Source organism: Aquabacterium commune (assembly GCF_004362855.1).
Lineage (GTDB): Bacteria > Pseudomonadota > Gammaproteobacteria > Burkholderiales > Burkholderiaceae_C > Aquabacterium > Aquabacterium commune.
Genome location: NZ_SNXW01000001.1, coordinates 55,008 through 110,813 on the forward strand (window position 1 = coordinate 55,008; position 55,806 = coordinate 110,813).

The window sequence follows — 55,806 nt, forward strand, 5'->3', positions numbered from 1 at the left end:
CACCGTGCTGTCGAACGTCAACGCGACCATGCGCGTGGCGCGAGAGGAAATCTTCGGCCCCGTCGCCCCCGTGTTCAAGTTCGACACCGAGGCCGAGGCCATCTCACTGGCCAACGACACCGAATTCGGCCTGGCCAGCTACTTCTACAGCCGCGACGTGGGCCGCATCTGGCGCGTCAGCGAAGGGCTGGAGTACGGCATGGTCGGCGTCAACACAGGCGTCATCTCGACCTGCGAGGTGCCGTTCGGCGGCGTCAAGCAGTCCGGCCTGGGCCGCGAAGGTGCGCGCCAGGGCATCGAGGATTACGTCGAGGCCAAGTACGTCTGCCTGGGCGGCCTGGACCGCTGAGCGCGCCCGGGCTCACTCACATCGCCGAACCGCATCGGCGCACCCCTCCTCCGCGCTCTGCCTCCATGAACTTCGTCCACGACCTCTGGCCCCTGGCCCCGCGCCACTGGGTGCTCATCGCCTTCATCGCCGCGGCCCTGCACGCCCACCTGCGCGGCAAGGTGCGCTTCGGCCTGGTGCGCGCACTGACCGACTTCACCGTGCTGATCGCACCCTTCAACTCGCTGATGGTGCTGTTCTCCAAGGTCGGCAGCCAGCCTTACCTGAACGACAAGCAGTTCCCCGAACTGAAGGTGCTGCAGGACAACTGGCAGCTGATCCGTGACGAGGCACTGGCCCTGGACGAGGGCGGCAACATCAAGGCCGCCGACGGCTACAACGACATCGGCTTCAACTCCTTCTTCCGCACCGGCTGGAAGCGCTTCTACCTGAAGTGGTACGGCGTGGAGCAGCCCTCGGCCGCCGCGCGCTGCCCGAAAACGGTCGCCCTGCTCAACCAGATCCCGGGCATCAAGGCGGCGATGTTCGCCTCGCTGCCGCCGGGCGCCACCCTGGTCAAGCACCGCGACCCCTACGCCGGCTCGCTGCGCTACCACCTGGGCCTGATCACGCCGAACGACCCAGGCTGCTACATCGAAGTGGACGGCCAGCGCTACCACTGGAAAGATGGCGAAGTCGTGATGTTCGACGAAACCTACATCCACCACGCGGCCAACACCACGCAACAGCCGCGCATCATCCTGTTCGCCGACGTCGAGCGCCCGGTCCACACGTCCGTGGTGCGCTGGCTCAACAAGGTCTTTGCCGCCATCGTCATGAAAGCATCGGCCACGCAGAACGAGCAAGGCGAGCAGGTCGGTGGCATCAACCGGTTCTTCGGCGTGGCCTACAAGGCCCGCGAGAAGGCCAAGCAGCTCAAAGCCACGAACCGCACGGCCTACTACGTTGGCAAGTGGGTGCTGATTGGCGGGCTGCTGCTGGCGATTTTTTACTGACGCGATCAGGCCGAATCGCGGTCGGTGTGGATGTCGCTGAGCGACCAGCCCGCGCGCGCCAGCACAGCCTCGCGGAAAGCCGCGTCGGGGCAGACCCAGGACATCGTTTCGTAGGTGTGAGGCATGGTCCGGAACATCAACGGCTTCAACTCTGCCTCCAAGGCCGGGTCGTACAGCGTCCAGGTCAGGTAGTCAGCACCACGGCGGAAGGCGCGGGCCGTGACACGGGCCAGCAGGGCACGCAAGGCCGGGCGCTGGCACGCCGGGTCGATCACCGCGTCCAGCACCTGCACGGCATGACGTCCGCCTTCGATGGGCACCGAGCGCGTGGCCACCATGCCCACCGGCCGGGCGCCGTCTCGGGCCAGCCAGACCTCGCAGCGGGTGCGAGGATTGGCCAGCAAACGGTGCGCCAGGGTGGCTGCGTCGCGGTCCACCTCCACACGGTCTGACCGCTGGGCCGCCTGCAACAGCGTTTCGATGTCGCTGTGCTCCGGGGTGCCGGGTGCCCACTGCGCGAGCTGCGTCACCGACAGCCGCCACCCGGTGGACCACAAACGGCCGACGCGCAGCACCACCATGGCGGCGTCGGCCAGGCCTGCGGCCACCCCGGCCAGCAGCCCGTGTGGCAGGCGCTTGGCCATGAAGTGCGCAAAGTGCAGCGGGTGGGTGTGGGTGCGGCGGGCCGGCAAAGCCTCGAAAGTACGCGCCAGCACGCCCTTGGAATTGGGGTTGGAGCCGATGGCCAGCACACAGCCCAGGCGCTCGCACACCGTCTGGTTGACCCACACACCCAGACCGCTGCCCGCCCATTCCGGCTGCACCATGAGGTCCATCGCGGCATGCACCTGCTGGCGCAAGTCACCGGCTTGCAAACAGAGGGCCTCGGTGCCGATCATGCCCAGCAGCTCATCGCCGCGGGTGCACAGCCAGCAGGTGGCCAAGCTACGCTCGCCGGGCTCGGGCAGATAGCGCCAGCGAACGTACCGCTCATCGTCCCAGGTCAGGGCGTCGCCCAGCACACGGCGGCGCAACGCCAGCACCGCCGGCAGGTCGGCCAGCGTGGCAGCGCGGAAGCCGGCGTCCAGCACGTCGGGCGTGACGCCCAAGGCGCGAGACACCAGGCGAGCGGTTTTCTCGCGAGAGATCGGCCCAAGCGCAGGGGCGGATCGATTGGCAAGGGTGCTCACGACATGGCCAGCTGGCATCGGCGCAGCACTTCGCAACAAGGGCGCCTGCTGTGCCACCGCCAGGTCTCAGGCCGACAAGACGCCGTGCTGCGCCAGGAAGTCCAGGACGTGCTGCACAGAACGCATCTGGCGCGAGGCCTCGGCGCTGAGCTCGATGCCAAAGCGTTCGTCCAGCTCGGCAATCAGCATCAAGGCGCCCATGGAATCCCAACCGGGGATGCTGTCGCGGGCCGTCTCGGGCTGCACATTGGCCAGGGGCTCATTGAAGGCGTCGGCCATCATGTCGAGGGCTTCGGCCAGGGTGATGTGGGTCTGGCTCATGGGGCGACTTCGTGGTTCGAATCCAGGGGGGTGTCGTCCGACGCGGACACACCATGCATCAGCACCGCATGGGCGTCAACCTGGACGACGGCCGAGGCCCACGACAGGCCCACACCGTAACCCAGCAGCATCACGCGGAGGTCCTGTGCTTGCGCGCGCTGGCGCTCGGCCAGGGCGCGCGTCAGCGTCACTGGCACCGAAGGGCCACCGCAATTGCCCGTGTCTTCCAGCGTGAAGGGCACGCGGTCCTCGGGCAGGCCGCACTTCTTGATCAGGTGCTTCATGATGAAGCGGTTGGACTGGTGGAAGATGTAGGCGTCCACGTCCTGCACGTCCAGTGCCGCAGCGGCCAGGGTGTCCTGGATCAAAGGCGGCACGCGCTTGATGGTGAAGTTGAAGACACCGGCACCGTCCATGCGCACGTACAGGTCGCGCGGATCGGCCGGGAAGCGGTCGCGGAACCCGCCGCCCTTCATGATCAGCGCTTCAGCGCCTGTGCCGTCCGAGAACAAGCCGAAATGCGAGGCGAAACCTCCTGGCGCCACCGCTTCCAGGGCCGTGGCCGAACCGGCATCCCCGAACAACAGGGTGGTGGCATGGTCATCGGGACTGGTGAAACGGCTGGGCGTGTCACCGTTGAGCATGAGGATGCGCTGGTGTCCGCCGCCTTTGAGCATGGTGGCCGCCAGGTACAGGCCATAGGGGTAGCCAGAGCAACCCAGACCGACGTCGAAGGCCGCGCAGTCCACACCCATGCCGAGCCGACCGTGCACCACACATGCCGACGAAGGCAGGAAGTGATCGGGAGATTGGGTCACCATGATGAGGCCGGTGACGCTGTCCGGCGCCCAGCCCAGCGCTTGGAGCAAGCGTTGCGCCGCATCGGTGCAGAGGTCCGCCGAGGTCTGGCCCTCGCTCACCACGTGGCGGTGGCGCACACCGGCCATCGACACCACCTTGCGAACATCGTCTGCGCCGTAGCGCTCGCCCAGGGCGAGGTTGTCCAGCTGCGTGGCGGGCACGACCGTGGAGACACCGGCAATGCGGAATCCATCCAGACGACTGAAACTCACGACTTCCTGCCTGTTGATTGGATGACAGAGGTCGCCCGGCAGGCGACGACACGCGTAAGTCGATACTGTACGGAGTTTCTGTGTCCGTTTGCCCCCCTCAGGCAGGGGCGGCGTGGAGCGGGCGATGGGAATCGAACCCACGTCATGAGCTTGGGAAGCTCAGGTCCTGCCATTGAACGACGCCCGCAATGCTGCAGATTGTAGCCTCAGGCCGCTGTGGAGCGGCCGCCGGGGTGTCGTCGGCCTGATGTCAGGAGAGCCGACGCCGCGCCACGAATGCCAGGCCCAACAGACCCAAGCCCAAGGTGGCGAATTTCGGCGGTTCGGGGATGGCCGCCACCAAGGCACGGTCCGACACGCCGAAGCGCAAAGCCGGCGAGATGTTCACGTCAAGGGTGCCGAAATTCAGCATGGGCAGCACGGACACAGCCAACTCATCGAGCTGCAGCGCAGTGGCGAATTGTGCCTGGGCGCCATTCGTCAGGGTCATGTGGGAGAGGTTCATCGCCATCGACAAGCCGCCGGTGGTGGACACGTGCAGCCCCTGTTCCACGGTGAAGCTGTAAACGTCAAAGGCCTTGCTGATGCCTGCGCTGGTGCCCAGGTCTGCCGTCAGCACATTGCGCTTGAAATCCAGCCCGAAGTTTGCCAGCGTCAACGCACCGGTCTCGCTCTGGATCATCAAGCCGGAACCCGTGGCATAGCCCGACACCGGCGTGAGGCCCAGAGGCAGGATGCTGGCATTGAGCGTCACCTGGGTCACCGGCATCATGAACTGCCAGTTGCTGCCCGACACGGCCTGAGTGTTGCCCAGTGCACGCACCGAGATGCCCATGAGGCGCATCAGGTCGGATGTGTCGGCATCGAAGGTGTAGATGGACTCAGCGTCCAGGTAGGTCGTGGGGATGGTCAAAGGAATGGCGCTGGCGCCCACGGCCACCGTGGCCAAGGCAAAGCCCAGCAAGGTCTGGCGGGCGGTGTGGGTCGTGGATGCCATGCGAAACTCCTGTGCAATGAGCGAGGCCCTGCGTGCAAGCACCTCCAAGGCCTTCAGGATCGCAGAACGAGCCGGACAAAACACAGCCTGTTGCGCACGCCGGTGGTCACTTGGTCAACTTCGTCACAACCCTGCAGCAGCGTGTGACGCCAAGCCCACGCGCGAACCCTCGGCCCTAAAATACGGCCATGAGTTCGCCTTCCGAGAAAGACTGCCCGCCTGCCGGCAGCGACGCCCCCTCCTGTGCCACACCGCCCGACCAGGCACCGCACGGGGTCGCCCACCCACGCAGCATCCGCAGCTTCGTGATGCGCGCCGGTCGCACCACCGAGGGCCAGGCCCGTGCGCTCAGCGAACTGGGTCCGAAATTCGTGCTGCCGTTCACGCCACAACTCCTGGACCTGCAAGCCACGTTTGGCCGCAAGGCGCCCGTGGTGTTCGAAATCGGCTTCGGCATGGGCGACGCCACGGCCAAGATCGCCGAACGCCTGCCCGACACCGACTTCATCGGCTGCGAGGTGCACGAACCTGGCGTGGGCGCCCTGCTCAAGCAAGTGGGCGAGCGGGGCCTGTCCAACCTGCGCATCGTGCAAGACGACGCCGTCGAGGTGCTCAAGCACATGGTGCCCGAAGGCTCCCTGGCCGGCATGCACATCTTCTTCCCCGACCCCTGGCACAAGAAGAAGCACAACAAGCGCCGCCTCATCCAGGCCGGCTTCGTGGCCAACATCGTCAAGCACCTGGCACCGGGCGGCTACCTGCATTGCGCCACCGACTGGGAGCCCTATGCCCAGCAGATGCTGGAAGTGCTCTCGGCCGAGCCTGAGCTGATCAACACCGCCCAAGGCTATGCCGAGAAGCCCGCCTACCGCCCACTGACCAAGTTCGAGAACCGCGGCCTGCGCCTGGGCCACGGGGTGTGGGACCTGGTGTTCCGCAAGCGCGGCTGAACGCGGCACTGGGGGCATGCGCCACGGCCATGAAAAAGGCAGGCCACATCGCTGCGATGTGCCTGCCTGTGGACGGCTCAACGACCCGGCGAACCCGCGAGGGCCCACCGCGTCAACCGTGCATCAGTTGGAGAACTTGTAGTCCGTCTTGGCCTTGTTCTTCAGTTCTTCGCGGAACTTGGCAACCTTGGCCTGGTTGTTGCGCTGGATGATCTGGGCCTTGACTTCGTCGAAGGCCGGGAACTGGACCGCGCGGGTGTCTTCCAACTTGATGATGTGGTAGCCGAACTGCGACTTGACCGGGGTGTCGGTGACTTCGCCCTTGTTCAGCTTGACCATCGCAGCCGAGAACTCGGGCACGTAGTTGCCGGGGTTGGCCCAGTCCAGGTCACCACCGTTTTCGGCAGAGCCCGGGTCCTTGGAGTTCTTCTTGGCCAGGTCTTCGAACTTGGCACCGCCCTTGAGCTGGGCCACGATGGCCTTGGCGTCTTCTTCTTTCTCGACCAGGATGTGGCGAGCGCGGTATTCCTTGTCGCCATTGGCCGACTTGATTTTGTCGTACTCGGCGCGAGCTTCAGCGTCGGTGGTGCCGCTCTTCTTCTCGAAGTCCTGGAACAGCGAGCGGATCAGGATGGACTGGCGGGTCAGCTCCATCTGTGCCTTGTAGTCGGGCGTGGCATTCAAACCGCGGCGCTCGGCTTCCTGGATCAGGATCTCGCGCAGCACGACCTCGTCCTTGGCCTTCTGTTCCAGCTCGGGGCTCTTGGTCATGGGCGGCTGGCCGGGCTGCTGGGGCGACTTCAGGATCTGCTCGATCAGGGTGTCGGCACGGGCCTTGGGCACGGCCTTGCCGTTGACGATGGCGATGTTCTGGGCCGAAACCAGCGGAGCGGCCAGCGACAGCGATGCGGCCAGCAGAGCAGCCTTGACGTGACGGGAAGTCTTCATGTTGAGCAGAGCGCTTGGGTTGGGTGAATCAGTGTGACGGCGACACAGGAGCGACCGGCAGCTCGGCCTTGATCGCCAGGGCATGCACGCCGCGAGGCATCAGGTCGCGCAGGGCATCATACACAAGGCGATGTCGCTGCACGTGTGACAGTCCGGTGAAAGAACGTGCGCGGATGTGAAGCGAAAAATGGGTGCCGAAATCGGCGCCGCTGTGGCCCGCGTGGCCATGGTGGGCGGCAGTGTCGTCCTGCACCGCGATGAACTCGGGTTGCAGCGCCTGCGTCAGCACCGCCTGCATTTCGGCGGCGGTGACGGGCTGGAACGTTGAAGGAGAGGCAGCGGCGCTCATTGCGAGCCCCCTGCTTCGGCGGGAGGCGGGCTCATGTGCTTGCTCAGGTAAACGCCTTGCGCCAGAGTGAACACCAGCGTCAGGCCCAGGCTGCCCCACATCTTGAAGCTCACCCAGACGTCGGTCGGGAAGTTGAAGGCCACGTACAGGTTGAGCACGCCCATGGCGCCAAAGAACAGGACCCAGGCCCAGCCCAGCGTGCGCCAGACAGCGTCCGGCGCGTCCATCTGCCCGCCCATCATCTGGCGCAGCATCTTGCGCTTGAGCACGATCTCGGTGACCAGGAAGCCCACCGCCATCAGCCAGTAGATCAGCGTAGGCTTCCACTTGATGAAGCGCTCATCGTGGAACCACAGCGTCAGGCCGCCCAGCACCACCACGATGACCAGGCCGGCCCACAACATCTTGTCCACCGGCTTGCGCAGGGCCTTGAGCACGAGGATTTGCAGCGCCGTGGCCACGACCACGACCACCGTGGCCAGCAGGGTGGGTGCTTCCGTCACACCCACCACGCCGCCGGAGACGGCAAAGCCCAGGTGTTCGGTGAGCCATTGCGCGGCCAGGTCCTTGTGCCCTTCGGCCCATTTGAAACTGGCAAAGAACAGAAAGATGGGCAGCAGGTCGAAGAGGATTTTCATGGGGTGTGGTCAAGGGTCCCGTCAGCGGGAGCCTGGCTCAAAGTCTATCGCGGCGGAGTTGATGCAATAGCGTTCCCCCGTGGGTTGGGGGCCATCTTCGAACACGTGCCCGAGGTGGGCGCCGCAGTTTTTGCAGCGCACCTCGGTGCGGACCATGCCGTGGCTGGTGTCGCGGATGTACTCGATGCGGTCGTCGGCCGCCGGCTGCCAATAGCTCGGCCAGCCACAGCCGGCATCGAATTTGGTGTCCGAGGCGAAGAGCTGGACGCCGCAGCACACGCATTGGTAGCTGCCGGTCTCGAAGTGGTCCCAGTAGCGGCCGCTGAACGGTGGCTCGGTGGCGGCCTGGCGGGTGACGCGGTAGGTCAAGGGCTCACGGTCGGGCGCCGTGAGTTGCTCACGCCATTCGGCGTCGGTTTTCTGGACGGCGTGATCGCTCATGATGAACAGGACACCTCGATGGATTGCGCCCAGCTGGGCGGGAAGTCGGCATCGGCTTCGCAGCCGGCTTGCACGTCGAACGGATTCTGCAGCAGGCGGTGCAGGCGCTGGACCTCGCTGTCGTCGCCTTGTTGCGCTCGGCGGATGGCGGTTTCGGCCAGGTGGTTGCGCAGCACATAGACCGGGTTGACGCGACCCATGCGCTGGGCGCGCTCGGCATCGGTGCTGCCTTCGGCCTGCAGGCGCTGGGCGTATCGCAGGGCCCAGGCGTCGAAGGCGGCGCGGTCGAGGAAGAGGTCGCGCAGCGGCGCGTTGCGGGCATCGGTGGCCATGGACTCGGGGGCACCTTCGCTCACGAAGCTGCCCAGCCGCCGAAAAGCGATGGTGAAGTCCACGCGGCCTGCGGCCAGCAGGCGCAGGTAATCGATGGCCAGTTCGACGTCTTCCGGGCGTTCGGCCTGCAGGCCCAGCTTGGCCCGCCAGCGCGCGTTCATGGCCTGCGGGAAGCGCTGTTCGTAGGTCTGCAGCACCTCGGTGAGGGCTTTCGGGTCGTCCTGCGCATCCGGCACCAGGGGCAACAGCGCCTGCGCCAGGGCGCGCAGGTTCCAGTAGCCGATCTGTGGCTGGTTGTTCCAGCTGTAGCGCCCGCGGTCGTCGGAGTGGTTGCAGATGTGATCGGGATCGAAGGCGTCGAGGAAACCGAAGGGGCCGTAATCGATGGTCAGGCCCAGGATGGACATGTTGTCGGTGTTCATCACGCCATGGCAGAAGCCGACCGACTGCCAGGCCGCCATCAGCTCGGCGGTGCGCTGCACCACGGCGTCCAGCAAGGCCAGAGCGGGCTGGGGCTGACCTTGCTGACCTTGCTGGCCTTGCAATTGCGGGAAGTGGTGGGCGATGACGAAGTCCAGCAGCGCGGCCAGGGCCTCGTGGTGGCGAGGCCGGCCGCTGTGCGCGAAATGCTCGAAGTGCCCGAATCGGATGAAGCTGGGCGCCACGCGCGTGACCACCGCTGCGGTCTCCAGGGTTTCGCGCCGCACTGTTTCGGGCGACGCGGTCAGCGCCAGCGCCCGGGTGGTGGGGATGCCCAAGGCGTGCATGGCCTCGCTGCACAGGAATTCGCGGATGCTGGAGCGCAACACGGCGCGCCCATCGGCACGGCGCGAGTACGGTGTCATGCCAGCGCCCTTGAGTTGCAACTCCTGCGGACCCAGGGGCGCACTGATTTCGCCCAGCAGCAAGGCGCGGCCGTCGCCCAACTGCCCGGCCCACTGCCCAAACTGGTGCCCTGAATACACGGTGGCCATGGGCGCCATGCCCGGCCAGACGGCGTTGCCGCTGAACACCTGGAGCGCTTCGTCGTTGCGCCAGTCGGCAGGCCAGCCCAGCTCGCGCGCCAGGGCCTCGCTGGTGGCCACCCAGCGCGGCGTGGGCAGCGGCTCGCCCGACAAGGCGGTGCCCAAGGGCACGCCCAGGCGGGCCTGGGTGTCCTGGCTGAGCTGGGCAAAACGGTTGAGCCAGGCCTCGGCCGGTGGCGCGGCAAAGTGGTGTGAAAGCGCGCGGGCGCCAGCGTCTGAGGAGGTTTCAGCGGGGGTGGGCATGTGGCGCAGTGTAGACAAGCCCCCCGTCCCTGGGGCGCACCAGGGGCATTGCAGTCACAGGGCTCGCCTAAGATGCGGCCTCGTGTCGGCCGACTGCCGATGGCGGCGGTGGGCGCGGTGCCTGTCGAGCAGACGACGGCCAAGCCCGTCTCAGGAGAATCGCTGGTGGACGTTGTGTTGTTCTTCAAGGCCGCCCTCATGGGCATCGTGGAAGGCCTCACCGAGTTCCTGCCCATCTCCAGCACAGGCCACCTCATCCTGGCCGACTCCCTGCTGGATTTCGCCCGCTCCGCCGGCGCCGAAAAAGCCAAGGTGTTCGAAATCGCCATCCAGACCGGCGCCATCTTCGCCGTCATCCTGGTCTACATGCAGCGCATCCGCGACACGCTGACCGGCCTGGGCTCGGACCCCAAGGCGCAGCGTTTCACCGCCAATGTGCTGATCGGTTTCCTGCCCGCCGTGGTGCTCGGCTTGGCGCTGGGCAAGATCGTCAAGGCCTACCTGTTCAACGCCACGGTGGTGGCCTCGACCTTCATCCTGGGCGGCATCATCATCCTGATCGCAGAGCGCATCGCGGCCCGCGCACCGCGTGCCCGCGTCGAAACGGTGGACGACCTCACCCTCGTCGATGCACTGAAAGTGGGGCTCGTCCAGTGTCTGGCCCTGGTGCCCGGCACCAGCCGCTCTGGCGCCACCATCATCGGCGGCATGCTGATGGGCCTGTCGCGCAAGGCCGCGACCGACTTCAGCTTCTTCCTGGGCATCCCGACCCTGGTGGGCGCAGGCGTGTACAGCCTCTACAAGGAGCGTGCGCTGTTGTCGATGGCCGACCTGCCCTTGTTCAGCGTCGGTCTGGTGTTCGCCTTCCTGTCGGCCTGGGTGTGCGTGCGCTGGCTGATCCGCTACGTGTCCAGCCACAGCTTCATCCCCTTTGCCTGGTACCGGATTGCCTTCGGCGTGCTGATCCTGGTGTCGGCGCACTTCAACTGGGTGTCCTGGTCGGAGTGAGCCTGAGCAGCGCAAGGCACTGAGGGTGAGAAAATCGGGGGATGCCACCCGGAACCTCTCCCCGTCGCCTCGCGCTGGACGCCCTGCTGCAGCCCGACCCGGCCCTGAAAGCACAGCAGGCGCGCGCGCTGCACGAGGGGGCGAGCCAGTTCGCTGAGAACGGCTGGCGCGGCGAAACCATCGCCGAAACCATCGTCGAAGTCATCGCCCTCTCGCCCCAGCAAGCCGCGGCCATGCCAGGCCGCCCTGCCCGCCCACACCTGGTGTCGGCCACGCAGGTGCCTTCGCGCAGCCCCTTCACGCTGGAAGGCCGCGCGGCCTTGCTGCACGCCATCTGCCACATCGAATTCAACGCCATCAACCTGGCGCTGGACGCCGTCTGGCGCTACGCCGACATGCCCGCGCAGTTCTACCTGGACTGGTTGCGCGTGGCCGGCGAGGAGGCCCTGCACTTCGGCCTGCTGCGTGATCACCTGCAAACCCTGGGCTTCGATTACGGCGACTTCGACGCCCACGATGGCCTGTGGGGCATGTGCGAGAAAACGCGCGATGACATCGTGGCGCGCATGGCCCTGGTGCCACGCACGCTGGAGGCCCGCGGCCTGGACGCCACCCCGCTGATCCAGCAGAAGCTGACGCGCGCCGGTGACCTGGCCGCGGTGGCCATCCTGGACACCATCTTGCACGACGAGGTGGGGCATGTGGCGATTGGCAACCACTGGTTCCACCACCTCTGCCAGGCACGGGGGCTGGACGCCGTCGCGCTCTACCCGCAATTGGTGAAGCAGTACGACGCCCCTCGGATGCGGCCGCCTTTCAACGAAGCCGCACGCAAGGCGGCCGGCTTCACGGACGCTGAAATGGCCTTCCTGCTGGGCCTGGACTGAGGCAGCCCGCCAGAAAGCTAGCCGGAACCACCCCCCCGGGGATGGTGCTGGGCATGCAACTGCCGCAAGCGCTCACGCGCCACGTGGGTGTAAACCTGCGTGGTCGAGATGTCGGCATGGCCCAGCAGCATCTGCACGACACGCAAATCGGCACCGTGGTTGAGCAGGTGCGTCGCGAAGGCGTGGCGCAAGGTGTGGGGCGAGAGGTGCTGGTGGATGCCCGCCACCAAGGCGTACTTGCGGATGATCTTCCAGAACATCTGCCGCGACATGCCCTGGCCTTGCGAGGTCACGAACAAGGCTTCGCTGACGCGCTGCACACCCAGGATCTGCCCACGGGCCTCGTCCAGGTAGCGCTGCAAGCACGCACCAGCCTCCTGGCCAAAGGGCACCAGGCGCTCCTTGCTGCCTTTGCCCGTGACGCGCACAACGCCCTCGTTCAAACCCAGTTGCACCGTGCGCAGGGTGACCAACTCGCTCACGCGCAGGCCGCTGGCGTAGAGCAACTCCAGCATGGCGCGGTCGCGCAGGCCGAGCTTGTCGAGCACATCGGGTGCGGCCAGCAAGCGCTCAACCTGCTGCTCGGTGAGCGTGCCGGGCAAGCGCATGCGCTGGCGGGGGGCGTCCATGCGCAGAGTCGGATCCTGGGTGCACAGGCCTTCGCGCACGGCCCAGCGGTAAAAGCGGCGGAACACGCTGAGGCGGCGGCCCACAGACGAAGGCTTGGACTCGGCATGGCGATTGGCCATGTAAGCCTGCACCTCATGCTCAGCGGCTTGCACCAGGGTGGCACCGCCTTGGGCTTGCAGCCAGGTGGCCAGCGCGCTGAGGTCACGCCGGTACGCGGACAGGGTGTTGGCGCTCAGGCCATCTTCGAGCCAGAGGGCATCGATGAAGCGGTCCAGGTGCGGATCGGCTTGCAAAGCAGCGTGCGGTGTGGCTTGCGTGTCAGACACCACCACCCAGCAAGCCCTCTTTCAAGCGCTTGTCCACCGGTTTGTCGCCCACGAAAATCTTGAGCACGGAGCGGTACAGGTCATCGCCCACCACAGGCGTGCCCACGAAACGCTCGTTGAGGCGCAGCACGGTGCCACGCTCGGGCACGAAGTCGATGTCGATGGTGTCGCCCACGCGCAGATCACCCATGCTGTCGAGGTGGGCCGCCAGGCGTGTGAGCCTGTCTTCCATCTGCGCCTGGGCCGCTTCGGTTTCGTTGCGGGCGATGCGGCTGGTCAGCGACTTGGTGAGCTCGTGGCTGGGGGCGTCCAGCATGATCTTCAGGCGCAGGCGCTTGGGGCCTGGCATGGTCAGCACCTGGACGCTGTCGCGGGTGGGCGCAGGCAGGTAGAGGCCCGCCACGAAGGCCTTGACCCAGGCCACACCGCGCAAACCGAGGCCATTGAGCCTCAGGGTGCGGTCGGACAGCACCGCGGTGTCATCGAACTGCTGCCCGTCCAGCGTGGCGGCACAGGCATGGCCCAGCCAGGCGCCCGACAAGGCCGTCAGCAAGGTAGCCACGGCCAGTTGCCGCATGGCGCGCAGGCGCCAGGAAATGGAATCCATGCAATCTCGTCCTTGTTGCCAGAGGCTGGGCCCCGTGGGTGATGTGAGGGCATGTGGGGTTCCACATGCGCAAATCAAGGGGATGGCGTTACCCTGCTGCCCATGCTGGACCCGCTGATGCTGCTGCCCGACTTCCTGTTGATTGTGGGCGGATTCCTGCTGTGTCGTTTCACGGCTCTCGAACGCCCCACCTGGGACGTGGTCGAGCGTCTGGTTTACAACCTGCTGTTCCCGGCCCTGCTGTTCGCCTCCATCGTCAAAAGCCCGCTGCGCCCGACCGATGCCGCGGCCATGGCGGGCGCCGGTGTGGCGCTGAGCCTGCTCGGTCTGGGCCTGGCCACCCTGCTGCGCCATGGCCCGGGCGTGGACGCGCGCCTGCACGCCAGTGGGGCGCAGGTCGCTTTCCGGTTCAACTCCTACATCGCCCTGGCCTTGGCCGACCGGCTGCTGGGTGCGCAGGGCGTGGCGCTGATCGCCATCCTCATCGCCCTGTGCGTGCCCCTGTGCAACGCCGGTGCCGTCTGGAGCCTGGCGCGGCAAGGCGGTCACAACACCCTGCGGGAGATGGCACGCAACCCGCTGATCATCAGCACCCTGGCTGGCTTGGCGGTGCGGGTGCTGGACATCCCTTTGCCGCACTTCTTGATGGAAACGGTGGGCCGCATCGGACAGGCCGCCCTGCCCATGGGCCTGCTGGCCGTGGGGGCCGGCCTGCAATGGACGGGGCTGGCCGCCGCCCCCGGTCTGGCGGGTGGCCTGCTGGCGATCCGGCACCTGGTGCTGCCCCTGGCGGCCCTGCTGCTGGGCCAGTGGCTGGCCCTGCCCGATGCACAACGGGCCATCCTGGTGGCTTTTGGCGCATTGCCGACCGCCTCCAGCGCCTACGTGCTGGCCGTGCGCATGGGTGGCAACGGCCCGTTTGTGGCGGGCCTCATCACCCTGTCCACCTTGCTGGGCATGGTCACCGTGCCCTTGTGGGTCGGGGTCCTGCGCTGGCTGCCAGCCTGATGGGCTCACGGCGGGCACCTGCGGCCAGCCGATGTGGTCCATGGGGCGCAGGTCTTTGAGGAAGCTTGATGGCAGGCCATGGGCGGTGAAAGCAGGCAGAGGGAACGGGTGTTGAAACCGGGCTGTGGATGCGCGGCGGAAAGCTGTCGTGATCATCCGCGAGGGGCCCCGTCCAGGTCTCCCCTCTGAAGGGGGAACGGTGCGCACAATGTTCCCGCGTCAACGCGTGGCTTGTGCCACCAGGTTCGCTGCAGCGTGGCAAGCTGGTGGCCTCACACCGGGTTGAACATGCCGATGCAAATCTCTGCCACCACCCTCCAGGGCCGCCGTGTGCGGCTGGAGCCCCTGTCGCGCCCCCTGCACGAAGCGGGCATTGCCGCGGCCATCGCCGATGGCGAGCTCTGGGCGCTGCCCGTCACTTTTGTGCCGCACCCACGCGACTTGGCAGGCTTTTTCGAAGCGGCCGATGCGGCATTGGCTGCGGGACGCGAGCTGGCGTTTGCCACGGTGGACGCGGACAGCGGCGCGGTGGTCGGCAGCACGCGCTTCCGCTGCATCGAAGCAGCGCACCGGCGGGTGGAGATCGGCTTCACCTTCATCGCGCGCAGCTGGCAGCGCACGCACGTCAACACCGAGGCCAAGTACCTCATGCTGCGCCATGCCTTCGAACACTGGGCCTGCAACCGCGTGGAGTTGCTGACCGACGCGCGCAACCTGACGTCGCGTCAGGCCATCGTGCGCATCGGGGCGCGCGAGGAGGGCACGCTGCGCAGCCACATGGTGATGCGCGACGGCTTCGTCCGTGACTCGGTGATGCACGCCATCACCCAGCACGACTGGCCCGAGGTGCGGGCGAGCCTGGAAGCACGCTTGCGCTGAAGGCCCAGGCCCCTGTCAGCGCTCAGTTCAGTTGGAGGCGCCGCTGTTGTACATCCGCTGGATGTCTTCCATGGCCTGAGAGAGCTTGGCAGGCGAGCGCTCTGCCGGTTCGGTCTTGAGCTGCCAGTCGCCGAAAGCCGAAGCGCGGCGGCGTTTGAACTCGGTTTCGCGGTTGAGCGCCGCCATCTGGGCTTCGTCTTCGGGGTTGGCCACCATGCCGCCGACCATGCTGCCCACCTTGGCCTGCCAGGCTTCGGCTCGCTGGGTGCGCTTGGCCTCGTCGGGCTCCATGTCGGCCACCAGCACCACGCCCATCAGGGTGGCTTCCACCAGGGTGAATTCGCCTGACTTCATGCGTTCGGGCAGTTCGCTCATGAGCGCTTCGGCCATCTGACGGCGCTTGCGGGCATCGCGCTGCTCGTCGAGGTTCTGCCAGGTCTCGAACGCCTTCTGATAGCGCAGGTAGCTGACGATGCGGGTGGCTTCGGCCTTGGCATTGGGCTGCCGTTTCAGGGCCGCTTCCAGTGAGTTCCAGTCGGCCTCGCTGAGGTCGGACGGGCGGCCATCGGCCAGCACGGGCGGGTTGAGCTCCGGCGCCCCCGTGGCCACCACCGAGGCACTGTTGCCCATGCCAGGCCACATGCCGTTGCCTGCGTTGCTGTTGCTCTGGGCGGCACCGCCGTCGTTCGAGGGGGCGAAGGCCCAGTAAGCGCCAGCGGCGGCTGCTGCCAGGGCGGCCGCGATGGCCACACCTTGCCAGGAGCGGCTTTTTTCGACAGTGATCATGGGTTCGTCAACGAGTGCAAAGGGACGTGATGCGCCTAGGATAACGCCAGCCGGTGCGCCCTCGGGCACGGCCACGTCCGGAGAAACACCCCCCACCCCCGCGAGCAGGCGCCATGTCTTTGTGCCGGGTGGCTGGCTTGGGCACGGCGCGCCACACCGGCCACCGAAGTTGGCAGCGTCCTTGAGACAAATCAAATAGTCAGATTGACGGATGCCGCCGCAGGAGAGATGCTGCAGCGCAACACTCGCAGATTCACCCCTCCCCTCGCATGAACACCTCCTCGCTGCGCTGGACCCTGCCCCTGGTCGCCATCGCCGGTGCCCTTGGCCTGGCCTACTGGCTGCACACCCGAGACCACGGCCTGCCCGAAGGCCTGGCACGCGGCAATGGCCGCATGGAAGTCGAGCGCATCGACATCGCGGCGAAGTACCCGGGCCGCATCGTCGAGTTGCCGGTGCACGAGGGGGACCTGGTGAAGGCCGGCGACCTGATCGCGCGCCAGGACAGCACCGACTTGCTGGCCCAGCGTGACGCCGTGGCCGCCGCCCGCGACCGCGCAGGCCAGGCCATGCAGCGCGCCCAGGCCGAGACCGAGGTGCGGCGCGTGCAGGCCCGGCTGGCCCAGTTGGAGCTGGACCACGCGGGCAAGCTGCAGCAGGATGCGCTGGTCTCGGGTGCCGAGGTCGAGCGCCGCACGGCCCAGCGCGACGGCGAACAGGCGGGCGTGAAAGTGGCCACCGCGGCCATTGGCGAGGCCACGGCAGCCCGTGGCGAGGCCGAAGCGCAGATCCGCCGCCTGAACGTGGCCATCGAGGACATGAGCTTGCGCGCGCCGGTGGACGGCCGCATCGAGTACCGCGTGGTCGAGCCCGGCTCGGTCATCCCGTCCGGCGGGCGCGTGGTGACGCTGCTCAACCTGGCCGATGCGCACATGACCGTCTTCCTGCCCACCGCGGTGGCGGGCAAGTTGCAGGTGGGCGACGAAGCGCGCATCGTGCTGGACGCCGCCCCGCAGCACGTGGTGCCGGCCAAGGTGTCGTTCGTGGCGGCCGAAGCGCAGTTCACGCCCAAGCACGTGGAAACCGATGCGGAGCGCGAGAAGCTGGTGTTCCGGGTGAAGCTGCAGGTGCCGCGCGAGGTGGCCCAGCGCTACAGCCGCTACGTCAAGGCCGGGCTGACCGGGCATGGCCATGTGCGCACCGACGCGCGCACGCCCTGGCCCGCGTCCCTTCAGGTGAAGTTGCCTGAGACGACCGCTGAAGCCGCGCCTGCTGCTTCGGCCTCCGCCACGGCATCGCAGGCCAAGCCGTGAACCGCATCGCGCCCGCCGTGGTGCTCCAGGACGTCAGCCACCGATACGGCGATGTCACCGCGCTGCACCACATCTCGCTGAGCTTGCCGGCCGGGCAGACCATCGGCCTGGTCGGGCCCGACGGCGTGGGCAAGTCGACGCTGCTGTCGCTGATCGCGGGCGTCAAGCGCCTGCAGCGTGGCGGCGTGCGAGTGCTCGGCCACGACATGGCCCAGGCCCGCGAGCGCGCCGTGCTCGCGCCGCGCGTGGCCTTCATGCCGCAGGGCTTGGGCCGCAACTTGTACCCGACGCTGTCGGTGGCCGAGAACATCGACTTCTTCGCCCGGCTGTTCGGCCAGGGGGCGCGCGAGCGCGCCGCGCGCCTGCAGCGCCTGATGGACGCCACCGGCCTCAGCCCTTTCCGCGACCGCCCTGCGGGCAAGCTGTCCGGCGGCATGAAGCAAAAGCTGGGCTTGTGCTGCGCGCTGGTGCACGACCCGGACCTGCTCATCCTCGACGAGCCCACCACGGGCGTGGACCCGCTGTCGCGGCGGCAGTTCTGGGCCCTGGTCGAGGCCTTGCGCGCCGAGCGCCCGGGCATGAGCGTCATCGTCGCCACGGCCTACATGGAAGAAGCCGAGCGTTTCGAGCACCTCGTGGCCATGAACGGTGGCCGTGTGCTGGTGTTCGACCGCACGCGCGAGGTGCTGGCACGCACGCCACAAGGCACGCTGGAGGCGGCCTACATCGACCTGTTGCCGCCCGAGCAGCGCGGCAACACCGCGCCGCTCGCCATCCCGCCCCGGCTGCACAGCGAGGGGCCGCCGGCCATCGAGGCCACGAGGCTGACCCGGCGTTTTGGCGACTTCGTCGCGGTGGACGGGGTGAGCTTCCGCATCGAGCGCGGTGAGATCTTCGGCTTCCTGGGCTCCAACGGCTGCGGCAAGACCACGACCATGAAGATGTTGACGGGCCTGCTCGACATCAGCAGCGGCGAGGCCCGCTTGCTGGGCGAACCGATCCGTGCGGGCGACCTGGCAACGCGGCTGCGCGTGGGCTACATGTCGCAGGCCTTCTCGCTGTACGAAGAGCTCAGCGTGCGCCAGAACCTGGGCCTGCACGCCCGCCTCTACCGCCTGGACGGCCCTCACGCCACCGAAGCCATCGATGCCGCCCTGCGCGATTTCGACCTGCAAGCGCACGCCGACGCCAGCCCCAAGGCCTTGTCGCTGGGCATCCGCCAGCGCCTGCAACTGGCCGCGGCCTGCCTGCACAAGCCGGAGGTGCTGATCCTGGACGAGCCCACCTCGGGCGTGGACCCGGCCGCGCGCGACCTGTTCTGGCGCCGGCTGGTGACGCTGTCGCGCGAGCAGCAGGTCACCATCTTTGTGTCCACCCACTTCATGAACGAGGCCGAGCGCTGCGACCGCATCTCGCTGATGCACCGTGGGCGCGTGCTGGCCGTGGGCTCACCCGCCGAACTGCGCGACAGCCAGCAGGCCGATTCGCTGGAGACCGCTTTCGTGGCCTACCTGCAGGCGGCCGATGACACCGTGCAAGCCGCCCAGGCCGCATCCACAGCCAACGCAGCATCCACCCCCAACGCCGCGGCGTCTGCAGAAACCACGGCAGCACCCAGCGCCGCAGGTGCACCTTCGCGCCACAGCCTGAGCGCCTGGCTGGCCGGCGTGTGGGCCTTCGCCCTGCGCGAGGGACTGGAGTTGCGCCGCGACCGCATCCGCCTGACCTTCGCCCTGCTGGGGCCGATCATCCTGCTGGTGACGGCGGCCTGGAGCATCTCTTTCGACGTCGAGCACGTGAAATTCGCGGTGCTCGACCACGACCAGACCCACGACAGCCGCCAGCTCATCGGGCACTTCGCGGGTTCGCGCTATTTCGAGCAGCAGCCCGACCTGCACGCCGACGACGAAGTGCAAACCAGCCTGCGTCGCCACGACGTGAGCCTGGTGATGGAGATCCCGCCGGGCTTTGGCCGCGACCTGCTGGCCGGGCGTCGCCCCGAAGTCGGCTTCTTCATCGATGGCACCCAGCCCTTCACGGCAGAGAACGTGCGTGGCTACGCCCAGGGCATCGTGCTGGAACACGCCATGCGCTTCGCCCGCGAAACACCCGGCCTGACGCCTCCCACCCTGCCCGCACGGCTGGAGCCACGCTTTGCCTACAACCAGTCCTTCCGCAGCATCTATGCCTCCACCCCGGGCCTGTTGATGCTGTGCCTCATCATCATCCCGACCATGCTGACGGCGCTGGGCGTGGTGCGCGAAAAGGAGATGGGCTCCATCCTCAACCTCTACGCCTCGCCGGCCACCGTGGGCCAGTTCCTGCTGGGCAAGCAGATGCCGTACATCGCCCTGGCCATGGCCAGCTACCTGACGCTGGTGTTCCTCAGCGTGTTCCTGCTGCAGGTGCCGCTCAAGGGCAGCTTCCTGGCGCTGAGCCTGGGCGCGCTGTGCTTTGTGTTCGCCACCACGGCGCTGGGCCTCTTCCTGTCGGCCTTCCTGCGCTCGCAGGTGGCAGCTTCGTTCGCCTCGGCCATCATTTGTCTGATCCCCTCGGTGAACTTCTCCGGCCTGCTCTACCCAGTCTCCACGCTGACGGGCGCGGCGGTCTGGGTCGGCAAGGGCTTCCCGGCCTCGTGGTTCCAGCTCATCAGCCTGGGCGCCTTCACCAAGGGCTTGGGCATGGGCAGCTTCTGGCCGATGTACGCGGCGCTGCTGGGCTTTGGACTGCTGTACCTGGGCCTGGCACGCCTGCTCGTGCGCAAGCAGGAGGGCTGAAGCATGTGGCGCTGGCTGAGCAATGTGTGGCGGCTGTCGTGGAAGGAGTTGCGCAGCCTGGCCACCGATGTGCCGCTGATGGGCCTGATCCTGTTCGCCTTCACCGTGTCGGTGTACACCACGGCCAAGGGCGTGAAGGCCGAGGTCTCGCACGCCTCGGTGGCCATGATCGACGGCGACCAATCGACCTTGTCGCTGCGCCTGCGCGACGCCTTGCGTCCGCCCTACTTCCAGACGCCGCGCGACATCGCCCCGCAAGACGCGGGCGACGCCCTGGACCGCGGCGACTTCATCTTCGTGATCGACATCCCGCCGCGCTTCGAAGCCGATGTGCTGGCTGGGCGCAGCCCGGCCATCCAGGTGACGGTGGACGCCACGGCCATGACCCAGGCCGGCCTGGGCGTGGTCTATCTCAACGAGATTTTCCTGCGCGAGCAGCTCGACTTCTTCCACCAGCGCGGCATCGCGTCGATGTTGCCGGCGCCGCCGGTGGTGCGGCTGATGTTCAACCCGAACAACCAGTCGGAGTGGTTCAGCTCGGTCATGCTGGTCGAGACCAACGTGACGGTGCTGGCCATCATCCTGGTGGGGGCAGCCGTGATCCGCGAGCGCGAACATGGCACCATCGAGCACCTGCTGGTGATGCCGGTGCGCCCCAGCGAGATCGCCATGGCCAAGATCCTGGCCAACGGAGGCGTCATCGTGCTGGCCGTGTGGCTGTCCATCGAATTCGTCATCCGCGGCTGGCTGCAGGTGCCGCTGCCCGGCTCGGTGCCTCTGTTCATGTTCGGCACCGCGCTGTACCTGTTCGCGGTCACCTCGCTGGGCATCTTGCTGGCCACCATGGCCTCGTCCATGCCGCAGTTCGGCCTGCTGGCCGCGCCCGTGTACGTGGTGCTGTACCTGCTCAGTGGCGCGGCCACGCCGGTGGAGAGCATGCCCGAGCTGATGCAGCACATCGTTCAGATTTCGCCGACCACGCAATACGTCAAGCTCACGCAGGCCGTCCTGTACCGGGATGCGGGGGTTCGGCTTGTCCTGCCTCAACTGTTGGCGGTGTCGGCCGCAGGTGGCCTCTTCCTGGTCATCGCCTTGACAAGATTCAGGTCGATGCTGGCCCGACAGGGGTGATGCGGGCAGGTCCAGCTGCACCGCTCTCCCCATCCACGCCCCCACACATCACCCCAAGGAGCCCCAGATGCCTCACACCCAAACCGCCATCCCCAAGATGAGCTGGGAAGATTGGGTCCGCGCCCTCGACCTCCACACCCACAGCCAGGTGGGGCAGCTCATGGGTGGCATCTCGCCCATCCAGTCCACCCTGGTCTATCTGGATTGGTTGATGCACCTGATGATCTCGCCGGGCAAGCAGCTCGATATCGTCAAGCGCAGCGCCGACGACGTGACCCTGGCGGTGAACCGGCTGGTGCAAGGCGGCATCGACAGCGCCCGCCACGACCATGAGGCCGATGCGCCGGTGCAAGCGGGCTGCGCCCACCCCTTGCCGCTGCCCGTGCACGACCGCCGCTTCGCCAGCCCGGCCTGGCAGAACTGGCCCTTCAACGTGTATGCCCAGTCCTTCCAGGTGCTGGAGCACGTCTGGCACCAGGCCACCAGCTGCGTGCCCGGCCTCAACCACCGCCACGAAGCGATGGCCAACTTCGCCGCCCGCCAGTGGATGGACATCGTCAACCCGGCCAACATCCCCTGGATGAACCCCGAGGTGCTGCAAACCACGGCCAAGGAAGGCGGCATGAACCTGCTGCGCGGCGCCCACAACTGGAGCGATGACACCCAGCGCATGGTGCGCGGCCTGCCGGCGGCCGGCACCGAGCAGTTCAAGATCGGCCACGATGTGGCGACCACGCCAGGCAAGGTGGTGTTCCGCAACGACCTCATCGAGCTCATCCAGTACAGCCCCACCACCGACAAGGTCCAGGCCGAGCCCGTGCTGATCGTGCCGGCCTGGATCATGAAGTACTACATCCTGGACCTGTCGCCGCAGAACTCGCTGGTCAAGTACCTGGTGGACCAGGGGCACACGGTGTTCATGATCTCCTGGAAGAACCCGACTGCCGAGGATCGCAACAAGGGCCTGGACGACTACCGCACCCACGGCGTGATGGCCGCCCTCGACACCGTCAGCCAGATCCTGCCCGAGCGCAAGGTGCACGGCGTGGGCTACTGCCTGGGCGGCACCTTGATGATGATCACGGCCGCCACCATGGGCCGCGATGGCGACAAGCGCCTGGCCTCGATGACGCTGTTCGCCGCACAGGGCGATTTCACCGAGGCCGGCGAATTGCTGCTCTTCATCAACGAGAGCGAGGTGGACCTCATCGAGGCCATGATGGCCGAGCAAGGCTTCCTCAAAGGCACGCAGATGGCTGGCGCCTTCACGCTGCTGCACTCCAACGACCTGGTCTGGTCGCGCGCCATGAAGAACTACCTGCTGGGCGAGCGCGACCACCCCAACGACCTGATGGCCTGGAACGCCGACACCACCCGCATGCCCTACCGCATGCACTCGGAGTACCTGCACAAGCTCTTCCTGCACAACGACCTCTCGGCCGGCCGCTACGAGGTCAACGGCCAACCCATCTGGTTCACCGACATCCGGGTGCCCTGCTTCGCCGTCGGCACGGTCAGCGACCACGTCGCGCCCTGGAAGTCGGTTTACAAGCTGCACCTGCTGCCGCTGGACGTCACCTTCGCGCTCACCAGCGGCGGGCACAACGCCGGCATCGTCAGCGAACCCGGCCACAAGGGCCGCCACTTCCAGCTGCACCACCGCCCCCCGACCGAGGCCTACACATCGCCGGAGCGCTGGCAGGCCGAGGTGCCGCACCAGGAAGGCTCGTGGTGGCCGGCCTGGCAGAACTGGCTGGTGCAGCACTCCAGCGGCCTGACCGCACCGCCGTCCATGGGCGTGCCCGGCAGCAAACGCCGCCTGCCCGATGCCCCCGGCAGCTATGTCCAGCAGGAGTGATCGCCATGAGCCCCGACACCACCCCGGCCTTGCTGGAAAACCGCACCTATGAGGAAATCAGCGTGGGCGAAACCGCCTCGCTGCAGCGCACGCTCACGAAGGAAGACATCGAAGTCTTCGCCATCCTCAGCGGCGACGTCAACCCCGCCCACCTCGACGAGGCCTATGCGCGCGAAACGCCCTTCCACCACGTCATCGCGCACGGCATGTGGGGCGGCACGCTGATCTCCACCGTGCTGGGCACCCGCCTGCCGGGCCCGGGCACCATCTACGTCTCGCAGCAGCTCAACTTCCTGCGACCGGTGGGCCTGGGCGATGTCATCACCGTCAGCGTCAGCGTGACGCACAAGGGCGAGAAAAACCGGCTGCGCCTGGCCTGCGTCTGCACCAACCAGGAGGGCAAGGCCGTCATCACCGGCGAGGCCGAGGTCATCGCGCCCACGGCCAAGGTGATCCGTCCACCCAAGACCCTGCCCGAGCTGCACCTGCACCGCCACGAACGCTTCGCCCAGCTGATGGCCCTGACGGTTGCGCCAGAACCCATCGCCTGCGCCGTGGTCTTCCCGGTCGAGGCGCACGGCCTGCGCGCGGCCATCGAAGCCCGCCACGCCGGCTTGATCCGGCCGGTGTTCGTCGGCCCGCGTGCGCGCATCGCCGCACTGGCGCAGTCGCTGGAACTCGACCTGAGCGAACTGGCCGAGGCAGATTGGGTCAGCGCCGACACCGACACGGCGGCCTTGCAGGAGGCCATCGGCCTGACCCGCGACGGGCGCGTGCAAGCGATCATGCAGGGCGATGTGGACGCTGGCGCACTGCTGCGGGCCATCGTCCACCGCCAGCACGGCCTGCGCACGCACCGCCGCATCAGCCATGCCTATGTGGCCGATGTGCCCGACCACGGCACGCCCTTCCTGGTCACCGACGCGCTCGTCAACATCCAGCCCACGCTGGAAGACAAGCGCGACATCGTGCAAAACGCCATCGACCTGGCCCGCGTGCTGGGCATGTCGCCGCGCGTGGCCATCCTGTCGGCCTCGCCCGTGGTGCACAGCAAGCTGAGCTCGTCGATGGACGCCGCCGCCCTGTGCAAGATGCTGGAGCGCCACCAAATCGCAGGCGGCACCGTCGATGGGCCGCTGCCCTTCGATGCGGCCATCGACCCCGAGATCGCGCGCCTGACGCACCCAGGCTCGCCTGTCGCGGGCCAGGCCAATGTGCTGGTCGTGCCCCACATGGAAACCGGCGACATGCTCGTCAAGCAACTGCACCTGCTGGCCGATGCCGATGTGGCCGGCATCGTGCTCGGCGCGCAGGTGCCCGTCATCCTGACCAATGTCACCGACAGCCCGCGCACCCGCCTGGCCTCGGCGGCACTGGCGCTCTTGCTGGCCCATGCGAAGGGTCACCTCGATGCGGTCGAGGCGATCGATGCAAGCCCTTGAGCCGATCGACACCACCCGCAGCCATCCGACGACGACCTTGATGCCCATGCCGCACCCGCCCAAGACACTGCCCACCGCGCCCCGACGCCATCCCCTGGTGGCTGCCACGGGCGCAGCCCTCACCTTGACCTTGGGGCTGGGCCTGCTGCTCAGCCTGCCCGGCTGCACCACGGTCAAGGTCGATGTGCCGTCCGTCGGCGTGGCAACGCCCGACGCGTTCGACGAAGCGGCAGGCACCGCCAGCACCGAGCTCTCGCGCTGGTGGCAAGACATCCCCGACCCGACGCTGCAAAGCCTCATCGCCCAGGCCCTGGTCGCCAATGCCGACATCCGCGTGGCCCTGGCGCGCGTGCGCGAGTCGCGCGCCGTGGTCACACAGGCCGAGTCGGCGCTCTACCCCAGCCTGCAGGCCTTCGGCTACACCGCCCGCACCCAGACCGACTCGCTGCACGGCCCGGCCATCCCGCAGGTGACGCTGCCCGCCCTGCCTGCGCCCCTCCCCGCCATCCAGGTGCCCGACCTCAGCCCGCTGACCCACCCCAACGTCCCCATCAGCAGCTACAGCGGCCAGGGTTTCGCCGCCGCCTGGGAGGTGGACATCTTCGGCGCGCGCCGCAGCGACGCCGAAGCCGCGCGCCAGGCCGCCCTCGCGCAGGACGAGCGCGTGCACGGCGCCCAGCTCATGGTGGCCGGCGACGTGGCGGCCAACTACATCGAGGCCCGCAGCCTGGAACACCGCATCGGCCTGCTGCAGCGCAGCCTGACCAGTGCGCGCCGCCTGCAGCGCTACGCCCAAGGCCGCTTCGACGCAGGCCAGGCCACGCGCCTGGACATCGACCGCGCCCGCGCCCAGGTCGAATCGCTGGAAGGCGCCCAGGCGCCGCTGCACAGCCTGCTGCAAGCGCGCTTGCGCCGCCTGGCCGTGCTCACCGGACAGCCACCCGAGGCGCGCATCACCTTGCCCGCCCCCACCGCAGCCGCCCCGGCCGATGCCAGCGTCATCCCTGCCCAGCTGCCCGCGGTGCTGCCCTCCGACGTGCTCAGCCGCCGGCCCGATGTGCGCGGCAGCGCCCGCGTCGTGCAAGCCCTCGCCGCCCGCGTCGGCAGCGCCAAGGCCGACCTGTTCCCGCGCTTCTACGTGGGATTCCTGGCCAACGAAGGCCGCATCGACATCGGCAACCTGGCGTCCAACGGCAACTTCCTGTCCTGGGGTGCCGGCCTGCGCCTGCCCATCTTCGAAGGCGGACGCATCCGCGCGCGCATCGCCGCCAGCAACGCCCAGCTCGATGCCGCCGTGGCCCAGCACGAGCAAACCATGCTGACCGCGCTCGAAGACGTCGAGAACGCCTACAGCGCCCGCCGCGCCCTCGACCAGCGCGCCGAGCGTCTGAGCACCGCCTGGCGCACCTCCGCCGACGGTGCCCGCCACGCCCAACAGCTCTTCAGCGAAGGCCAGGGCCTGCTGCAATCCGCCATCGAGGCCGAGCTCGCCGCCCTGCAACGCGAAGACGAGCTCATCCAGGCGCAGACCGCCCGTGCCCTGGTCACCGTGGCGCTCTACAAGGCCGTCGGTGGCGGTTGGTCAGATGCCTCCGCGCCGAAGCCCACCGCCACTGAGACCGAGACCGCTTCGGGGAAAAGCGCCGCCGGTCAGCCATGAAAAAAGGCCGCGCGGTTCGCACCGTACGGCCTTCGCTGGCGACGCGCTGAAACCGAGCACGCCACCTGGATCAACAAAGATCAGTTCTTGGACTGGTCCACCAGCTTGTTCTTGGAAATCCAAGGCATCATGGCGCGCAGCTCGGCGCCCACGGTCTCGATCGGGTGCACGGCGTTCAGACGACGGCGAGCGGTCATGCTCGGGTAGTTCGTGCGGCCTTCCAGGATGAACATCTTGGCGTACTCGCCGGTCTGGATGCGCTTCAGAGCGTTGCGCATGGCGGCGCGCGACTGCTCGTTGATCACTTCCGTGCCGGTCACGTACTCGCCGTACTCGGCGTTGTTCGAGATCGAATAGTTCATGTTGGCGATGCCGCCTTCGTACATGAGGTCCACGATCAGCTTGAGCTCGTGCAGGCACTCGAAGTAGGCCATTTCAGGCGCGTAACCGGCTTCGGTCAGCGTCTCGAAGCCCATCTTCACCAGCTCCACAGCGCCACCGCACAGCACGGCTTGTTCGCCGAACAGGTCGGTTTCGGTTTCTTCGCGGAAGTTGGTCTCGATCACGCCACCCTTGGTGCCGCCGTTGGCCGCAGCGTAGGACAGGGCGATGTCCTTGGCCTTGCCGGACTTGTCCTGGTACACAGCGATCAGCGAAGGCACGCCGCCGCCCTTCAGGTACTCGGAGCGCACGGTGTGGCCAGGGCCCTTGGGGGCGACCATGATCACGTCCAGGTCAGCACGGGGGATGACCTGGTTGTAATGCACGTTGAAGCCGTGGGCGAAGGCCAGCACAGCGCCTTGCTTGATGTTCGGGGCGACGTTGTTGTTGTACACCTCGGGGATGTTCTCGTCGGGCAGCAAGATCATGACGACGTCGGCGTTCTTCACGGCGTCGTTGACTTCGGCGACCTTGATGCCAGCGGCTTCCACCTTGGACCAGGAGGCGCCGCCCTTGCGCAGGCCGACCGTCACATTGACGCCGGAATCGCGCAGGTTCTGGGCGTGGGCATGGCCTTGCGAGCCATAGCCGATGATGGCCACGTTCTTGCCCTTGATCAGGCTCAGATCGGCGTCCTTGTCGTAATAGACCTTCATGGTGTATCTCCGTCGGAAAAATCGGTTGGTGGCCTGAACGGGTCAGGCACAAGGTTCAAGAAAAGCGGGGGTATCAGACGCGCAGGATGCGCTCGCCACGCCCGATCCCGCTGGTCCCGGTGCGCACGGTTTCAAGGATGGCAGCGCGGTCGATGGCCTCGATGAAGGCATCGAGTTTGGCCGCGTCGCCAGTGAGTTCGATCGTGTAGGTCTTGTCGGTGACGTCGATGATGCGGCCGCGGAAGATGTCCGCCATGCGCTTCATCTCTTCACGCTCCTTGCCCACGGCGCGCACCTTGATGAGCATCAGCTCACGCTCGGTGAACGGGCCTTCGGACAGGTCCACCACCTTGACGACCTCGATGAGGCGGTTCAAGTGCTTGGTGATCTGCTCGATGATCTCGTCAGAGCCGGTGGTCACGATGGTCATGCGCGACAGCGAGGGGTCTTCGGTGGTGGCCACCGTCAGGCTCTCGATGTTGTAGCCGCGGGCCGAGAAAAGGCCGACCACGCGGGACAGGGCGCCGGCTTCGTTTTCCAGCAGCAGGGCAATGATGTGTTTCATGGTGATCGTCCTGGCAGGCTCTTGGGTCATCGGGGCGGTAACCCCGGCGCTGTGGCCTGCGGTTCGATGGTGTTCGGTGTGTTCAAAACACCCGGCCGCTTCGGTCTGACACGGGATGCGCTTGCCGGCAAGCAAGCGTTCGTGGCAGCCTGGGTCGGCCAGGCTTCGGTGTGGTCAGTGGGTCAAACGCCGGTCACAGGTCCTCGGAGCCGAGCAGCATCTCGGAGATGCCCTTGCCCGCCTGCACCATCGGCCACACGTTCTCGGTGGGGTCGGTGCGGATGTCCAGGAAGACCGAACGGTCCTTGAGCTTGATGGCCTCGCGCAGCGCGCCTTCTACGTCCGACGGGCGCTCGATCAACAAGCCGATGTGACCATAAGCCTCGGCCAGCTTGACGAAGTCGGGCAGCGCGTCCATGTAGCTGTGCGAGTAGCGGCTGCCGTAATCCAGCTGCTGCCACTGGCGCACCATGCCCAGGTAACGGTTGTTCAGCGACAGCACCTTCACCGGCGTGTTGTACTGCAGGCAGGTGGACAGCTCCTGGATGCACATCTGGATGGAGCCTTCGCCGGTGATGCAAAACACATCGGCGTCGGGCTTGGCCAGCTTGATGCCCATGGCGTACGGCAGGCCCACGCCCATGGTGCCCAGGCCACCGGAGTTGATCCAGCGGCGCGGCTCTTCGAACTTGCTGTACTGGGCCGCGAACATCTGGTGCTGGCCCACGTCCGAGGTGATGTAGTAGTCGGTGCCGGCGGTCAGCTCGGCCAACTTCTGCACCACGTACTGCGGCTTGATGACGTCGTCCGAAGTCTTGAACTTCAGGCAGTCGATCTTCTTCCAATCGTTGATCTGGTTCCACCAGGCGGCCAGCGCGTTGCTGTCGGCGCGGGTCGTGGACTCCTTGATCTGCGCGATCATCTCGATCAGCACGTCCTTCACATCGCCCACGATGGGGATGTCCACCTTCACGCGCTTGGAAATGCTCGACGGGTCGATGTCGATGTGGATGATCTTGCGCTCGACCTGGGCAAAGTGCTTGGGGTTACCGATCACGCGGTCGTCGAAGCGGGCGCCCACGGCGATCACCACGTCGGCGTTCTGCATGGTCATGTTGGCTTCGTAGGTGCCATGCATGCCCAGCATGCCCAGGAAGGTCTTGTCGGACGCGGGAATGGCACCCAGGCCCATCAGGGTGCTGGTGCTGGGGTAGCCCAGCATGCCCACCAGCTCGCGCAGCTCGGCCGAGGCCTCACCCAGGATCACACCGCCGCCGGTGTAAATGTAGGGGCGCTTGGCGTTGAGCAACAGCTGCACGGCCTTGCGGATCTGGCCGCCGTGGCCCTTGCGCACCGGGTTGTACGAACGCATTTCCACCGTCTCGGGGTAGTGGAAGGTCGTGGTCTTGAGCGACACGTCCTTGGGCACGTCCACCACCACGGGGCCAGGACGGCCCGTGCGCGCGATGTGGAAGGCCTTCTTCATCGTCGCGGCCAGGTCGTTGACGTCCTTGACGAGGAAGTTGTGCTTGACGATGGGGCGGGTGATGCCGACGGTGTCGCATTCCTGGAAAGCGTCCAGGCCGATGGCGGGCGTGGGCACCTGGCCGGTCACGATCACCATGGGGATCGAGTCCATGTAGGCCGTGGCGATGCCGGTGATGGCGTTGGTCACGCCGGGGCCGGAGGTGACGAGAGCCACGCCGACGTCGCCGGTGGCGCGCGCGTAGCCGTCAGCCGCGTGCACGGCCGCCTGTTCGTGGCGCACCAGCACGTGCTCGATGGTGTCTTGTTTGTACAGCGCGTCGTAGATGTACAGCACGGCACCACCTGGGTAGCCCCACATGTACTTGACGCCCTCGGCCTGCAGGCAGCGCACGAGGATTTCCGAGCCGTTGAGCACTTCGCCTTGCGAAGCCAGACCCTGGGTCGGTGCAGCAGCGTGAGCGTCGGCGGCGCCGGCGCGCTTGGTGTCAGCTTGAGACATGTCCATGGTGATAGAACCTTTCCGAATTTCTCTAACGAAAAACGATCGGTGCCCCTCTACACCGGCATGTCCCAAGAGGACATGGCAGCAACGCTGCGACCACGGATGGCCGTGCGCTCGCCCTTGTGAGACGGATTTGGAGCCTGCGCGGCCTGCCACCGGCGTCGATTGGACAACCGGACTCAGGCCAGATCGAGATGGCGCAAAACGAAGATTATCGCACCGCTGGAGGCCAATTCAAGCCTGAGACCCCGCTGAAGGGGCTTGGGCCCGCTCGGTGCCATAATGCGCCCGGCCCGAAAAAGTAAGCCTCCACGGTCTTGACCCCGCTGCCCAGCCCCTCACGAGAAGAAGAGCTCAACGCCTTTTTGAAAAGCGTGGAGTTGCGCGCCTTCAAACGCACGGTTTATGCCGTGCGCCAGGACGACGCTGCGCTCGACATCGTGCAGGACGCCATGATCCGCCTGTCACAGAGCTACGCCGACCGCCCCGCAGGTGAGTGGCCGATGCTCTTCCAGCGCATCCTCTCCAATGCCACACTGGATTGGTTCCGTCGCCAAAAGGTGCGCAATGCCTTGTTCACCAACATCGGCGACCTGGAAGCGGCCGCAGGTGGCGAAGACGGTGATTTTGACTTGCTGGAAGCGCTGGACGTCGAAGACACTGGCAACGAAGCGGCCGAAACCCAGGTCAGCCGCAGGCAGGTACTGGCGGAGATCGAAGACGAAATCGGCAAATTGCCAGCGCGTCAACGGGAAGCCTTCCTGCTGCGTTACTGGGAGGAACTGGATGTTGCGGAAACTGCCGCGGCCATGGGTTGCTCAGAAGGGAGCGTGAAAACCCATTGTTCGCGTGCGGTGGCCGCACTGTCCAAAGCGTTGCCAGCCCGGGGTATCACATTGTGAAAACACGTTCCAACACACCGCTGACCGATGCCCAGCGCGAAGCCCTGGAGGCCCGATTCGCGCTGCGCCTGACCGCGCGCCTGGAAGATGGCGTGCAGGCGCTGCCGCATGACATCACCGAGCGCCTGCGCGTGGCCCGCCAGCAAGCGGTCGAAGCTGCACGCCTGACACGCCTGGGCGCGGCCGTCTCGCCCTTGGCGGCCGGTGCTGCCAGCGCGGTCGTGGGGCTGCAACTGGCCGGTGGACAAGGCTCGGTGGTGATGGGCCATGCCGCTGGCAACTGGAACGAGGCGGGTCAGTCCCGTCAACCGGGTCATGGTCGCCTGACCGATGGCCCCATCGCCTGGGGCTGGCGCCTGGCCTCGGTGCTGCCTGTGCTCGCCCTGGTCGCTGGTCTGTGGGCCGTGCACGCCTACAAGGACGAAGAGAAAGTGCAGGCCGCCGCCGACATCGACACAGCGCTGCTGACCGACGACCTGCCACCGGACGCCTACGCAGACGCGGGCTTCTCTGAATACCTGCGCGGTGACAACCGCACAGCCGTGCGCCCGCTGGACACCACCGTGCCCGAAGCCGACGGCGACCTCAAGACCAGCGACACCGCCCCGGCCGTGGCAACGCCTTGACCTGCCTGTCACACTGCTCAATCTGACCGCTTGACCCCGACCGCATGCCCGCCTCCCGCACGCCCCTCGCCCGCCGCCTCGTGCTTGCCTGTGCAGCCACGTTGATGCTGGCCTGCGCGCTGGCCAGCCACGCGCACAAGGCCATGGCCGCGGCAGACATGCACCCGAGCACCTCGGGCACAGCCACCGGATCGTCCTGGCAGGCGCTCACGCCACTCCAGCGCCAGGCACTGTCGCCTCTGGCGGCGCAGTGGGCGCAACTGGACGACACCAGCCGCCAGAAGTGGCTCAAGGTGGCCAGCCGTTTCGACGCCCTGAGCCCCCAGGAGCGCCAGCGCCTGCAAGAACGAATGAAGCAATGGGCGGCCCTCCCTCCCAGCGAGCGGGGTGAAGCCCGCCTGCGCTTCCAGCAGACGCGCCAGTTGCCCTCGGACGAGCGTCAGCAGAAGTGGGCCGCCTACCAGGCGCTGTCGGCCGAAGACCGGCAGGACCTCAACCGCCAGGCACAACGCCGCACTCGCACCGTGATGCTGGCCGACAACGTGGTCGGGCCACGCGAGGCGGGTCAGGTCTATGCGACCAAGCGCCCGATGGTGGCCGCAGCCTCACCCGGCAAGTCGAACATGGTGCCCAGCATGCCGCAAAGCGGCAACGGCCTGAACACGCAAGGCTCGCAACCTGTCATCGTGGCCCCCACCCTGGTCAAGGCCGGCACCGGCGCCACCACCAACCTGGTCACGCACCAGGCCGTGCCGCCGGCGCACCAGCAAAGCGGCAGCCCCAAGATCACTGCCACGAAGAGCTTTGTGGACCCGGTCACCATGCTGCCGCGCAAGGGCGCCCAGAGCGCAGCCATGGCCTCGCTGCCCGCCAGCGGCACAGGCGCGCAGCACTGACACCGATGATCAGCGTGCGCCTGACAGTCTGAGATGTCGGTTTTCCAGCTCCCCACCCAGGGCGGCCTGAGCGCGGCAGAGTTGCAAGCCCGCGCCCTGGGCCCCGCCGCACCGCTGCGCCGTCGCATGGCCGCTTTCATCTACGAAGGCGTGTTGCTGTTTGCCCTGTTCATGGTGGCGGGCGCCATCTACAGCGTTTCCGCGGGGCAGGTGCATGCGCTGCAGGGCCGCACGGGCATGATGGCCACCCAATTCCTGGCGCTGGCCTTGTATTTCATCTGGTTCTGGACCCACGGTGGCCAGACCCTGGCGATGAAGACCTGGCAGGTTCGCCTGCTCACCCAGAACGGAGAGCCCCTCGGGCTGTGGCCCGCCTGCCTGCGCTTCCTGCTGTCCTGGCTGTGGTTCATGCCGGCCTGGCTCGGCAGTTGGCTGGCTGGCTGGCACCAAAGCAAGCTGCTCTTTGGCGCCATGCTGGTGTGGGCCCTGATCTATGCGGCCCTCACCCGCCTGCTGCCCCAGCGGCAGTTCCTGCACGATGCCATCTGCCGCACGCGGGTCATCGACCACCGCACCTGAACCGGCGCCCCATGACACCCTCCCGAGCCCCGGCCTTGTCCCTGTGTGTCTATTGCGGTTCGCGCAACGGCGATGATCCCGCTCACCTGGCTGCCGCACGCGAAGTCGGCCGGCAGATCGGCCTGCGTGGGTGGCAGCTCGTCTATGGCGGCGGCAGCACGGGCCTGATGGGCGCGGTCGCCGATGCGGCCCTGCAGCACGGCGCCCGCGTGATCGGCGTGATCCCGCACAAGCTCATCCAGCGGGAGCTGGGCCATGGCGGCGTCTCGGACCTGCAGGTCGTGGACAGCATGCACGAGCGCAAGCACCAGATGGCCATGCAGTCGGACGCCTTCATCGCCCTGCCAGGCGGCATCGGCACCATGGAAGAGATCTTCGAGGTCTGGACGTGGCGCCAGCTGGGCTACCACCACAAGGCGCTGGGCCTGCTCAATGTGGCGGGTTACTACGACGAGCTGCTGCGCTTCATCGAGCGCAGCCGCACCGACGGTTTCCTGTGGCCCGATGTTCAGGAGCTGCTGCGCACCGACACCGACATCGACCGGCTGCTGGACCAGCTGGCCGCCGATGTGCTGACCCTGAAAGCACAAACGCCACCCGAACAGCAAGGCGCTGCACCGGGTGGCGTCGCATCGGGCACCTGAATCAGACGGCGGATTCGTCGGTTTCGCCGGTGCGGATGCGCACCACCTGCTCCACCGGGGTCACGAAGATCTTGCCGTCGCCGATCTTGCCGGTCTTGGCGGCCTTGATGATGGCTTCGATGCAGCGCTCGACGTCGTCGCCCTTGACCACGACCTCGACCTTCACCTTGGGCAGGAAGTCCACCACGTACTCGGCACCGCGGTAGAGCTCGGTGTGGCCCTTCTGGCGGCCGAAACCCTTGACCTCGGTCACGGTCAGGCCGGTGACGCCCACTTCGGCCAAAGCCTCGCGGACTTCTTCGAGCTTGAACGGTTTGATGACGGCGGTGATTTGCTTCATGGTCATGGTGGGAACTCCGGGGGAAATCGTCGTCAGATGACAGCCGCCCGCGCCAAGGCCCGAGCTGCTGCACTGCAGTGTGACTATTTAAGCACGACTGCTGTCATGCACAAAACTTGGGCGCGGGCTCGGGTGAGATCACGCCCGCTCAGGCCCGCTCAAGCGCGGAAGCGCGAGGTGATCGGGTAGCGCCAATCCCGCCCGAAAGATCGGTGCGTGATGCGCACGCCGATGGGTGCCTGGCGGCGCTTGTACTCGTTGAGCTTGATGAGGCGGGTGACCTTGTCCACATCGGCGCGCGGGAAACCGGCCGCCACGATCTCCTCGATGGACTGGTCGAGCTCCATGTAGCGCTCCAGGATGGCGTCGAGCACGTCGTACTCGGGCAGGCTGTCCTGGTCGGTCTGGTCGGGGCGCAGCTCGGCCGAGGGGGGGCGGGTGATGATGCGCTCGGGGATGGGCTCGACCTCGCCCGCGGCCACCGCCTGCTGGTTGCGCCAGCGCGAGAGGCGGTACACGAGCGTTTTGGCCAGGTCCTTGATGACGGCAAAGCCGCCTGCCATGTCGCCATAAAGGGTGCAGTAGCCGGTGGCCATCTCGCTTTTATTGCCGGTGGTCAGCACGATGGCGCCGGTTTTGTTCGAGAGGGCCATCAGCAGGGTGCCGCGGATGCGGGCCTGGATGTTTTCCTCGGTGGTATCTTCCGCACGCCCAACGAAGAGCGGCGCCAGCGAAGTCTTGAAGGCCTCGAACTCGGGGGCGATGGCGATTTCGTCGTGGCGCACGCCCAGGCGCTCGGCCATGTCGCGCGCATCGATCCAGGAGATGTCGGCCGTGTAGGGCGAAGGCATCATCACCGTGCGGACCTTGTCGGCGCCCAGCGCATCGACCGCGATGGCCAGCACGAGGGCCGAATCGATGCCACCCGACAGGCCGATGATGGCGCCGGGGAAGCCGTTCTTGCCGAGGTAGTCGCGCACGCCGACCACCAACGCCTGCCAGATCTCGGCTTCGGGCGACAGGGGCGCGGCCATGGGGCCTGCGACCTGCACGCCATGGGCACCGCTGGCCTGCAAGCGGACCTTCAGCACGTCGGGCTCGAAGCTGGGGGCACGCGCCATCACGCGGCCAGCACCGTCCACCGCGAAGGAAGCGCCATCGAACACGACCTCGTCCTGGCCACCGACGAGGTGGGCGTACAGCAAGGGCAGGCCCAGGCCGCGGGCGCGCTCGCCCATGCGCAACTCGCGCTCGGCGGACTTGCCAGCGTGGAAGGGCGAGGCGTTGAGCACGACCAGCGCCTGCGCGCCCAAAGCGGCTGCGGCTTGCGCGGGCTCGTCGAACCAGGCGTCTTCGCAGACCAGGAGGCCCACGCGCCAGCCTTGCACGTCCACCACCACGGGGCCGAGGCCCGCCTCGCGACCGCCGATGAAGTAACGGCGTTCGTCAAAGACCTGGTAGTTGGGCAGCTCGCGCTTGGCGTAGCTTGCTTGCACCGCGCCGCCCTGCAGCACGCTGGCGGCATTCAGCAGGCGCGGCACCGACCACGAACGTGTGCGTTCGCCCGCATGGCCCAGGCGCTGCGGGTGGCCCAGCACCAGGCTCAAATCCGGCAGATCGGCCAGTTCGCGGGCAATCTGCGCCACAGCCTCATCGCAAGCTTGCAAGAAGGCCGGCCGCAGCAGCAGGTCTTCCGGGGGGTAGCCGCACAAGGCCATTTCCGGTGTCACGACAAGGCGCGCGCCTTCGGCGTACGCTTGGCGGGCCAGCGCGACGATGGCATGGGCATTGCCCGCCAGGTCGCCCACGGTGGGGTTGAATTGCAGCAAGGCCACGTCCAGCGCCTGCGCCGTCGGCTGAGCAAGCGATGGGGATGGCAGGGTCGCGGGACGGCTCACGGAAGACACGGCGTTCATGGACAAGGTTCAAACAATCGGCTCACCCGTCGCGGGTGCGCAAGGTGACATGGTAGCGGGCTCGGCCCGGGTGCGCGACGAGGTGCACATTGGATGGCACCGCGACTGGGGTGACATCCCCGCGGGTGATTGGGACGCCCTGCTCACGGGCGTGGAGGGCGCGCGGCCTTTCCTGTGCCGCGACGTGCTGCAGGCCATGGTGGACAGCGGCAGCGCCTGCGCCGACACCGGCTGGCAGCCGCACGTGCTGACCGTGCACGGGACCAATGGCCGCTTGCTGGGCGCTTGCCCGACCTTCGCCAAATCGCACTCTTACGGCGAGTACGTGTTCGACTGGGCCTGGGCGGACGCCCATGACCGCGCCTTGGCATCGCACGGACACCACTACTTCCCCAAGCTGCTGGGCGCCGTGCCGTTTTCGCCGATCCCTGGGCAACGCCTGCTGGTGCACCCGGGGCTGGACGCCGCGGCGCAAGCGGCCGTGCGCCAGACCCTGCTGGACGCGCTGCAGGCCGAGTGCGCGCAACAGGGGTGGTCCTCGGCCCACCTGCTGTTTCTGAGCGAGGCAGAAGCACTGCAGGCAGAGCGCAGCGGCTGGTTGCTGCGCCACGGCGTGCAGTTCCACTGGTGCAACCGCGCGCCCCAGCCCTTCGCCGATTTCGACGACTTCCTGGCCAGCCTGCACCGCGACAAGCGCAAGAAGATCCAGCAGGAGCGCCGCAAGGTCCGCGAGGCCGGGGTGCATTTCGAGGTCCGGGAAGGCGCAGACATCTCTCCTGCCGATTGGGATTTTTTCTACCGCTGCTACGCCCAGACCTACCTGGAGCGCGGCCAGCAGCCTTACCTTACGCCAGCGTTCTGGCAAGCCGCCGCCCTGGCCCGCCCCGAGGCATGGGTCCTGTTCATCGCCCAGCATGAAGGGCGCCCCATCGCCTGCGCCCTGCTGGCGGTGGACCGCGAACAGGGCGTGGCTTATGGGCGATATTGGGGCGCGCTGGCCTCGGTCTCGTGCCTGCATTTCGAGGCTTGCTATTACCAGCCCCTGAGTTGGTGCATCGCGCAGGGCTTGCGGCGCTTCGAGGGAGGCGCGCAGGGCGAACACAAGCTGGCACGCGGCCTGCTGCCTGTGACCACGCAGTCTGCGCATTGGTTGCGCCACCCCGGTCTGCGCCAGGCTGTGGCCGACTTCCTGCAGCGCGAGGACCAGGGCGTGCGTGCCTACGTCAACGAGCTGGACGAGCGACAGCCGTTCAAACCCTGCCTGTCGGCGCCGGACGGGGCTGCAACAATGTCCGAATAAGCACAACTTTCAACAGGGTCCGAGATGTCATCGCTTGCAGCCGCCACGCCAACAGCGCCCCCACCTGCACCCTCGTCGGCACCTCACCCTGCGCCGCCCACCATCCTTGACATCGAAGCTTCCGGCTTCGGCCTGGGCAGCTACCCCATCGAGATCGGTTTCGTGACCTCCGAGGGGCAGCCCTGGTGCAGCCTGGTGCGCCCAGAGCGCGACTGGCAGCACTGGGATCCGCAGGCCGCCCAGGTGCATGGCATCACGCGGGAGCAGTTGCTTCGGCACGGGCGCTCGTCCGGCGACATCGCCGCTTTGCTCAACGACAGGCTGGGCGGCCAGACCGTCTATTCAGATGCCTGGGCGCACGATTACGCCTGGCTGGCGCGGCTCTTTGACGTTGCAGGTTGCAGTCCGCATTTCAAGCTGGACAACCTGCGCGCCCTGCTCACCGACGCCCAGGCGGCCCGCTGGCACGAGGTCAAGCGCAGCGTCGCCCTGCGCCTGGGGCTGCAACGCCACCGCGCCAGCGCCGACGCCCGGCTGCTGCAGCAAACCTACCTGGCGGTGCAACCCGGCCAGCGCGCTGCCGCTTGAGGGCGCGAAGCCCGCATCGGCGGCAAGTGTGTGGCGCGCACCCTCAAGTGCTGTCGTTTGGCGCCGACAACCCAATTACTGGTTTTTTTCAACCGTCGGGGTGTCCATGTCGTTCATCACATCGATGCGCATGGGGACGCCCACCCGCCCGCTGTCAGCCCCTGCCTCGCCACCGAGGCTGCGGCTGGCGATCCCCCTGATCGGCCTGATCGCGGGGCTTGCGCTGACGTCCTCGCATCAACTGGCCTGGCAATGGGTCGGCGTCAGCCTGTCGCTCTGCGCGGCATGGGCCGGCTGGCGTGCCCGGCCAGCCACGCGCGGCAGTGCCGGTGGTCCGGACGATGCCGTCTGGCATGCCTGGCTGGAGGGCAGCCAGGACGCGGTCATGGTGCTGACGCCGCGCCACGACCCCCTGGGCCGCTTCATGGGCCACATGGTCGTGCAGGCCAACGCACCGGCGCAGGCGCTGTTCCTGCCCGATGGCGCCTCGCTGGTGGGTCAACGCCTGCAAGACGTGCTGCCGGCCGGCATGCCCGAGAGCTTCCACGAGCGCCTGCACATGGCCTGGGCTGGCCGCCAGCCGCAGGTGGATGAGCACGCATTGCACCCCGGCCATGCGCTGGGCCAGGGAGAGGCGCCGCGTTGGCTGTCTCACCAGATGATCCCGCTGCCCGGCGGCGTGGCGCTGATCTCGCGCGACACCAGCGCGGCCCACCACGCCACCGAGGCGCTGCACGAACAGGAGTCCTTCTACCGCTGCCTGGTGGACCACCTGCCCATGGCCGTGTTCGCACGCAGCGCACGTGCCCACAACGCCGGACGCTACGTGGTCTGGAACCGCGAGGCGGCCGAGGTCATGCAGCTCAGCGCCGAGCAGGTGCTGGGCAAACGCCCCGAAGACATCCTCCCGCCAGAAATGGTCGAACGCGGTCGCGCGCTGGACCAGGCGCTGGCCCAGCAACCCGGTGTGCACCACTTCCCGAATTTGATTTACCAAACGCCCAAGGGACCCCGCGTGGTGGACCTCACCAAGGCGCCCATCTACGGCGTGGACGGCCAGCTCGACCACATCCTGTCCATCGCGCAGGACGTGACCGCGCAGCGCCAGGCGGCCGACCAGTTGCGACTGGCATCGCGCGTGATCGACGAGACGGGCGACGCCGTCATGGTCACCGACGCCATGGACCGTGTCGTCATGGTCAACCCCGCTTTCCTGAAGATGTCGGGGCTGCGCCACCACGAGGTGGTCGGCCACGACGCGGAACTGCTGGGCCTGGCGCCGCTGCGCGAGACCCACCTCATCGGCATCCAGGAAACGCTGCGCGGCGGTCCGCGCTGGACGGGCGAGAGCCCCCTCGTTGGCCCCGACGGGCTGCTGCTGGAAACCTGGTTGAGCGTGAGCGTGCTGCGCAACGAGGCCCAGCAAGTCACCCAGCACATCCGCGTGTTCAACGACATCTCCCGGCTCAAGGCGCAGCAGCGCGAGCTGACCGAGCAGGCGCGCCGCGACAGCCTCACAGGCTTGCCCAACCGCCGCGAGTTCAGCGACCGCCTGCGCATGGCCATGGCCCGCGCACGGCGCCAACCCCAGACCCTGGCGCTGATGTACGTGGACCTCGACGGCTTCAAGGCCATCAACGACCAGCTGGGCCATGCCGCCGGCGACCGGCTGCTCATCGAGGTGGCGCGGCGCATGGAAGACAGCGTGCGCACCACCGATTGCGTCTGCCGCCTGTCGGGCGACGAGTTCACCGTGATCCTGGAGGGCGCAGGCCACCCGGACGAGGTGACGCGCATCGCCAACCGCATCATCGAGCGCCTGGCACAGCCTTGGCAGATCGATGCCCACACCGTCCAGGCACGCGCAAGCCTGGGTGCGGCCCTGTGGTCGCGCGACGAAGACCTGGACGCCCTGTGCCAGCGCGCCGACACCGCCATGTACGCGGCCAAGCACGCCGGCAAGGGCCGTTTCGTGCTGGACACGGAGGGCGTTTGGGGAGCCACCAGCATGGGCCTGTACGCCGGCGCCGCGTGACGCCTCATCCCCCTTGACCGAGGGCTGCACCACCCCAGTGCAGGGGCCATGGGCCGGCAGGTCACTGGTATAAACACCGATCCGCGAACGGGCCGTGTTGCCCCTCTGCGTGGAGCTTGTTGGACCCAGCCTTCCCTTTTGTCGCGCATGAGCCTGTCGCCACCACCTCCTTCAGCACTTTCGAAGCCGATGCAGCGGCAGCGGGTGGTCATCATCGGTTGCGGCTTCGGTGGCCTGGAAGCGGCCAAAGCCTTGTCGGACGCGGACGTCGAAATCGTCGTCATCGACCGCACCAACCACCACCTCTTCCAACCCCTGCTTTACCAGGTGGCCACGGCCGGCCTGCCGGCGCCCGCCATCGCAGCGCCCATCCGCCACATCCTGCGCGACCAGATCGCGCGCGGCAACCTGACGGTGCTGATGGGCGAGGTGACCGCCATCGACACGGCCTCGAACTGCGTGGTGCTGGACGGCGGCGAGCATGTCCACTTCGACCACCTCATCCTGGCGGCGGGTGCCACCCACAGCTATTTCGGGCGCGATGACTGGGCCAAGTACGCCCCCGGCCTCAAGACCCTGGGCGATGCCTTCACCATCCGCCGCCGCGTGCTGACCGCCTTCGAGCAGGCCGAACGCGAGACCGACCCGGCACGCCGCGAACCCTGGCTGACCTTCGCCGTGGTGGGCGCGGGCCCCACCGGCGTGGAGATGGCCGGCACGCTGGCCGAGATCGCGCAGCAGACCCTGAGCACCGAGTTCCGCCGCATCGACTCGCGCATGGCCCGCATCATCCTGCTCGAAGGGGCGCCGCGCGTGCTGGGCACTTTCACGGAAGATTTGTCCCAGCGTGCCCGCGAGCAGCTGCAAATGCTGGGCGCCGAGGTGCTGACCGGCGCCAAGGTGACGGACATCACCGCCTTCGGCATCCACTACCAGCTCAACGAACCCGGCCCCGACGGGCAGCCGCGCGTGACCTCGCACTTCCTGCCATCGCGCACGGTGGTCTGGGCCGCAGGCGTGGCCGCATCGCCCCTGGGCCGCGCTCTGGCCAAATGCACCGGCTGCGAGCTGGACCGCGCCGGCCGCGTGGTGGTGCAGCCCGACCTGAGCATCCCTGGGCACCCGAACATCTGCGTGGTGGGTGACCTGGCTTCGGCCCGCAGCTACCTGGACCCCGAGCACCCCACGGCCGTGCCCGGCGTGAGCCCCGGCGCCAAACAGATGGGGCGCAAGGCTGCCATCAACATCAAGCGCCGCATGCAGGGCCTGGAGACACAGGCCTTCCGCTATTTCGACTACGGCTCGCTGGCCACCATCGGCAAGCGCGCGGCGGTGGCCATGCTGGACATCCCGTTCACGAAGCGGCAGGTGAAATTCAGCGGCTTTCCCGCCTGGCTGTTCTGGCTGTTCGTGCACGTGTACTTCCTGATCGGTTTCCGCAACCGCATGGTCGTGCTGATGGACTGGGCGTGGGCCTATTTCACCTCGCAGCGCCACGCCCGCGTCTTCCCTGACCCGCACGCACTGGAGCCCAACGCCATGCTGGTGCGGGTGCCACCCCCTGCATCGCCATCCCCGCCGCCCCCGCCAGCCCCACAGCCCTCACCGCCGGCAGGCTGACGCGGCCCATGGCAACATCGGGGCAAACCGCCACAGCCGCCTCACTCGCCTGAGCGCACCCCGACCGTGACCGCACCCGCCGACGCCACTGCCCCCGCCAACGCTTCCCCTGCGCCCTCGGCCTCGCCCATCCCGGCCCGCCTGAGCGCCTTGCGCGCCCACATGGCCCAGCAAGGCTGGCAGGCCGTGCTGCTGCCCAGCAGCGACCCCCACCTCTCGGAGTACCTGCCCGAGCGCTGGCAGGGGCGTGTGCACTTCAGCGGCTTCACCGGCTCGTCCGGCACCTTGCTGGTGGCCGCCGAGCGCGCCGCCGTGTTCACCGACAGCCGCTACTGGACCCAGGCCGAGGCCGAGCTGGCAGGCAGCGGCGTTGATCTGGTCAAGCTCGATGGCGCCCCCGTTCCGGCTTACACGCAATGGCTGCAAGCCCTGGGCCTGGACGGACTGCAAGGCGCCACGCTGGCCCTGGACGGCAGCGTCATGGGCCTGGCCCAGACGCAGCAACTGGCCGATGCGCTGGCCATGCTGTCCGCACCGGCCTGGCGCCTGCACGCCACCGACGATGTGCTGGACGGCGTCTGGCCCGACCGCCCGGGCCTGCCCACGGCGCCGGTGTTCGAGCACCTGCCACCGCACGCCAGCACCTCGCGGCGCGACAAGCTCGCGGCCCTGCGCGAGGCCCTGCAGGCTCACGGCGCCAGCCACCACTGGGTGGCCACGCTGGACGACCTCGCCTGGCTGCTCAACCTGCGCGGCGCCGATGTGGACTACAACCCCGTCTTCCTCGGTCATGCCCTGGTGTCGCTGGACGCCGTGCAGCTGTTCGTGGGCGAGGGCAAGGTCGATGCCGCCCTGCAGACCCGGCTGGCCGCTGACGGCGTGGTGGTGCGCCCCTACGCAGACGCCCTGCCCACCCTGAAGGCCTTGCCCGCCGACAGCGTGCTGTTGGTGGACCCCAAGCGCATCACCTGGGGCCTGCGCCAGGCCGTGCCGGTGGGCGTGAAGGTGGTCGAGGCCATCAACCCCAGCACCCTGTCCAAGTCGCGCAAAACGGCGGCCGAAGCGGCCTTCATCCGCGAAGCCATGGCGCGCGACGGTGCCGCCATGTGCGCCTTCTACGCCTGGCTGGAGCAGGCCTTGGGCCGCGAAGCCGTCAGCGAACTGACCATCGACGAGCGCCTGACGGCCGAGCGCGAAAAGCAGCCCGGCTACGTCAGCCTGAGCTTCCCGACCATCGCCGGCTTCAACGCCAATGGCGCCCTGCCCCACTACCGTGCCACGCCCGAGGCCTTCGCCTGGCTGAGCACGCCGCAAGGGCTGGTGGCCGAAGGCCTGTTGCTGATCGACTCCGGCGCGCAGTACCTGGGCGGCACCACCGACATCACCCGCGTGTGGGCCATCGGCACCCCATCGGCGGCCCAGAAGCGCGACTTCACCCTGGTGCTCAAGGGCACGATGGCGCTGTCGCGCGCGCGCTTCCCCCTGGGCACCCTGGCCCCCATGCTGGACGCCATCGCCCGTGCGCCACTGTGGGCCGAGGGCCTGGACTTCGGCCACGGCACCGGCCACGGCGTGGGCTACTTCCTCAATGTGCACGAAGGCCCGCAGTCCATCTCCAAGGCTGTGCCTCACGGTGACATGGCCATGCAGCCTGGCATGGTGACGTCCATCGAACCGGGCTTGTACCGCCCGGGCCAATGGGGCATCCGCATCGAGAACCTGGTGCTCAATGTCGAGGTGCGACCGACCGTGCCCGACGCCGAGCCGGGCGCCCCCGAGCACGGCACCTACCTGGCCTTCGAAACGCTCAGCCTGTGCCCCATCGACACCCGCTGCATCGACCTGTCACTGTTGCGCGATGACGAGCGCCAGTGGCTCAATGGCTACCACGCCGAGGTGCTGCAGCGCCTGCGCCCACTGGTGAGCGGCGACGCGCTGCGCTGGCTGGCGTTGCGCACCCAGCCGATCTGAGCATGGGCCCTTGCGCTCAGGCGTGGCAAGCCAGGCGCTGCACGTCGGGGATGTGGATCTGGCGGCGGTTCACCGCGATCAGGCCGCGCGACTGCAGGTCATGGAGGATGCGCGAGAAGTGTTCCGGCGTGACCGACAGCAAGGATGCGATCGTGCCCTTGCTCGCTGGCAGCAGGACGGTGCACGGCCCGCCGTCGCCAGGCACCGGCGGCGCGTCCACCGCACCGTCGCGCAGCAGGTAGGCCACCACGCGCTCGGACGCCGTCCGCAAGGTCAGCGCCTCGATGTCGTGCACCAGGCGGTTGACGCGGTCCGACACATCGGCCAGCAGGTGGATGGCGAGGTCCGGGCCGCCGTGCAACTCGCGCATGACGGCCTCGCGGGGCAGCAACAGCAAGGCGCCATCGGTCAGCATGGTCGCGTTCACACTGTGGATGGCCTCGCCACCGAGCATGGACTCGCCCAGGCAGGCAGGCGCCATCATCACCTCGATGACCTTCTCGTGCCCGCGCTCGCTGCCGCCGTCTGCCGGCGCGTCTGCCGCCTTGTCGACCCGGGCAAAGACTTTCACCTGCCCCGCCAGCAAGAGGTGCAGGCCCTCGCAGGCCTGACCGCGCTGGAACACCGGCTCGTTGCGGGACAAGCGCAGCAGCCGCGCCGACGGCGCCAGGCGCTGCAAGACGGCCTGCGGCACATCCCGGAAAACGGGCGCGCTGCGCAGGCTGGTCATGACATCGGCTGGGCCATCGGACATGTCGGTTCCTCGTGGGTGGGGCTGGGGGTCCTGAGGGGGATTCTGGGAAGGACGGGCCCGCACCTCCTTGATGTCGCTCAAGCCCTGCGCAGGTGCTGCCGCTGGGCACGCAGACAGTGTCAGACAAGGCACCCAAACATTACACCACAACGCAAAAATCTGTTGACGAAGAAATGTTCCAGGCAGTAACCTCGGCGCCATGGGATCGACTCACACCATGGCCCCCACGCCCAAAAGCCTCATCCTCAACCTGCTGCTGGCCGCCAACGGCGCCGCCTTGAGCGCCAGCGACGCGGTCGCGTCGGCCGGCCTGTTCGGCATCCGCGAAAACAGCGTGCGGGTGGCACTGGTGCGCCTGAATGCCGCCGGCATGATCCAGTCTTGCGGGCGGGGTGCCTACCTGCTGGGGCCCCAGGCCGCCAGCCTGGCAGAGGACCTCTCGTTCTGGCGCGACGCCGAGCAGCGCGTGTGCGCGTGGTCCGGCGCCTGGCTGATGGCCTGCACCACCCACCTTGGCCGCAGCGAGCGCGGCCCCTTGCGCCAGCGGGAGCGCGCCCTGGCGCTGCTGGGGTTCAAGGCCCTGGCAGACGGCCTGTACGTGCGACCCGACAACCTGATCGGCCACGCCGAACTCGCCCGCGAACGCCTGCACAAGCTGGGCCTGGACACCGAAGCGCCGGTGTTCGTGGCCAGCGACCTGGACGCCAACCTCGACCGCCGCGCGCGCCACCTCTGGCGCACCACCGAGCGCAACCAGGCGTATGTGCGCACCCAACAGCAATTGACGCAGTGGTTGGCACAGGCCCACCAACTCGACACCGAGGCGGCGGCACGCGAGTCCTACCTGCTGGGCAATGAGGCCATCCGCCAACTGGTGTTCGACCCCCTGCTGCCCGAGCCCCTCGTGGACGTGGCCGCCCGCCGCGCATGCCACCGCGCCGTGGTCGAGTTCGACGCCGAGGGACACCGCATCTGGCAAACGCTGCTGCCTTCGCTGCGCATGCCCCACACCAGCAGCCCTGCGCAGACACCCGCATCCGCCCCGCCCGAACAACCGCTGCACTGAGGCTCGCGCACCATGACGCCAGACACCCACGCCGCCGACGCCATCCAGCCCGTCCACTCGGCCACCCCCGACGCCGCACAGATGCCCGCCCCCACGCGGCGCAAGCTCAAAGCGCTGTTCACGCCGGAACAACTGGCCGTGCTGACCAAACGCTCCGACGTGCGCGGCGCCTGGGCCATCGCTTCGACCTGGGGCGTCATCGCGGCGGCCTTCGCGGTGCTGGCGGTCTGGCCCAACGTGTTCACCTTCCTGCTGGCCAGCGCGGTCATTGCCGGTCGGCAACTTTGCCTGGCCATCCTGCAGCACGAGGGCTCGCACGGGACGCTGTTCCAGAACCGCTGGGCCAACGACGTGCTGACCGACTGGCTGTGCGCCCGCCCGATCTGGCAGAACCTGCCGAAGTACAAGGTCCACCACCTCGGCCACCACACCCGCACCGGCACCGAGGCCGATCCGGACATCTCGCTGCACGCGGGCTACCCCATCACCCCACGCTCGCTGATGCGCAAGGTGCTGCGCGACCTCTCAGGCCTCACAGGCCTGAAACTGGTGTACGGCCTGTTGATGATGGACGCGGGTGTGTTCAAGTGGACGGTGGCCAACCACATCGAGCGCCTGCCGCAAACCGGCAGAACCTGGGGCGAGCGCGTCACGACGACGGCGCGCAACATGGCGCCCATGCTCATCACCAACGTGGCGCTGTGGGCGTGCCTGGCCGCCACCGGTCACGCCTGGCTGTACGGGGCCTGGGTGGTGGCGTATCTGAATTTCCTGCCGCTGTTCGTGCGCATCCGCTCCGTCGCCGAACACGGTTGCCTGGCGCGCACGCCGGACATGTTCCTCAACACCCGGACCACGCGGGCCGGCTGGCTGGCGCGCATGACGGTGGCGCCCGTGCACGTGAACTTCCACATGGAACACCACGTGATGGCCTCGGTGCCCTGCTACCGCTTGCCACAAATGCACGCATGGCTGCGCGCCCAGGCCGACGTGCCCGAGCCGCCCGGCTACCTGGACGTGCTCAAGCTGGCCAGCAGCCGCTGAAGCCGCGAAGCCTGCGCACAACCAGCTCACAGACGGCGCAGCTCACCCCATCACAACTGGCCCGCCCTTGGCCAGCGCACGCTGGTAGGCGGGTCGGGCTTCCATGCGCTGCACGAAAGCTTTCAGGTGCGGGTGGGATGCGGCCGCATCGGACCGCGACATCAGCGCCGAGACGACAAAGCTCATCTGGAAATCCGCCAAGGTGATGCGCTCGCCCGCGAACCAGGTGTGGCGCGAGAGGTGGTCCTCGATGAAGGCCAGCGCCGTGTTGACGTTCGGATCGATCAGCTGCTTTTGCACCCGCTTGCACAGCTCGCGCGCGATGGGGCGCACGAAGAAAGGCATGGGCTGGGTCGGGATGCTCATGAAGACCAGCTTCATCACCAACCAGTTCATCAGCGAGCCTTCGGCGTAATGCATCCAGAAGCGGCGCTGGTGGTGCTCGGGCGTGCCGGGCTGCGTCATCAGCTGGGCGACATCTCCCGCAGCCTGGGCGCCGTGCTGCTCGACCAGGTACTCCAAGATGGCGGCCGATTCGGCCACGACCTGATCGCCATCGGTGATGACCGGCGACTTGCCCAGGGGGTGGATTTTTTTCAGCTCGGGCGGCGCCAGCTTGGTGACCGGGTGGCGCTGGTAAACCTTGAGCTCGTAGGGCAGGCCCAGCTCTTCAAGCAGCCACAGCACGCGCTGCGAACGGGAGGTTTCGAGGTGGTGGACGGTGATCATGGGCGCCAGCATAGCGCCCTTGCCGCTCACACGGCAGGCACATCCCCACCCAGCACCTGGTAGAGCGTGACCATGGCATTGAGGCGGTTCAGGCGGCTTTGCGCCAGGTTGATCTCGGCCTGGCGGCGGGTCTCCTGGGCGTCCAGCCAGGTCTTCAGCGGCACGGCCCCTGCGCGGTAGCGGATCTCGGCCAGGCGCTCGGTGTTGCGCGCGGCGGTCACGGCATCCTGCAAGCGCAAGCCTTGCTGCTCGTACTGCAGGCGCGAGGCCAGGGCGTTGTCCACGTCAGACAGCGCGCTGTACCAGCTCTGGCGCCAGCCGATCACGGCGGACTCGTAGTCGGTCTGCGAGATGGCGATGTTGCGCCGCATGTCGCGGAACTGCACGAAGGGCAGCACCAGACCCGCGCCCAGCGTGCCGATGGGGTCGGACAGCACCTTCGAGAGCGCCGTGGACGAGCCCCCCACGCTGCCCGTGAGCGTCAACGTCGGGTAGTAGCTGGTGCGGGTGGCGTCCACCTGGGCCAGGGACTTGCGCAGGCGCAGCTCGGATGCGCGCACATCGGGCCGGCGCGCCAGCAGTTCGGACGGCACGCCCGCGGGCACCTCTGGCAGGCGGCCTTCGGGCAGGCGTTGCGCCTCGTTCAGGACCACGCCCGGCGGACCGTCCAGCAGGATGGCCAGGGCGTTGCGCGACTGCACACGCTGCAGCAGAAACAAGGTGTGCGCCGCCTCCTGTGCGGCCAGGGCCTGCTGGGCCTGCGACAGCTCCAAGCCCGAGGTGCTGCCGCTGTCGTACTGCGCCTGCACCAATTGCAGGGTGCGGCGCGCGTAGTCGATGCTTTGCTGGCTGGCTTCGACGCGCTGGTTCAGGAACGCCACCTGGAAATAGAAGTTGGCCGTGGTGGCCACCAGGGCCTGGGCCGCGGCGATGCGGTCCTGCTCGGTGGCCTGGGCCTCCCAGTCGGCGGCACTGCGCAGCGAGGCCAGGCGGCCCCACAAGTCGGCCTCCCAGGTCACCGTGCCCGTGGCACTGCTCAGGCGCGTGGTCGGGCCGCCGTCCAGGGCCTGGCTGGCCGTGCTGCTGCCCCTCACGACCACACTGGGCAACTGGTCGCTGGCCGCCTGGGCAGCCACCAGCTGCGCACGCCGCACCTTCAGGGCGGCCTGGGCCAGGTTGTTGTTGCGCGCCAGGGCCTCGTTGATCAGCGCCGTCAGGCCCGCGTCGTTGAGCGTCAGCCACCAGGGGGACAAGGCCTGGCGCGCAGCGGCGTCTGCCTCAGCCTGAGCAGATTGGGCAAAGCGCTCCGGAACCTGAACGGCCGTGCGCTGGTAAGCCGTGGGCGTGGCGCAGCCGCCCAGCAGGAGCGCAGCGGCCAGCGGCAGGGCCAGGGTCCGGGCGCCCGCGGGCAGGCACCAGGTCGGCAGCAGGGGCGAACGGATCGTCATGGAAGGCCAGGCAAAAAATGGTTGTGAACGGAATGTCCAGCCAGCGCAGGGGGTCAATCGCGGCTCAGGGCATCGACCGGGTCCAGCTGCGCCGCGCGGCGCGCCGGCAGGAAACCGAACACCACCCCGATGAGCGAAGACACGCCGAACGCCGTCACGATGGACGAGAGCGAATAAATCATCGAAAAACTGCCGCCGAACTTCGAGAACAGCTCGCCAATGCCGAGTGCCAGCGCGATGCCCAGGATGCCGCCCAGCAGGCAGACCATCACCGCCTCGATGAGGAACTGCTGCAGGATGTCGCCCTGCCTGGCGCCCACCGCCATGCGCACGCCGATCTCCTGGGTGCGCTCGGTGACCGACACCAGCATGATGTTCATCACCCCGATGCCGCCCACGATCAGCGAAATCACCGCGATCGACGAAATCAGCAGCGTCATCGTCTGCGTGGTGCTTTCGATGGTCTGGCGGATGCTGTCGGAATTGCGCGTGAAGAAGTCCTGCGTGTTGTGGCGCTGGGTCAGCAGCTTGGTGATGCCCGCCTCTGCAGCGGCAGAGGACACGTCATCGCTCACCCGCACCGTGATGCCGCGCAGCACCCGTGTGCCGATCACCCGGCGCATGCCCGTGGTCACCGGCACCCAGACGTTGAGGTTCTCGCCCATGGAGAACAGGTTGTCCTGCGGCGCCGTCACCCCGATGATGCGCACCGGCACCGCGCCCAGGAAGATGACCTGCCCCAGCGGGTTCTCGCCGTTGGGGAACATCGCGGCCTGGGTCGCCGGGTCGATCACGGCCTCCTGCGTCTGCCGGCGCACGCTGTCGGCATCGAAGGCCTGGCCTTGCGCCAGGGTGTAGCCCTTCACGCGGAAGAAGCTCTCGCCCACGCCGTTGACGTTGGCCGTGGCCTCCAGGTTGCCGCGCCGCAGGGTCAGGCTGGTGCTCACCGTGGGCGTCACGCTGTCCACGTAGGGCAACTGCTCGATGGCCGTGGCGTCGGCCGGCACCAGGGTGCGGATGCGCACGGCCTGGCGGTCACCGAAGTTCTTGCCCGGATAGATGTCGATGGTGTTGGTGCCCATCGCCGAGATGTCCTTGAGCACACGCTGGCGCGAGCCCTCGCCCAGTGCCACCATGGACACCACCGAGGCGATGCCGATGATGATGCCCAGCATGGTCAGCAAGGTGCGCAGGCGGTGCCCGGCCATGGCACGCACGGCCATGGCGAAAGCTTCGGTGAAGCGGTCCAGTTGGGCGCGCCAGGATGAGAGGTTGGCCGCGGGCGCTTGCGGCGCACGCGGCACCAGCAAGGGCGCCTCGCCACCGGTGGAGTCGCCCACGATCTGCCCGTCGGCCACCTCGATGATGCGCTGCGCGTGCTGCGCCACCTTGTGGTCGTGGGTGACGATGATCACCGTGTGGCCATCGGCGTGCAGCTCCTTGAGGATGCGCATGACCTCCTCACCGCTGCTGCTGTCGAGTGCGCCCGTGGGCTCGTCGGCCAGGATGACGTCGCCGCCGTTCATCAGCGCCCGCGCGATCGACACCCGCTGCTGCTGGCCGCCCGACAACTGCCCCGGCTTGTTGGCCAGGCGCTCGCTCAGGCCCAGACGGCCCAGCAAGGCCTGCGCCTTCGCCGTGCGCGCCGCTTTGTGCAGCCCCGCGTAGATGGCCGGGATCTCGGTGTTGCCCACGGCGCTGAGGTCGCCCAGCAGGTGGTAGCGCTGGAAGATGAAGCCGAAGTGCTCGCGGCGCAGGCCGGCCAGCTGGTCGGGCTCCAGGGCCGAGGTGGCCTGGCCCGCGACTTTGTAGCTGCCCCGCGTGGGCCGGTCCAGGCAGCCCAGGATGTTCATCAACGTGGACTTGCCCGAGCCCGAGGCCCCGATGATGGCGACCATCTCGCCCTCGAAGATGCGCAGGTTCACGCCGCGCAGCACGGCCACGGTGCCATCGCCGCTGGGGTATTCGCGCCAGAGGTCTTGCACCTCCAGCAGCACCGACGCAGGCACGGGCACGCCCCGCTCCGGGCTGGCCGAAGCCGCAGCGATGCTGGAGTGGAGGTCGATTTCTCGGTGGGCCATCTCAGCCATCGCTCAGAACATGCCGCCCGGGCGACGTCCGCTGCCACCACCCGAGCCGCTGGTGGCTTCGCCCACCACGACCTCTTCGCCCTCTTTGAGGCCTTCGAGCACCTGGGCCTGCACGCGGTTGTTCAGGCCGATCCTGACCTGCCGCGGCACCACCTTCTTGGTCTCGCCCTGGGTCTCCAGGACGTTGACGGTGTAGGCCTTGGTCTTGCGGTCGCGCTTGCCCAGCGCACTGGCCGGGATGATGAGGGCCTTGTCCACCTTGTTGAGCACGATGTTGACCTGCGCGGTCATCAGCGGGCGCAGGCGGCCATCGGTGTTGGGGATGTCAAAGAGGCCGTTGTAGTAAATGGCCGTGGTCGTGGCAGTGGCCGTGGTGACCTTGGAGTCGGTCTGGTTGACTTCCGGCACCGGTTCGATGGCGCGCAGCGTCGTCTCGTAGCGGTGGCTGGGATCGCCCAGGATGGTGAAGTAAGCGGGCAGCCCGGCTTTCACGCGCACCACATCGGCTTCCGAAATCTGGGCGCGCACCAGGATCTGGTCCAGCTTGGCCAGCTTGATGACGGTCGGCGCGGACTGCAAGGCGTTCACGGTGCGGCCCTCTTCCAGCACGATGGCGATCACGGTGCCATCGATCGGGGCCTTCATCTTCGTGTAGCCCAGGTTCACGCGGGCGGTGTCCAGCGAGATGCTGGCCTGCTTGATCTGGGCGTCCAGTGCGCCCAGGTCGGCCGACGTCGTGCCCACCGCGGCTTCGGCATCTTCGAGGTCTGAGCGCGAGCCGGCGTCCTGCAGGCTCAAGGACTGCTTGCGCGCCAGGTTGAGCTGGGCCTGTTTCAGCAAGGCCTGCTTGGCACGGCGTTGCGCCTGCAACAAGGCGATCTGGGCCTCGGCGTTGCGCAAGGCGTTGGTCTGCGTGGTGGAGTCGATCTCGGCGATCAGCTGGCCCTTCATCACCTTCTCACCCAGGTCCACGTAAATGCGCTTGATCTGACCCGTGGCCTGCGCACCGACGTTGACCTCGCGGGAGGCCAGCATGGTGCCGCTGGCCAGCACGGTGTCTTCCAGTTCGTCCGACACCACCTTGGCGGTGATCACCTGCGGTGCCGCGGGCGCCGTGAAAAACGCGCGCTTCACGCCATACGCCGCCGCAGCCAGCACCACGAAGACGAGCGCCAGGCGCCAGCCCTTCAACCATTTGAATGTCATCCAGTTCATCCAGTCAGTGTCTCAAATCCGTGTGTCGCGTTCGCCGCAGCCGTGTGAAGGGCATGTAAATTGGCAGCATGCAAGCCACCCCCACCACCCCGCTCAGCCTGGTCACCGGCGCCAGCCAGGGCATTGGCGCCGCCACCGCGCGGCTGCTCGCCCAACGCGGCCACGCGCTCATCGTCCACTTCGCGCACCGGGCCGACCTGGCCCAGGCCGTGGCGCAAGATTGCCTGCGCTTGGGGGCACCACACGCGATCATCGCTCAAGCCGACCTGGCGCATGAGGACGAGGTCATGGCGCTGTTCGCTGAAGTGGACAAGTCGCCGTTCGCGCTGAGCGGGCTCGTGAACAACGCGGGCATCGTGGACCAGACCGCGCGCCTCGACGCCATGAGCGGCGAACGCCTGCAGCGCATGCTGGACGTCAATGTGCTGGGCCCGATGCTGTGCGCGCGCGAGGCGGTGCGTCGCATGTCCAGCCGCCACGGGGGCACGGGCGGTGTCATCGTCAACGTGTCGAGCAGCGCGGTGCGCTCGGGCTCACCCGCCCAGTACGTGGACTACGCCGCCAGCAAAGGCGCGATCGACACCTTCACGCAAGGGCTGGCGCGCGAGGTCGCGGCCGAGGGCGTGCGGGTGTCGGCGGTGCGCCCAGGCATCACGGACACCGGCATCCACGCCACCGGCGGCGAACCCGACCGCGCCCAGCAGATGGCCTCGGTGCTGCCCATGCGGCGGGCCGCGCAGCCACAAGAGGTGGCCCAGGCGATCGCCTGGTTGATGTCGGACGAGGCCAGCTACACGGCGGGCGCCATCCTGGACGTCAGCGGCGGACGCTGAGCCAGCAAACGCATCTGCAAGGCCACGCGCGCTTGCGCCGGCGTGAACGTGCCCGCTGCCGGCCAGGCATCGCCCTCGCGCGGCGTGACGCCACCGCGCGCCACCCGGCTGCTGCGCCACACCACCACGCCTTGCGCAACGGCACGCTGCAAGGCAGCTTCCAAGCCAGTGTTCACCGTGCCATGGCCCGTCGTGGCGACGACCAGCCCACACAAGGCCTGGGCACGGCGATGGGCTTCGCCCGCTGCGGCGTCCAAGGCCGATTGGCGCAAGGCCGCGTCCACCAGCCAGCCATCGGCGTCGGCATGGCTCAGCACAATTTCGACCCGAGGTGGCATGGGTGCGGACACCAGCGCCCAACCCATGGCCTCACCGCGGGGCCAGGTGCCCCACTGCGCAGCGGCACCCGCGCTCGCCAACGTCACTCCGGCATCGTCCAGCAGGGCCAGCGGCACAGCCCCGCCCCCATCGAAGGCGTCCAGAGCGTGGCTGTGGGCCTTGCGCACGTCGATGCCGGCCCACACACGCCCGTGCAGCACCGCGACCACGCCGCCCAAGCCCAGGCCGGCCGCTGCGTGCGCCAGCCGAACGGCATCGCGCAGGTTGCGTGGGCCGTCGGCGTCAGGGGCCGTGGCTGGGCGCATGGCCGCGGTCAGCACGATGGGCTTGCGGCCGTCATGGAGGTGATGCAGCAAGCAAGCGGTTTCTTCCAGCGTGTCGGTGCCGTGGGTGATGACGACGGCTTCGACCGCCGCATCCTGCATGGCCACGTCCAGCGCCTGGGCCAGGGCTTGCCACACGGGCCAGGCCATGTCCTTGCTGTCGATCTGCGCGACCTGCTGCGTCGCCAGGGGGATGGCCGCCAGCTCGGGCACCGCCGCCACGAGCTGCGCCACACCCAGCTGGGCGGCCTGGTAGGCCCAGGCCCGAGCCGGGTCGGTGCCCGTGCCGGCGATGGTGCCGCCGGTGCCCAGGATCAGCACGTGCGCCATGGCACCCCCACAGCGCCACGCAGGTGTTGCGCAAAAACACTGGACATCCAAACAGTACTGTATAGAATCACACCCATCACCACGGTCTGGTGGGCCAGCGCCCACACCTCGTTGCCATGACCAACGATAAACCCAAACTCACGCCGCGCCAGCAGCAGATCTTCGAGCTGATCCAGCGCAGCATCGCGCGCACCGGTGCGCCCCCCACCCGGGCCGAAATCGCCGCCGAACTGGGCTTCCGCTCGGTCAATGCCGCCGAAGAGCACCTGCAGGCCCTGGCCCGCAAAGGCGTGATCGAACTGGTGGGCGGCACCTCGCGTGGCATCCGCCTGAAGGCCGGCACGCTGCGCACCGTCAACGAAAGTCGCCGCAAGAACACCGACAGCGACTCGGGCACCGGCCTGCCCTTCAACCTCGCCCTGCCCGGCCTGGAGCAGTTGGTGCTGCCGCTGGTGGGCCGTGTGGCCGCAGGCAGCCCCATCCTCGCCCAGGAACACGTCGAACAGAGCTACGCGGTCGAACCCAGCCTGTTTGCGCGCCGCCCCGACTACCTGCTGCGCGTGCGCGGCATGAGCATGAAAGACATCGGCATCCTCGACGGCGATCTGCTGGCCGTGGCCCGCACCCGCGAGGCCCGCAACGGCCAGATCGTCGTGGCGCGCCTGGGCGACGAGGTCACTGTCAAACGCTTCCAGCGCACGGCGCAAGGCATCGAGCTGTTGCCCGAGAACGCCGATTTCCAACCCATCGTGGTGCCGCCCGATTCGACCGATTTCGAGCTCGAAGGGCTGGCCGTGGGCCTGATCCGAAATCAGGTGCTGAACTGAGGGCCCTGAGGCCTCCAGCATCCACACCTGATCACATCCGTCGCCACCATGCGGGTGGCGGGCATTTGCGTCACTGGCTTGGTGGTGCGATCCCGCGTGGTGGTTCCATCGTCTGAATCCTGCCGAACTTCTCAAGCATCACCGGAGTTCAACATGATTCATCACCTTGCACGCGCCTTCGCCATCCGCCAGCAAACTGGCTTGGTCGGCACGCTGGCAGAGTCTGGCCACCCCGCGCGGCCCAGCGCACCAGTGCCGGTTCGACCTCGGCCCATCACGCCCTGGGGCAGCCCTGCCCGGCCATCTGCGGCATCGACATCCACGCGCGCCAGCGCACACACGCCGCCCCACGTCACGCCGCGCCTGCGCATCTCCGCCGACCCGCATGACGCGCGCCGCACCGTGATCGCAGGTCGCTTTGCCGAAGTCTGCGCTGCACTGGACCGCATGGTCATGGAACAAGAAGCCATCGCCTGAGCGGCTGAAGGGCCGCGACCAGCCCATCAAGACATCAAGAAAAAGCCCCCTGAGGCAAAACCGTCAGGGGGCTATGGATGCGCTTTCGCGCCAGGCATCAGCCCATGTGCAGACCACCGTTGACCGAGAAGTCGGCGCCCGTGGCGAAACCCGACTCGTCGCTCGACACCCACGACACCATGGAGGCGATGTCCTCCGGCGTGCCCAGGCGCTTCACCGGGATGGTGGCCACGATCTTGTCCAGCACGTCCGGACGGATCGAGCGGACCATGTCGGTGCCGATGTAGCCCGGAGACACGGTGTTCACCGTCACGCCCTTGTTGGCCACTTCCTGGGCCAGGGCCATGGTGAAGCCGTGCATGCCCGCCTTGGCGGCCGAGTAGTTGGTCTGGCCGAACTGGCCCTTCTCGCCGTTCACCGAGCTGATGTTGACGATGCGACCCCAACCGCGGTCCACCATGTCGTCGATCACCTGCTTGGTGACGTTGAACAGGCTGTTGAGGTTGGTGTCGATCACCGAATCCCAGTCGCTCTTGCTCATCTTGCGGAACATGCCGTCCTTGGTGATGCCGGCGTTGTTCACCAGCACGTCCACCGGGCCATGCTCGGCCTTGGTTCTTTTGAACGCTTCCACGGTCGAATCCCAGTCGGACACGTTGCCAACAGAAGCGTAGAAGGTGTAGCCCAGGGCTTTTTGCTCGTCCAGCCACTTGGCATGGTCACGGCTGGGGCCGCAGCCGGCGATGACCTTGAAACCGTCTTTGTGCAGACGCTGGCAGATGGCGGTACCGATGCCACCCATGCCACCGGTCACGTAGGCTACTTTTTGACTCATGGAACGCTCCTCGTTGGGGTAAGAAACTGCAGTTGACAAGTTCTTGGTGAAATGCGGTGTGCGTGCTCAGCGCTCGATGGTCAGGGCCACGCCCATGCCACCGCCAATGCACAGCGAAGCGATGCCCTTCTTGGCGTCGCGACGGGCCATTTCGTGCAGCAGCGTGACCAGGATGCGGCAACCGGACGCGCCGATGGGGTGGCCGATGGCGATCGCACCGCCATTGACGTTCACCTTGCTGGTGTCCCAGCCCATTTCCTGGT

General features: G+C 67.6%; 53 protein-coding genes and 1 tRNA gene (2 of these 54 running past the window's edge). 28 read left to right on the forward strand and 26 right to left on the reverse strand.

The genetic code is table 11. The features are described 5' to 3' along the window. Together EV672_RS00265 and EV672_RS00270 are read left to right on the forward strand one after the other, a co-directional pair. On the forward strand, positions 1-349 hold the 3' end of the coding sequence (locus EV672_RS00265) for an NAD-dependent succinate-semialdehyde dehydrogenase (RefSeq protein ID WP_133605603.1). It extends 1,145 nt beyond the left edge of the window; only the last 349 of its 1,494 coding nucleotides appear in the window; its start codon lies beyond the left edge, outside the window; it ends in the stop codon at positions 347-349. A gap of 65 nt (positions 350-414) precedes the next feature. Then, entirely contained in the window at positions 415-1,344 is a 930-nt protein-coding gene (locus tag EV672_RS00270) for an aspartyl/asparaginyl beta-hydroxylase domain-containing protein (protein ID WP_133605604.1), read from the forward strand. Positions 1,345-1,349: 5 nt separating this feature from the next. Here EV672_RS00270 and EV672_RS00275 read toward each other — a convergent pair whose 3' ends face one another. The 5 genes from EV672_RS00275 to EV672_RS00295 all read right to left on the reverse strand — a co-directional run bounded on the left by EV672_RS00275 (position 1,350) and on the right by EV672_RS00295 (position 4,925). Continuing rightward, the gene (locus tag EV672_RS00275) at positions 1,350-2,534 is read right to left on the reverse strand and encodes a GNAT family N-acetyltransferase (protein ID WP_133605605.1); all 1,185 of its coding nucleotides are present in this window, start codon (positions 2,532-2,534) and stop codon (positions 1,350-1,352) included. 66 nt (positions 2,535-2,600) lie between these two features. After that, positions 2,601-2,855: an acyl carrier protein gene (locus EV672_RS00280; RefSeq protein WP_133605606.1), complete on the reverse strand. Its 255-nt coding sequence runs from the start codon at positions 2,853-2,855 to the stop codon at positions 2,601-2,603. Further along, positions 2,852-3,928 carry a 3-oxoacyl-ACP synthase III family protein gene (locus tag EV672_RS00285; RefSeq protein ID WP_133605607.1) on the reverse strand — a complete coding sequence of 359 codons (1,077 nt, stop codon included), beginning with the start codon at positions 3,926-3,928 and terminating at the stop codon, positions 2,852-2,854. Before EV672_RS00285 ends, EV672_RS00280 begins: the two co-directional genes overlap by 4 nt. Before the next feature lie 113 nt (positions 3,929-4,041). Next, positions 4,042-4,115, reverse strand: a tRNA-Gly gene (locus EV672_RS00290). A 63-nt stretch (positions 4,116-4,178) separates the two neighbouring features. Then, on the reverse strand, positions 4,179-4,925 hold the full coding sequence (locus EV672_RS00295) for a hypothetical protein (RefSeq protein WP_133605608.1): 747 nt from the start codon (positions 4,923-4,925) through the stop codon (positions 4,179-4,181). Positions 4,926-5,113: 188 nt separating this feature from the next. Here EV672_RS00295 and trmB point away from each other — a divergent pair, with 188 nt between their 5' ends. Then, positions 5,114-5,875 (forward strand): tRNA (guanosine(46)-N7)-methyltransferase TrmB, encoded by a 762-nt coding sequence (trmB, locus tag EV672_RS00300; RefSeq protein WP_133605609.1) that lies wholly within the window; start codon positions 5,114-5,116, stop codon positions 5,873-5,875. Between the two features lie 123 nt (positions 5,876-5,998). On the opposite strand, the gene EV672_RS00305 is transcribed toward trmB, so the two are convergent. Genes EV672_RS00305 through EV672_RS00325 form a run of 5 tightly spaced genes read right to left on the reverse strand, consistent with a single transcriptional unit; the run spans position 5,999 to position 9,852 of the window. Next, positions 5,999-6,823 carry a peptidylprolyl isomerase gene (locus EV672_RS00305; protein WP_133605610.1) on the reverse strand — a complete coding sequence of 275 codons (825 nt, stop codon included), beginning with the start codon at positions 6,821-6,823 and terminating at the stop codon, positions 5,999-6,001. A 28-nt stretch (positions 6,824-6,851) separates the two neighbouring features. After that, complete coding sequence (locus EV672_RS00310; protein ID WP_133605611.1) at positions 6,852-7,172, reverse strand: BolA family protein; 321 nt, start codon at positions 7,170-7,172, stop codon at positions 6,852-6,854. Then, complete coding sequence (locus tag EV672_RS00315; RefSeq protein ID WP_133605612.1) at positions 7,169-7,810, reverse strand: septation protein A; 642 nt, start codon at positions 7,808-7,810, stop codon at positions 7,169-7,171. Before EV672_RS00315 ends, EV672_RS00310 begins: the two co-directional genes overlap by 4 nt. Before the next feature lie 21 nt (positions 7,811-7,831). Then, positions 7,832-8,251, reverse strand: coding sequence for a peptide-methionine (R)-S-oxide reductase MsrB (gene msrB / locus EV672_RS00320; RefSeq protein WP_133605613.1), 420 nt, complete (start codon positions 8,249-8,251; stop codon positions 7,832-7,834). Next, complete coding sequence (locus EV672_RS00325; protein WP_133605614.1) at positions 8,248-9,852, reverse strand: protein adenylyltransferase SelO; 1,605 nt, start codon at positions 9,850-9,852, stop codon at positions 8,248-8,250. Before EV672_RS00325 ends, msrB begins: the two co-directional genes overlap by 4 nt. A gap of 165 nt (positions 9,853-10,017) precedes the next feature. Between EV672_RS00325 and EV672_RS00330 the strand changes: the two genes are divergently transcribed. Beyond that, complete coding sequence (locus tag EV672_RS00330; protein ID WP_133606367.1) at positions 10,018-10,860, forward strand: undecaprenyl-diphosphate phosphatase; 843 nt, start codon at positions 10,018-10,020, stop codon at positions 10,858-10,860. A 41-nt stretch (positions 10,861-10,901) separates the two neighbouring features. Then, positions 10,902-11,747: a ferritin-like domain-containing protein gene (locus EV672_RS00335; RefSeq protein ID WP_133605615.1), complete on the forward strand. Its 846-nt coding sequence runs from the start codon at positions 10,902-10,904 to the stop codon at positions 11,745-11,747. 17 nt (positions 11,748-11,764) lie between these two features. Here the strand turns inward: EV672_RS00335 and xerD are convergent, their stop codons facing one another. Then, positions 11,765-12,703, reverse strand: a complete 939-nt coding sequence (gene xerD / locus EV672_RS00340; protein ID WP_133605616.1) for a site-specific tyrosine recombinase XerD — start codon at positions 12,701-12,703, stop codon at positions 11,765-11,767. Then, on the reverse strand, positions 12,696-13,310 hold the full coding sequence (locus tag EV672_RS00345) for a chalcone isomerase family protein (protein ID WP_133605617.1): 615 nt from the start codon (positions 13,308-13,310) through the stop codon (positions 12,696-12,698). The genes xerD and EV672_RS00345 overlap by 8 nt, the downstream gene beginning before the upstream one ends. Before the next feature lie 102 nt (positions 13,311-13,412). Between EV672_RS00345 and EV672_RS00350 the strand changes: the two genes are divergently transcribed. Together EV672_RS00350 and EV672_RS00355 are read left to right on the forward strand one after the other, a co-directional pair. Next, positions 13,413-14,318, forward strand: a complete 906-nt coding sequence (locus EV672_RS00350; RefSeq protein WP_133606369.1) for an AEC family transporter — start codon at positions 13,413-13,415, stop codon at positions 14,316-14,318. Between the two features lie 294 nt (positions 14,319-14,612). Continuing rightward, entirely contained in the window at positions 14,613-15,197 is a 585-nt protein-coding gene (locus tag EV672_RS00355; protein WP_133605618.1) for a GNAT family N-acetyltransferase, read from the forward strand. 27 nt (positions 15,198-15,224) lie between these two features. On the opposite strand, the gene EV672_RS00360 is transcribed toward EV672_RS00355, so the two are convergent. Then, complete coding sequence (locus EV672_RS00360; RefSeq protein WP_133605619.1) at positions 15,225-15,983, reverse strand: hypothetical protein; 759 nt, start codon at positions 15,981-15,983, stop codon at positions 15,225-15,227. A 269-nt stretch (positions 15,984-16,252) separates the two neighbouring features. Here EV672_RS00360 and EV672_RS00365 point away from each other — a divergent pair, with 269 nt between their 5' ends. From EV672_RS00365 to EV672_RS00390, 6 genes are all read left to right on the forward strand, one after another. Further along, positions 16,253-17,296 (forward strand): HlyD family secretion protein, encoded by a 1,044-nt coding sequence (locus tag EV672_RS00365; protein WP_133605620.1) that lies wholly within the window; start codon positions 16,253-16,255, stop codon positions 17,294-17,296. Positions 17,297-17,301: 5 nt separating this feature from the next. Next, positions 17,302-20,073: a ribosome-associated ATPase/putative transporter RbbA gene (rbbA, locus tag EV672_RS00370; protein ID WP_133606371.1), complete on the forward strand. Its 2,772-nt coding sequence runs from the start codon at positions 17,302-17,304 to the stop codon at positions 20,071-20,073. A 3-nt stretch (positions 20,074-20,076) separates the two neighbouring features. Then, complete coding sequence (locus EV672_RS00375; protein ID WP_133605621.1) at positions 20,077-21,204, forward strand: ABC transporter permease; 1,128 nt, start codon at positions 20,077-20,079, stop codon at positions 21,202-21,204. Between the two features lie 67 nt (positions 21,205-21,271). Next, on the forward strand, positions 21,272-23,062 hold the full coding sequence (locus EV672_RS00380) for a PHA/PHB synthase family protein (protein WP_133605622.1): 1,791 nt from the start codon (positions 21,272-21,274) through the stop codon (positions 23,060-23,062). Positions 23,063-23,067: 5 nt separating this feature from the next. Continuing rightward, entirely contained in the window at positions 23,068-24,504 is a 1,437-nt protein-coding gene (locus tag EV672_RS00385; protein WP_133605623.1) for a bifunctional enoyl-CoA hydratase/phosphate acetyltransferase, read from the forward strand. Next, positions 24,491-26,164, forward strand: coding sequence for an efflux transporter outer membrane subunit (locus tag EV672_RS00390; protein ID WP_166643392.1), 1,674 nt, complete (start codon positions 24,491-24,493; stop codon positions 26,162-26,164). Before EV672_RS00385 ends, EV672_RS00390 begins: the two co-directional genes overlap by 14 nt. Before the next feature lie 80 nt (positions 26,165-26,244). Here EV672_RS00390 and ilvC read toward each other — a convergent pair whose 3' ends face one another. The 3 genes from ilvC to EV672_RS00405 all read right to left on the reverse strand — a co-directional run bounded on the left by ilvC (position 26,245) and on the right by EV672_RS00405 (position 29,819). Beyond that, positions 26,245-27,261 (reverse strand): ketol-acid reductoisomerase, encoded by a 1,017-nt coding sequence (gene ilvC / locus EV672_RS00395; RefSeq protein WP_133605625.1) that lies wholly within the window; start codon positions 27,259-27,261, stop codon positions 26,245-26,247. Positions 27,262-27,334: 73 nt separating this feature from the next. Beyond that, positions 27,335-27,826, reverse strand: a complete 492-nt coding sequence (ilvN, locus tag EV672_RS00400; RefSeq protein WP_133605626.1) for an acetolactate synthase small subunit — start codon at positions 27,824-27,826, stop codon at positions 27,335-27,337. 193 nt (positions 27,827-28,019) lie between these two features. Beyond that, on the reverse strand, positions 28,020-29,819 hold the full coding sequence (locus tag EV672_RS00405) for an acetolactate synthase 3 catalytic subunit (protein ID WP_133605627.1): 1,800 nt from the start codon (positions 29,817-29,819) through the stop codon (positions 28,020-28,022). 314 nt (positions 29,820-30,133) lie between these two features. Between EV672_RS00405 and EV672_RS00410 the strand changes: the two genes are divergently transcribed. The 5 genes from EV672_RS00410 to EV672_RS00430 are packed head-to-tail and all read left to right on the forward strand — an operon-like array spanning position 30,134 to position 33,463. Then, positions 30,134-30,718: an RNA polymerase sigma factor gene (locus EV672_RS00410; protein WP_243738435.1), complete on the forward strand. Its 585-nt coding sequence runs from the start codon at positions 30,134-30,136 to the stop codon at positions 30,716-30,718. Then, positions 30,715-31,344 carry a DUF3619 family protein gene (locus EV672_RS00415; RefSeq protein WP_243738436.1) on the forward strand — a complete coding sequence of 210 codons (630 nt, stop codon included), beginning with the start codon at positions 30,715-30,717 and terminating at the stop codon, positions 31,342-31,344. The genes EV672_RS00410 and EV672_RS00415 overlap by 4 nt, the downstream gene beginning before the upstream one ends. A 44-nt stretch (positions 31,345-31,388) precedes the next feature. Further along, positions 31,389-32,240, forward strand: coding sequence for a DUF3106 domain-containing protein (locus EV672_RS00420; RefSeq protein WP_133605628.1), 852 nt, complete (start codon positions 31,389-31,391; stop codon positions 32,238-32,240). Positions 32,241-32,273: 33 nt separating this feature from the next. Next, positions 32,274-32,819, forward strand: a complete 546-nt coding sequence (locus tag EV672_RS00425) for an RDD family protein (RefSeq protein WP_133605629.1) — start codon at positions 32,274-32,276, stop codon at positions 32,817-32,819. A gap of 11 nt (positions 32,820-32,830) precedes the next feature. Beyond that, positions 32,831-33,463 (forward strand): LOG family protein, encoded by a 633-nt coding sequence (locus EV672_RS00430; protein ID WP_133605630.1) that lies wholly within the window; start codon positions 32,831-32,833, stop codon positions 33,461-33,463. Between the two features lies 1 nt (position 33,464). Here the strand turns inward: EV672_RS00430 and EV672_RS00435 are convergent, their stop codons facing one another. Together EV672_RS00435 and EV672_RS00440 are read right to left on the reverse strand one after the other, a co-directional pair. Then, positions 33,465-33,803, reverse strand: coding sequence for a P-II family nitrogen regulator (locus EV672_RS00435; protein WP_133606377.1), 339 nt, complete (start codon positions 33,801-33,803; stop codon positions 33,465-33,467). Between the two features lie 158 nt (positions 33,804-33,961). Continuing rightward, positions 33,962-35,719, reverse strand: coding sequence for an NAD+ synthase (locus tag EV672_RS00440; RefSeq protein WP_133605631.1), 1,758 nt, complete (start codon positions 35,717-35,719; stop codon positions 33,962-33,964). Between EV672_RS00440 and EV672_RS00445 the strand changes: the two genes are divergently transcribed. The 5 genes from EV672_RS00445 (at position 35,718) to EV672_RS00465 (ending at position 43,233) form a co-directional block, all read left to right on the forward strand. After that, positions 35,718-37,019, forward strand: a complete 1,302-nt coding sequence (locus EV672_RS00445; RefSeq protein ID WP_243738437.1) for a GNAT family N-acetyltransferase — start codon at positions 35,718-35,720, stop codon at positions 37,017-37,019. The genes EV672_RS00440 and EV672_RS00445 overlap by 2 nt on opposite strands. A 24-nt stretch (positions 37,020-37,043) precedes the next feature. Continuing rightward, the gene (locus tag EV672_RS00450; RefSeq protein WP_243738438.1) at positions 37,044-37,607 is read left to right on the forward strand and encodes a 3'-5' exonuclease; all 564 of its coding nucleotides are present in this window, start codon (positions 37,044-37,046) and stop codon (positions 37,605-37,607) included. Between the two features lie 106 nt (positions 37,608-37,713). Next, positions 37,714-39,642 (forward strand): sensor domain-containing protein, encoded by a 1,929-nt coding sequence (locus EV672_RS00455; protein ID WP_133605633.1) that lies wholly within the window; start codon positions 37,714-37,716, stop codon positions 39,640-39,642. 189 nt (positions 39,643-39,831) lie between these two features. Then, positions 39,832-41,262: an NAD(P)/FAD-dependent oxidoreductase gene (locus EV672_RS00460; RefSeq protein WP_133605634.1), complete on the forward strand. Its 1,431-nt coding sequence runs from the start codon at positions 39,832-39,834 to the stop codon at positions 41,260-41,262. A 66-nt stretch (positions 41,263-41,328) separates the two neighbouring features. Continuing rightward, entirely contained in the window at positions 41,329-43,233 is a 1,905-nt protein-coding gene (locus EV672_RS00465) for an aminopeptidase P family protein (protein WP_279536162.1), read from the forward strand. A gap of 16 nt (positions 43,234-43,249) precedes the next feature. On the opposite strand, the gene EV672_RS00470 is transcribed toward EV672_RS00465, so the two are convergent. After that, complete coding sequence (locus tag EV672_RS00470) at positions 43,250-43,987, reverse strand: Crp/Fnr family transcriptional regulator (protein WP_166643393.1); 738 nt, start codon at positions 43,985-43,987, stop codon at positions 43,250-43,252. Between the two features lie 217 nt (positions 43,988-44,204). On the opposite strand from EV672_RS00470, the gene EV672_RS00475 reads away from it, so the two are divergent. Further along, the gene (locus tag EV672_RS00475) at positions 44,205-45,053 is read left to right on the forward strand and encodes a PaaX family transcriptional regulator C-terminal domain-containing protein (RefSeq protein ID WP_133605636.1); all 849 of its coding nucleotides are present in this window, start codon (positions 44,205-44,207) and stop codon (positions 45,051-45,053) included. A gap of 81 nt (positions 45,054-45,134) precedes the next feature. Then, the gene (locus tag EV672_RS00480; RefSeq protein WP_133606383.1) at positions 45,135-46,097 is read left to right on the forward strand and encodes a fatty acid desaturase; all 963 of its coding nucleotides are present in this window, start codon (positions 45,135-45,137) and stop codon (positions 46,095-46,097) included. 42 nt (positions 46,098-46,139) lie between these two features. Here the strand turns inward: EV672_RS00480 and EV672_RS00485 are convergent, their stop codons facing one another. Genes EV672_RS00485 through EV672_RS00500 form a run of 4 tightly spaced genes read right to left on the reverse strand, consistent with a single transcriptional unit; the run spans position 46,140 to position 51,570 of the window. Next, complete coding sequence (locus EV672_RS00485) at positions 46,140-46,826, reverse strand: glutathione S-transferase family protein (protein ID WP_133605637.1); 687 nt, start codon at positions 46,824-46,826, stop codon at positions 46,140-46,142. A gap of 26 nt (positions 46,827-46,852) precedes the next feature. Further along, positions 46,853-48,274, reverse strand: coding sequence for an efflux transporter outer membrane subunit (locus EV672_RS00490; protein WP_133605638.1), 1,422 nt, complete (start codon positions 48,272-48,274; stop codon positions 46,853-46,855). Between the two features lie 53 nt (positions 48,275-48,327). Next, positions 48,328-50,355 carry a MacB family efflux pump subunit gene (locus tag EV672_RS00495; protein WP_133605639.1) on the reverse strand — a complete coding sequence of 676 codons (2,028 nt, stop codon included), beginning with the start codon at positions 50,353-50,355 and terminating at the stop codon, positions 48,328-48,330. Positions 50,356-50,367: 12 nt separating this feature from the next. Continuing rightward, positions 50,368-51,570, reverse strand: a complete 1,203-nt coding sequence (locus EV672_RS00500; protein WP_133605640.1) for an efflux RND transporter periplasmic adaptor subunit — start codon at positions 51,568-51,570, stop codon at positions 50,368-50,370. Positions 51,571-51,647: 77 nt separating this feature from the next. Between EV672_RS00500 and EV672_RS00505 the strand changes: the two genes are divergently transcribed. Then, complete coding sequence (locus EV672_RS00505) at positions 51,648-52,412, forward strand: SDR family oxidoreductase (protein ID WP_133605641.1); 765 nt, start codon at positions 51,648-51,650, stop codon at positions 52,410-52,412. On the opposite strand, the gene EV672_RS00510 is transcribed toward EV672_RS00505, so the two are convergent. After that, positions 52,370-53,404 carry an asparaginase gene (locus EV672_RS00510; RefSeq protein ID WP_133605642.1) on the reverse strand — a complete coding sequence of 345 codons (1,035 nt, stop codon included), beginning with the start codon at positions 53,402-53,404 and terminating at the stop codon, positions 52,370-52,372. The two genes, EV672_RS00505 and EV672_RS00510, sit on opposite strands and share 43 nt — an antisense overlap. A 116-nt stretch (positions 53,405-53,520) precedes the next feature. Between EV672_RS00510 and lexA the strand changes: the two genes are divergently transcribed. Both lexA and EV672_RS00520 read left to right on the forward strand, forming a co-directional pair. Then, positions 53,521-54,231: a transcriptional repressor LexA gene (gene lexA / locus EV672_RS00515; RefSeq protein ID WP_133605643.1), complete on the forward strand. Its 711-nt coding sequence runs from the start codon at positions 53,521-53,523 to the stop codon at positions 54,229-54,231. A gap of 153 nt (positions 54,232-54,384) precedes the next feature. Continuing rightward, complete coding sequence (locus EV672_RS00520) at positions 54,385-54,708, forward strand: hypothetical protein (RefSeq protein WP_133605644.1); 324 nt, start codon at positions 54,385-54,387, stop codon at positions 54,706-54,708. Between the two features lie 97 nt (positions 54,709-54,805). Here the strand turns inward: EV672_RS00520 and phbB are convergent, their stop codons facing one another. Continuing rightward, complete coding sequence (gene phbB / locus EV672_RS00525) at positions 54,806-55,543, reverse strand: acetoacetyl-CoA reductase (protein ID WP_133605645.1); 738 nt, start codon at positions 55,541-55,543, stop codon at positions 54,806-54,808. A 66-nt stretch (positions 55,544-55,609) separates the two neighbouring features. Beyond that, positions 55,610-55,806 carry the 3' portion of an acetyl-CoA C-acetyltransferase gene (locus tag EV672_RS00530; RefSeq protein ID WP_133605646.1) on the reverse strand. The gene runs 982 nt beyond the window's last position, so only the last 197 of its 1,179 coding nucleotides appear in the window; its start codon lies beyond the right edge, outside the window; it ends in the stop codon at positions 55,610-55,612.

What these genes read in the sequence shown, in the direction of transcription:
- EV672_RS00430 (WP_133605630.1), top strand. Translation starts at nt 32,831, where the DNA reads ATGACACCCTCCCGAGCCCCGGCCTTGTCCCTGTGTGTCTATTGCGGT.
- lexA (WP_133605643.1), top strand. Translation starts at nt 53,521, where the DNA reads ATGACCAACGATAAACCCAAACTCACGCCGCGCCAGCAGCAGATCTTC.
- EV672_RS00360 (WP_133605619.1), bottom strand. Translation starts at nt 15,983, where the DNA reads ATGATCACTGTCGAAAAAAGCCGCTCCTGGCAAGGTGTGGCCATCGCG.
- EV672_RS00375 (WP_133605621.1), top strand. Translation starts at nt 20,077, where the DNA reads ATGTGGCGCTGGCTGAGCAATGTGTGGCGGCTGTCGTGGAAGGAGTTG.
- EV672_RS00435 (WP_133606377.1), bottom strand. Translation starts at nt 33,803, where the DNA reads ATGAAGCAAATCACCGCCGTCATCAAACCGTTCAAGCTCGAAGAAGTC.
- EV672_RS00520 (WP_133605644.1), top strand. Translation starts at nt 54,385, where the DNA reads ATGATTCATCACCTTGCACGCGCCTTCGCCATCCGCCAGCAAACTGGC.
- EV672_RS00425 (WP_133605629.1), top strand. Translation starts at nt 32,274, where the DNA reads ATGTCGGTTTTCCAGCTCCCCACCCAGGGCGGCCTGAGCGCGGCAGAG.
- EV672_RS00295 (WP_133605608.1), bottom strand. Translation starts at nt 4,925, where the DNA reads ATGGCATCCACGACCCACACCGCCCGCCAGACCTTGCTGGGCTTTGCC.
- ilvC (WP_133605625.1), bottom strand. Translation starts at nt 27,261, where the DNA reads ATGAAGGTCTATTACGACAAGGACGCCGATCTGAGCCTGATCAAGGGC.
- EV672_RS00445 (WP_243738437.1), top strand. Translation starts at nt 35,718, where the DNA reads ATGGACAAGGTTCAAACAATCGGCTCACCCGTCGCGGGTGCGCAAGGT.
- msrB (WP_133605613.1), bottom strand. Translation starts at nt 8,251, where the DNA reads ATGAGCGATCACGCCGTCCAGAAAACCGACGCCGAATGGCGTGAGCAA.
- EV672_RS00270 (WP_133605604.1), top strand. Translation starts at nt 415, where the DNA reads ATGAACTTCGTCCACGACCTCTGGCCCCTGGCCCCGCGCCACTGGGTG.
- EV672_RS00345 (WP_133605617.1), bottom strand. Translation starts at nt 13,310, where the DNA reads ATGGATTCCATTTCCTGGCGCCTGCGCGCCATGCGGCAACTGGCCGTG.
- EV672_RS00480 (WP_133606383.1), top strand. Translation starts at nt 45,135, where the DNA reads ATGCCCGCCCCCACGCGGCGCAAGCTCAAAGCGCTGTTCACGCCGGAA.
- EV672_RS00495 (WP_133605639.1), bottom strand. Translation starts at nt 50,355, where the DNA reads ATGGCCCACCGAGAAATCGACCTCCACTCCAGCATCGCTGCGGCTTCG.
- EV672_RS00470 (WP_166643393.1), bottom strand. Translation starts at nt 43,987, where the DNA reads ATGTCCGATGGCCCAGCCGATGTCATGACCAGCCTGCGCAGCGCGCCC.
- EV672_RS00490 (WP_133605638.1), bottom strand. Translation starts at nt 48,274, where the DNA reads ATGACGATCCGTTCGCCCCTGCTGCCGACCTGGTGCCTGCCCGCGGGC.
- EV672_RS00440 (WP_133605631.1), bottom strand. Translation starts at nt 35,719, where the DNA reads ATGAACGCCGTGTCTTCCGTGAGCCGTCCCGCGACCCTGCCATCCCCA.
- EV672_RS00505 (WP_133605641.1), top strand. Translation starts at nt 51,648, where the DNA reads ATGCAAGCCACCCCCACCACCCCGCTCAGCCTGGTCACCGGCGCCAGC.
- EV672_RS00405 (WP_133605627.1), bottom strand. Translation starts at nt 29,819, where the DNA reads ATGGACATGTCTCAAGCTGACACCAAGCGCGCCGGCGCCGCCGACGCT.
- EV672_RS00355 (WP_133605618.1), top strand. Translation starts at nt 14,613, where the DNA reads ATGCAAATCTCTGCCACCACCCTCCAGGGCCGCCGTGTGCGGCTGGAG.
- EV672_RS00350 (WP_133606369.1), top strand. Translation starts at nt 13,413, where the DNA reads ATGCTGGACCCGCTGATGCTGCTGCCCGACTTCCTGTTGATTGTGGGC.
- EV672_RS00390 (WP_166643392.1), top strand. Translation starts at nt 24,491, where the DNA reads ATGCAAGCCCTTGAGCCGATCGACACCACCCGCAGCCATCCGACGACG.
- EV672_RS00460 (WP_133605634.1), top strand. Translation starts at nt 39,832, where the DNA reads ATGCAGCGGCAGCGGGTGGTCATCATCGGTTGCGGCTTCGGTGGCCTG.
- EV672_RS00310 (WP_133605611.1), bottom strand. Translation starts at nt 7,172, where the DNA reads ATGAGCGCCGCTGCCTCTCCTTCAACGTTCCAGCCCGTCACCGCCGCC.
- EV672_RS00475 (WP_133605636.1), top strand. Translation starts at nt 44,205, where the DNA reads ATGGCCCCCACGCCCAAAAGCCTCATCCTCAACCTGCTGCTGGCCGCC.
- ilvN (WP_133605626.1), bottom strand. Translation starts at nt 27,826, where the DNA reads ATGAAACACATCATTGCCCTGCTGCTGGAAAACGAAGCCGGCGCCCTG.
- phbB (WP_133605645.1), bottom strand. Translation starts at nt 55,543, where the DNA reads ATGAGTCAAAAAGTAGCCTACGTGACCGGTGGCATGGGTGGCATCGGT.
- EV672_RS00335 (WP_133605615.1), top strand. Translation starts at nt 10,902, where the DNA reads ATGCCACCCGGAACCTCTCCCCGTCGCCTCGCGCTGGACGCCCTGCTG.
- EV672_RS00365 (WP_133605620.1), top strand. Translation starts at nt 16,253, where the DNA reads ATGAACACCTCCTCGCTGCGCTGGACCCTGCCCCTGGTCGCCATCGCC.
- EV672_RS00385 (WP_133605623.1), top strand. Translation starts at nt 23,068, where the DNA reads ATGAGCCCCGACACCACCCCGGCCTTGCTGGAAAACCGCACCTATGAG.
- EV672_RS00455 (WP_133605633.1), top strand. Translation starts at nt 37,714, where the DNA reads ATGTCGTTCATCACATCGATGCGCATGGGGACGCCCACCCGCCCGCTG.
- trmB (WP_133605609.1), top strand. Translation starts at nt 5,114, where the DNA reads ATGAGTTCGCCTTCCGAGAAAGACTGCCCGCCTGCCGGCAGCGACGCC.
- EV672_RS00450 (WP_243738438.1), top strand. Translation starts at nt 37,044, where the DNA reads ATGTCATCGCTTGCAGCCGCCACGCCAACAGCGCCCCCACCTGCACCC.
- EV672_RS00510 (WP_133605642.1), bottom strand. Translation starts at nt 53,404, where the DNA reads ATGGCGCACGTGCTGATCCTGGGCACCGGCGGCACCATCGCCGGCACG.
- EV672_RS00485 (WP_133605637.1), bottom strand. Translation starts at nt 46,826, where the DNA reads ATGATCACCGTCCACCACCTCGAAACCTCCCGTTCGCAGCGCGTGCTG.
- EV672_RS00500 (WP_133605640.1), bottom strand. Translation starts at nt 51,570, where the DNA reads ATGACATTCAAATGGTTGAAGGGCTGGCGCCTGGCGCTCGTCTTCGTG.
- EV672_RS00325 (WP_133605614.1), bottom strand. Translation starts at nt 9,852, where the DNA reads ATGCCCACCCCCGCTGAAACCTCCTCAGACGCTGGCGCCCGCGCGCTT.
- EV672_RS00280 (WP_133605606.1), bottom strand. Translation starts at nt 2,855, where the DNA reads ATGAGCCAGACCCACATCACCCTGGCCGAAGCCCTCGACATGATGGCC.
- EV672_RS00420 (WP_133605628.1), top strand. Translation starts at nt 31,389, where the DNA reads ATGCCCGCCTCCCGCACGCCCCTCGCCCGCCGCCTCGTGCTTGCCTGT.
- EV672_RS00305 (WP_133605610.1), bottom strand. Translation starts at nt 6,823, where the DNA reads ATGAAGACTTCCCGTCACGTCAAGGCTGCTCTGCTGGCCGCATCGCTG.
- EV672_RS00315 (WP_133605612.1), bottom strand. Translation starts at nt 7,810, where the DNA reads ATGAAAATCCTCTTCGACCTGCTGCCCATCTTTCTGTTCTTTGCCAGT.
- EV672_RS00380 (WP_133605622.1), top strand. Translation starts at nt 21,272, where the DNA reads ATGCCTCACACCCAAACCGCCATCCCCAAGATGAGCTGGGAAGATTGG.